Source organism: Paenibacillus rigui (assembly GCF_002234615.1).
Taxonomy (GTDB): Bacteria; Bacillota; Bacilli; order Paenibacillales; family NBRC-103111; genus Paenibacillus_S; species Paenibacillus_S rigui.
Genome location: NZ_NMQW01000024.1, coordinates 57,672 through 102,410, shown reverse-complemented (window position 1 = coordinate 102,410; position 44,739 = coordinate 57,672). Strand labels below are relative to the sequence as shown.

Annotated in this window: 31 protein-coding genes and 8 tRNA genes (1 of these 39 cut by a window edge); 31 read left to right on the top strand and 8 right to left on the bottom strand. The window is 54.5% G+C overall.

Annotated elements, in window-relative coordinates:
- Window positions 1-48: 48 nt before the first annotated feature.
- The 8 genes from CF651_RS17785 (at window position 49) to CF651_RS17750 (ending at window position 879) form a co-directional block, all read left to right on the top strand.
- Window positions 49-137, top strand: a tRNA-Ser gene (locus tag CF651_RS17785).
- Between the two features lie 22 nt (window positions 138-159).
- Window positions 160-233 (top strand) — tRNA-Met (locus CF651_RS17780).
- A gap of 65 nt (window positions 234-298) precedes the next feature.
- A tRNA-Val gene (locus tag CF651_RS17775) sits at window positions 299-374 on the top strand.
- Between the two features lie 18 nt (window positions 375-392).
- A tRNA-Thr gene (locus CF651_RS17770) sits at window positions 393-468 on the top strand.
- Window positions 469-482: 14 nt separating this feature from the next.
- Window positions 483-559, top strand: a tRNA-Asp gene (locus tag CF651_RS17765).
- Window positions 560-586: 27 nt separating this feature from the next.
- Window positions 587-662, top strand: a tRNA-Phe gene (locus CF651_RS17760).
- A gap of 52 nt (window positions 663-714) precedes the next feature.
- Window positions 715-799, top strand: a tRNA-Tyr gene (locus CF651_RS17755).
- Between the two features lie 7 nt (window positions 800-806).
- Window positions 807-879 (top strand) — tRNA-Lys (locus CF651_RS17750).
- A 144-nt stretch (window positions 880-1,023) separates the two neighbouring features.
- On the opposite strand, the gene CF651_RS17745 is transcribed toward CF651_RS17750, so the two are convergent.
- The 5 genes from CF651_RS17745 to CF651_RS17725 all read right to left on the bottom strand — a co-directional run bounded on the left by CF651_RS17745 (window position 1,024) and on the right by CF651_RS17725 (window position 5,286).
- A complete protein-coding gene (locus tag CF651_RS17745; protein ID WP_094016213.1) occupies window positions 1,024-1,332 on the bottom strand; it encodes an MTH1187 family thiamine-binding protein in 309 nt (102 codons plus the stop codon).
- Window positions 1,333-1,418: 86 nt separating this feature from the next.
- A complete protein-coding gene (locus tag CF651_RS17740; RefSeq protein ID WP_094016212.1) occupies window positions 1,419-2,993 on the bottom strand; it encodes a GMC family oxidoreductase in 1,575 nt (524 codons plus the stop codon).
- Entirely contained in the window at window positions 2,980-3,582 is a 603-nt protein-coding gene (locus CF651_RS17735; RefSeq protein ID WP_094016211.1) for a gluconate 2-dehydrogenase subunit 3 family protein, read from the bottom strand. Before CF651_RS17735 ends, CF651_RS17740 begins: the two co-directional genes overlap by 14 nt.
- Window positions 3,583-3,587: 5 nt before the next feature.
- The gene (locus CF651_RS17730) at window positions 3,588-3,980 is read right to left on the bottom strand and encodes a hypothetical protein (protein ID WP_094016210.1); all 393 of its coding nucleotides are present in this window, start codon (window positions 3,978-3,980) and stop codon (window positions 3,588-3,590) included.
- Between the two features lie 43 nt (window positions 3,981-4,023).
- Window positions 4,024-5,286: a nickel-dependent lactate racemase family protein gene (locus CF651_RS17725; RefSeq protein ID WP_094016209.1), complete on the bottom strand. Its 1,263-nt coding sequence runs from the start codon at window positions 5,284-5,286 to the stop codon at window positions 4,024-4,026.
- 258 nt (window positions 5,287-5,544) lie between these two features.
- Between CF651_RS17725 and CF651_RS17720 the strand changes: the two genes are divergently transcribed.
- Entirely contained in the window at window positions 5,545-6,663 is a 1,119-nt protein-coding gene (locus CF651_RS17720) for a PucR family transcriptional regulator (RefSeq protein ID WP_094016208.1), read from the top strand.
- Between the two features lie 90 nt (window positions 6,664-6,753).
- Window positions 6,754-7,878: an ABC transporter ATP-binding protein gene (locus tag CF651_RS17715; RefSeq protein ID WP_094016207.1), complete on the top strand. Its 1,125-nt coding sequence runs from the start codon at window positions 6,754-6,756 to the stop codon at window positions 7,876-7,878.
- Between the two features lie 46 nt (window positions 7,879-7,924).
- Here CF651_RS17715 and CF651_RS17710 read toward each other — a convergent pair whose 3' ends face one another.
- Window positions 7,925-9,301 (bottom strand): hypothetical protein, encoded by a 1,377-nt coding sequence (locus tag CF651_RS17710; RefSeq protein ID WP_094016206.1) that lies wholly within the window; start codon window positions 9,299-9,301, stop codon window positions 7,925-7,927.
- A gap of 232 nt (window positions 9,302-9,533) precedes the next feature.
- Here CF651_RS17710 and CF651_RS17705 point away from each other — a divergent pair, with 232 nt between their 5' ends.
- From CF651_RS17705 to CF651_RS17625, 17 genes are all read left to right on the top strand, one after another.
- Window positions 9,534-11,990 (top strand): AAA family ATPase, encoded by a 2,457-nt coding sequence (locus CF651_RS17705; RefSeq protein ID WP_179232860.1) that lies wholly within the window; start codon window positions 9,534-9,536, stop codon window positions 11,988-11,990.
- 184 nt (window positions 11,991-12,174) lie between these two features.
- Window positions 12,175-12,744: a Pvc16 family protein gene (locus CF651_RS17700; RefSeq protein WP_094016204.1), complete on the top strand. Its 570-nt coding sequence runs from the start codon at window positions 12,175-12,177 to the stop codon at window positions 12,742-12,744.
- A gap of 11 nt (window positions 12,745-12,755) precedes the next feature.
- Window positions 12,756-13,562 (top strand): hypothetical protein, encoded by an 807-nt coding sequence (locus CF651_RS17695; protein WP_094016203.1) that lies wholly within the window; start codon window positions 12,756-12,758, stop codon window positions 13,560-13,562.
- A 188-nt stretch (window positions 13,563-13,750) separates the two neighbouring features.
- On the top strand, window positions 13,751-15,457 hold the full coding sequence (locus CF651_RS17690; protein ID WP_245856011.1) for a phage tail sheath subtilisin-like domain-containing protein: 1,707 nt from the start codon (window positions 13,751-13,753) through the stop codon (window positions 15,455-15,457).
- 74 nt (window positions 15,458-15,531) lie between these two features.
- On the top strand, window positions 15,532-15,966 hold the full coding sequence (locus tag CF651_RS17685) for a phage tail protein (RefSeq protein WP_094016201.1): 435 nt from the start codon (window positions 15,532-15,534) through the stop codon (window positions 15,964-15,966).
- A gap of 94 nt (window positions 15,967-16,060) precedes the next feature.
- Complete coding sequence (locus CF651_RS17680) at window positions 16,061-16,438, top strand: hypothetical protein (RefSeq protein WP_094016200.1); 378 nt, start codon at window positions 16,061-16,063, stop codon at window positions 16,436-16,438.
- Window positions 16,435-16,635, top strand: coding sequence for a DUF6760 family protein (locus tag CF651_RS33270; protein ID WP_094016199.1), 201 nt, complete (start codon window positions 16,435-16,437; stop codon window positions 16,633-16,635). Before CF651_RS17680 ends, CF651_RS33270 begins: the two co-directional genes overlap by 4 nt.
- A gap of 5 nt (window positions 16,636-16,640) precedes the next feature.
- Window positions 16,641-17,084 carry a phage tail protein gene (locus CF651_RS17670; RefSeq protein ID WP_094016198.1) on the top strand — a complete coding sequence of 148 codons (444 nt, stop codon included), beginning with the start codon at window positions 16,641-16,643 and terminating at the stop codon, window positions 17,082-17,084.
- A 26-nt stretch (window positions 17,085-17,110) separates the two neighbouring features.
- Window positions 17,111-21,787, top strand: coding sequence for a hypothetical protein (locus CF651_RS17665; RefSeq protein WP_094016197.1), 4,677 nt, complete (start codon window positions 17,111-17,113; stop codon window positions 21,785-21,787).
- Window positions 21,788-21,838: 51 nt separating this feature from the next.
- The gene (locus tag CF651_RS17660) at window positions 21,839-22,477 is read left to right on the top strand and encodes a CIS tube protein (protein WP_094016196.1); all 639 of its coding nucleotides are present in this window, start codon (window positions 21,839-21,841) and stop codon (window positions 22,475-22,477) included.
- Between the two features lie 2 nt (window positions 22,478-22,479).
- Window positions 22,480-23,571, top strand: coding sequence for a phage late control D family protein (locus CF651_RS17655; RefSeq protein ID WP_094016195.1), 1,092 nt, complete (start codon window positions 22,480-22,482; stop codon window positions 23,569-23,571).
- A complete protein-coding gene (locus tag CF651_RS17650; protein WP_094016194.1) occupies window positions 23,568-24,293 on the top strand; it encodes a phage baseplate assembly protein V in 726 nt (241 codons plus the stop codon). The genes CF651_RS17655 and CF651_RS17650 overlap by 4 nt, the downstream gene beginning before the upstream one ends.
- Before the next feature lie 35 nt (window positions 24,294-24,328).
- A complete protein-coding gene (locus CF651_RS17645; RefSeq protein WP_094016193.1) occupies window positions 24,329-24,727 on the top strand; it encodes a GPW/gp25 family protein in 399 nt (132 codons plus the stop codon).
- A 27-nt stretch (window positions 24,728-24,754) separates the two neighbouring features.
- Window positions 24,755-27,895, top strand: coding sequence for a baseplate J/gp47 family protein (locus tag CF651_RS17640; RefSeq protein ID WP_144029073.1), 3,141 nt, complete (start codon window positions 24,755-24,757; stop codon window positions 27,893-27,895).
- A 33-nt stretch (window positions 27,896-27,928) separates the two neighbouring features.
- Window positions 27,929-30,172, top strand: a complete 2,244-nt coding sequence (locus CF651_RS17635; RefSeq protein ID WP_094016191.1) for a putative baseplate assembly protein — start codon at window positions 27,929-27,931, stop codon at window positions 30,170-30,172.
- Window positions 30,173-30,205: 33 nt separating this feature from the next.
- Window positions 30,206-32,302: a phage tail protein gene (locus tag CF651_RS17630; RefSeq protein WP_094016190.1), complete on the top strand. Its 2,097-nt coding sequence runs from the start codon at window positions 30,206-30,208 to the stop codon at window positions 32,300-32,302.
- Window positions 32,303-32,333: 31 nt separating this feature from the next.
- On the top strand, window positions 32,334-33,974 hold the full coding sequence (locus CF651_RS17625) for a hypothetical protein (protein WP_094016189.1): 1,641 nt from the start codon (window positions 32,334-32,336) through the stop codon (window positions 33,972-33,974).
- A 684-nt stretch (window positions 33,975-34,658) separates the two neighbouring features.
- Here CF651_RS17625 and CF651_RS17615 read toward each other — a convergent pair.
- Window positions 34,659-36,374, bottom strand: coding sequence for an MORN repeat-containing protein (locus CF651_RS17615; RefSeq protein ID WP_094016187.1), 1,716 nt, complete (start codon window positions 36,372-36,374; stop codon window positions 34,659-34,661).
- 33 nt (window positions 36,375-36,407) lie between these two features.
- Window positions 36,408-36,794, bottom strand: a complete 387-nt coding sequence (locus CF651_RS17610) for a DUF4280 domain-containing protein (protein WP_094016186.1) — start codon at window positions 36,792-36,794, stop codon at window positions 36,408-36,410.
- Between the two features lie 190 nt (window positions 36,795-36,984).
- Between CF651_RS17610 and CF651_RS17605 the strand changes: the two genes are divergently transcribed.
- The 4 genes from CF651_RS17605 to CF651_RS17590 all read left to right on the top strand — a co-directional run.
- Window positions 36,985-40,449 carry a copper amine oxidase N-terminal domain-containing protein gene (locus tag CF651_RS17605; protein ID WP_094016185.1) on the top strand — a complete coding sequence of 1,155 codons (3,465 nt, stop codon included), beginning with the start codon at window positions 36,985-36,987 and terminating at the stop codon, window positions 40,447-40,449.
- 67 nt (window positions 40,450-40,516) lie between these two features.
- Window positions 40,517-43,267 (top strand): adenylate/guanylate cyclase domain-containing protein, encoded by a 2,751-nt coding sequence (locus CF651_RS17600; RefSeq protein ID WP_094016184.1) that lies wholly within the window; start codon window positions 40,517-40,519, stop codon window positions 43,265-43,267.
- 20 nt (window positions 43,268-43,287) lie between these two features.
- Complete coding sequence (locus CF651_RS17595) at window positions 43,288-43,803, top strand: GNAT family N-acetyltransferase (RefSeq protein WP_179232859.1); 516 nt, start codon at window positions 43,288-43,290, stop codon at window positions 43,801-43,803.
- 36 nt (window positions 43,804-43,839) lie between these two features.
- Window positions 43,840-44,739, top strand: partial view of a cyclic nucleotide-binding domain-containing protein gene (locus CF651_RS17590; protein WP_094016182.1) — the 5' end (the start) only. The gene runs 2,148 nt beyond the window's last position; 900 of the gene's 3,048 nt are visible here — the first part of the coding sequence; it begins with the start codon at window positions 43,840-43,842; the stop codon falls past the right edge of the window.

The window sequence follows — 44,739 nt, the reverse complement described above, 5'->3', positions numbered from 1 at the left end:
TTTCGTATCTAGTTTTCAAGGAACAATATACATGGTTCTTGAATCCATGGAGAGATACCCAAGTGGCTATAAGGGGACCCTCTGCTAAGGGGTTAGACTGCGTAAGTGGTGCGAGGGTTCGAATCCCTCTCTCTCCGTAGTTTATCTACATTATAATGTGGCGGCGTAGCTCAGCTGGCTAGAGCGTACGGTTCATACCCGTAAGGTCGGGGGTTCGATCCCCTCTGCCGCTATAATATTTTTCCTTGCATAAGTATGACACAATGTGATATGATTCGACTTGTGTTCACTCAAGCATGGAGGCTTAGCTCAGCTGGGAGAGCATCTGCCTTACAAGCAGAGGGTCGGCGGTTCGATCCCGTCAGCCTCCACCATAATATTTTTTATAATATGCCGTTGTAGCTCAATTGGTAGAGCAACTGACTTGTAATCAGTAGGTTGGGGGTTCAAGTCCTCTCGACGGCACCATGTTTGTTTAATGCGGAGCCGTGGTGTAGAGGCCTAACATGCCTGCCTGTCACGCAGGAGACCGCGGGTTCGAATCCCGTCGGCTCCGCCATTACAAATACAGGGACAAGCACAATATGGCTCGGTAGCTCAGTCGGTAGAGCAGAGGACTGAAAATCCTCGTGTCGGCGGTTCGATTCCGTCCCGAGCCACCATTGATTTTGGCTTAGCTGCATAGAAGCATTAGAAATAAGCCAAGATATATATGGAGGCTTAGTGAAGTGGCTAAACACGGCAGACTGTAAATCTGCTCTCATCGAGTTCGGTGGTTCGAATCCATCAGCCTCCACCAGTCACTTGAGTCATTAGCTCAGTTGGTAGAGCACCTGACTTTTAATCAGGGTGTCGTAGGTTCGAATCCTACATGACTCATCATGAAAAGAAAGGAGACCTTTCGGGGTCTCTTTTTCGTTTTGCTAATGATCCTATTGGAAAAGATATATCCAAAAACAATGACCTAACGAGGGGAAACGATCCCAGACGTTAGGTCTTTTTGCTTCAAGAGCTGTGCAGCTATTATCGGCTCATTTTGGCTTCGACGGATTTCAGCTTCTGTTCGATGGAGCCTTTCATGTCGCGCCGATCATCGATTTTGATTGAGGTAGAGACCCGCTGTGCGCCATGCGCAAAGGGGACCTCGTGCAGCCGATGTACGATGGTCAGCAGATCTTTTAGATCGCCCTCAATGATTGTGCTCATCGCAGTAAGCTGATAATGAATCGGCTCCGGAGACTGCTCCAGCACCTGCTGAATATCCGCGACATATTGACTCAGGCTGGGCGTTGAGGTGCCGATAGGGATAATAGTCAATTCTACAATAGCCATGGTTTCGTATGACCTCCTTGAGCTTGTCCTTCGGAAGATTCACGATGGTGCAAGCTTTGTATAAGACTATTGTATAGGAATGCAGGCTATAGTTCCATCCGAGCGGCTTTCTCCTTTATGTAATCGGCAGTACGCATTGCTAGAGCCATTACTGTATTGGTTGGATTGCCCGCGCCCGACGTGACGAAGATGCTCGCATCACAAATAAACAGATTCGGAATATCGTGCGTTTGGCCGTAGGAGTTGACCACAGAAGCGGACGGGTCATCACCCATCCGGCAGCCGCCCATGAGATGGGCTGTGTCGGGGACAACGAAATCCGGCTGGCCGCCGGCTGCGGTAAGAATAGCCTTCATTTGCTCTACGGCGTGACTAATGACCTTCTGGTCATTGGCCCCATAGCTGAAGGTAACCTTGGCTCTCGGTACCCCGTATTCGTCCATTTCGTCCGTCAGCGAAATCCGGTTATTTGGATCCGGCAGCACTTCGCCTACCATGGTAATGCGCCCGTAGTAGTTGTAATCCAGCATCTTGTTCCGCAGGGAGGAGCCCCAAAGCGGTTGTTTTGCTGATTTGGACAAACCCGTTGCAAAGCCGACAGGCCTTGCTCCATGGGCATGCAGGGTATAGCCTCGGACAAAATTGCGCTCCGGCGCCGTGCTGTAAAAATCTTGTGTAGTGGCTAGTACGGGTGTGCCTTTGTACAGCCGCACTTCCTCCGGAAATTTGGCATATACATCGTGACTGCTATGGGTCATAAAGCCTTTGCCTACCCAGCCGCTGCTGTTGGCCAGCCCTTCGGGAAAGAGCGTGTTTGCAGAGTTCAGCAGCAGTCGGGGCGTCTCTACGACATAAGCGGATACGATAACGATGCGTGCCCGCTGCTCATAGGTTTGCCCGTCGTGGACAAAGGTGACACCGCTCGCTTTACCATCCGGGCCCATCATAATCTGTGTCACCATGCAATCCGGAAGCAGCTCTGCTCCTGCTTGGACAGCCTTCGGAATATGGACAATCAGCGTGCTGAATTTAGCATTAGGCATACAGCCCTGATTACAAAATCCCCGGTTTATACACGGGGGGCGATTATCGAAGGGAGCCGATAAAATCGCAAGCGGCGTCACAGCCGTTTGAATGCCGAGCTCCTCGCAGCCTTTTTGAAACAGATGGGCATTCGGGCTCAAGGGGTCGCGTTCAGGGTACGGATAGGGGCCATGAAAGCTTCCCCAAGGGAAATATTTGGGCCCGGATACGGCAATTTCTTTTTCCACCTTATCATAGTAAGGAGCAAGATCGCTGTAGCCAATCGGCCAATCGTCCGCGACTCCGTCAATGGAACGGGCCCGGAAATCGGTTTCGTGAAAGCGAAGGAATACGCCTGTAAAATGGACGGTACCGCCACCGACACCGCGTCCCGAGTTGTTGTGACCCATGTCCAGCGGGTCGGCTCCGTCCACGAACCGGGTGTCCTGCCAGCCCAGCCGCTGCATCGATACTTCGTCGCTGGCGAAATCCTTTTGCGGATCGAGCAAGGGACCGGCATCGAGCACGACGACACGCATGCCTGCCGTACTGAGCTCCTTGGCCAGGACCCCGCCTGCCGCTCCGGCCCCTACGATGACAACGTCAACGGTCTCTCCCTCGTATTTACGCTTCTTCATATTTTGGCTTCGCCTCCCAAGGGTCCAGCTGTCCAGGATGCATCCGTACGTACCCTCTCGGATAAGCAGGTCCTCCGTAACCGATTTCAGACCAGGTCCTAGGATGAGAGTAGTAAGCTTCGAGGGTTAAGGTCAGCAGTTTTTGAAAAAAGGGCTGCTGAGGTACATGCTTCCACGCCTCATAGGGTAATCCATCCCCGGTGCTGATCGCTTGCATGATTTGCAATTGCCGTTCCCGTTCGAGATGGAAGAAATGATCTGTATACAGCCGTTGGCATGAGCCTCCAAGAGCATCCAGTCCTAAGCGAACCAAGGCTGGAGCCGGAGGCAAGCCGGGTTTTCTTTGGCTTTCGAGTCCGGAGGCAAGCTGCCGGTCGAGGTGTTCAATGATGAACTGAATGATCTCGGCGCGGTCGTCATCGACCAACAGACTGCACCAGGAGCGAAGCATTTCGGCCTCGAGCACAGTTAGATACGAATAATCCCCGCCGGTATGCAGCCGCTCATTGACGATTTTTCGTGTATGATCATCCCATGCATGCTGCGCATTCATAACGTCATACGTAGGGTAATGGCTTTCTTTGCTCACGAAACCTACCTCCAATACACGGCTATTAACCCTAAAGCACTAATCGCGATAAAAAGAACAGGCAAAATAACGGGAGGTCCAACGAGAAAGTTTCGCATCGTCCAGCCTCCCACACGGATGCCTACTCCATGAAAGTGAAAATAAAAGCCGACAGCGCCGATAAACGTACCTGCCCACATGAACAAGTGAAACAGCTGCAGCAGCCATTCTGCGCGAACGCTAGCCAGGGCAGCGGCTGTAACTGCGAAGACGGGTGCGGAAACAACGGGGTACCACATGGCCCGATGATGGAAATTTTGCCGGTAATGCGATAGCGTAACTTGGGCTCCAACAGCTAAAAAGGCTACGCCTACGAACAAAATAAGGACCCTTTCCAATGTCCAGCCTGTCCAATGCATGGTTTGTTGCCTCCTACTAGAAAAATGGTTAAATTTAACCCGTTCATGGCAGCAACGGAAACGTTAAGGAACCAAATGGCATGCAAGCCATGGATTGCGTGCCGTGAGCTTGTGATAAAACTTGATCCAAGGTCGAATTCAGATCAGCCATGGGCTCAAAGCCGAGCAGTCTCACTACAGGCTCCGGTATTTCGGAGAGCAGATAAACCTTCTGACGGCGGAATACTTCTTCCAAATGAGCGATCTTGTGGGGCCCAAGAACAAACTCCCTATCCAGCTTGGCCGCGGTCCTTTTACGGTCTTTCATCGTTTCTACCCAAAATTGAAACAGGCCGTTGCCGTACATTTCCTTGCACTCGGCAGCCATGAGGATTGTTCCCCCGCTCTTGGTTATGGCCGAGGCATTGCGCAATGCTTTGACAGCCTGGTACATGTGCATATCCTTCGGATGGCCCCCGGGTGAAACGATGGTAATGTCGTATGCTGGATCGACTGGAACCATGAACCGCTCAGCAGCCCGCTGTATCCCTGTACGATGAGAGTCAATTACATGCCCGGCCACGGCCTCTAAAATTTCACGCTTATGATTGACAATGACATTTAGCAGAAAATCAACGGAAATGAACTGAAGCGCTTCTTCCATATCCCGATGGACGCGGTTCCCGGCGGAGCCGATCCCCGCATTGTCATCGAGAGAAAGGCTGTGGTTATGCTCGATGCATCGTTTGGATGCAGTCCCGGGCACAAGGGCCTTGACGCCTCCTGAAATGCCGGCAAGCGCATGTGGCTCAATGTTGCCCGTGACAATTCGAAGATCCGCGTCGACAACGGTACGATTGATCTCGACAGGTGTTCCCGCAGAGGTGAGTCCCAGTCGAATACAGTCCTCTGCATCTGAGGAATGATTATGTACCCGGACACGCGCGAACACTTCTTCCCCGACAAGCCGAATCATTTCTTCTCGGGTATGCATTCGGTGCAAGCCCAAAGCAATGACGATATCGATAGCCTGATCGGGAATCCCGCCTTGGTTCAGCTCTTGAAGCAGCGGGGGCAGCAGCAGCTCGCTTGGGCAAAGCCGGGTGCCGTCGCTAATCAGAATGACAGCAGATTGTTTGTTCAAAGCAAGCTCTTTAAGAGCCGGGGTGCCTACAGGCCGGTCCAATGCTTGCCGGATGACGTCAAAGGGCTCGGTTGAAGCGTCTTCCGATTTGTTTGGTTCCATTCGGTATGTAATCAGATTGCATGGCTGGGAGGGTGGGAGTCGGAATGAAACGGTTCCCCGGCCATAGGGTAGAGGGTATATAGTCCAGCCCTCCTCCTTCAGTGGATTTTTAAAATGCAGATCAGTTCAATTATTTCCTAACGCTACGAAAATATGCCTGAGCAACGACAAAGAATGAGGGCAATGCACCGGGCGGAAAGTGGACATTCTCGTAATCAAGTAGTATGGCTAGGTATTTTTTGCTATGATGAAATAAGGCGCCCGCACAGGTGTCTCATGTAACTATTATTTCTTCACATCCACATAGATATATAATTATATGACGATGGGAGCTCGGGTATGGATTGGGAACCGCTTAGACAGCAGCTGGAGCAAATCTTTAAAGGACCTGTAAAGTTGTTGAAATGGACGTGGGAGCAGTGGCTTCGCGATGCGGATAAAGCGGCTAAGGATAAAGGTACGCCGCCCAAAAGCTTTTGCAAGGACGAGCAATGGGTGTTTTTAGCTCATAAGGAGGGGCAAGACGCTCTGGTAATGACGGTAGAGCGAAGCGAAATGACCGAGGCGGAGCGGCAGCTAGTGGAAATGATGCTGGAGGCCCGGCGCTTCCAGGAGAAAAAGCCGGCTGCCGCCGCCATCAGCGAGGAAGAGCGCAAAGCCGCGATGGTGCGCGACTGGTTCAAGCAGCAGCAGGAGCTGGGCTTAACCCACGCGGAGATGCCGGATTCACTCGTATCCCAGCTGTCGCTGTATGCTACGAAAATTCCGCTGCTGCTGTATGGGGATTATTCGCCGTCGCGGCGCGTCAGCTATCAGGAGCTGAAGAAGCTGCTGGAATCATTTTTCGATGCGGAAGTGATCCTGATTCCATTGATGGACAAGGAATGGCTGCTGCTTGGCTCGGAAAAAATGCTGTCCATTGACTCGACGGATGACCGCGATTATGGAGATGAAGAAAGTCTGGAGGACACTCTGGCCGCCATCGGCTACGGCTTGCATGAAATGCTGGAGAGCGAATGGGTAGGTGAAAGCCATTTGGCTATTCATTACCCAACGATGCCGGCCAAGTCGTTATATGCTACCGTCATGCAGCTGAGGGAAACGATGATGCTCGGCCGCACCTATCATATCGGCAGCAATGTGCATTTGCCGTGGATGCTGCAGCTGGAGAAGCTGATCAACCTGATTCCGGAGGCAGAGAAGACAAGCTTCCTGGAGCGTGTGCTCAAACGGCTGGATGTTGCGCTGGACGCCGAGACCATGACGACGCTCGAGCATTTTTTCCAGCTGGACTGCAATGTAAGCGAAACCGCGAAGAAGCTGTACATTCACCGGAACACGCTGTTGTATCGGTTGGACAAGTTCAAACAGGAGACGGCGCTTGATGTTCGGACGTTCAATGATGCGGTATTGGTTAAGATTGCTTTGCTATTGTACAAAGTAACGAAAAGAAAGTGATTTTTTTGTGAAGATTGTGCATAGTCACAATGGAGTCGGTAAGGTAAGATAAATACATAACCGATACTAACTCGTAGGGGGAATTGAACCATGGCAGGTGTACGTTTAAACCATGTTGTTAAAAGATATGCAGGTGCTGAAGAAGCAACGGTGAAAGATTTTCATCTTGAAATCAAAGATAAAGAGTTTTTGGTTCTTGTAGGCGCGTCCGGTTGCGGGAAGTCCACTACTCTCCGTATGATTGCAGGGTTGGAAGAAATCACTGAAGGTGAACTTTACATCGGCGATCGCCTGGTGAACGACGTAGCACCGAAAGACCGCGATATCGCGATGGTTTTCCAATCCTACGCTTTGTATCCACACATGAACGTTTATCAAAACATGGCTTTCGGTTTGAAGCTTCGTAAGTTCAAAAAAGCCGACATCGACGCTCGCGTTCGCGAAGCTGCGAAAATTTTGGACATCACTCACTTGCTGGATCGTAAGCCAAAAGCTCTTTCCGGTGGTCAGCGTCAACGTGTTGCCTTGGGCCGTGCGATCGTTCGTGAGCCTCAAGTTTTCTTGATGGATGAGCCGTTGTCCAACTTGGATGCTAAATTACGCGTACAGATGCGTGCTGAGATCAGCAAACTGCACAAACGTCTGGAAACTACAATCATCTACGTAACGCATGACCAAACAGAAGCGATGACAATGGGCGATCGTATCGTTGTTATGGATAAAGGGATTATTCAACAAGCCGCTACACCAGAAGAAATCTACAACTTCCCAACAAACATGTTCGTTGCAGGCTTTATCGGTTCCCCTTCCATGAACTTTGTTACAGGTTCTTTGGCAGAGCAAGGTGGCAGCCTGTACTTCAAAACAGACAATGTTAATGTTGAAATTCCAGAAGGCAAAGCGAAAGCTCTTCGCGCTGGCGGATATGTTGGCAAAGAAGTTGTTTTGGGCATTCGTCCTGAAGATTTCCATGAAGAGCCAGTATTCCTGGAAGCTTCCCCTAACACTGTAGTTAACGCACATATCGAGGTTTCCGAGAACTTGGGTCACGAAATGTTCTTGTACCTGAACGGTATCGGCAAAAACAGCATGGTTGCTCGTGTTGACGGCCGCGCTGGATTCAAAGAAGGTACGAACGTGAAATTGGCTTTGGATATGAACAAAGCGCATTTCTTCGACCAACAAACAACGTTGTCCATCTTGGTTAACGCCTAATATTGCAAAAAATAAAGACCAGTCCTCTGCGGGCTGGTCTTTGTGTTTATTTAGATTCGAACTCGTTATCGAAGCCCCGCTTATACCGTTTCGGTTTTTTATTTCCCAGGTTGCGTGTCGCGAATACTAACGGGTACGAGTAGCCTTCGATGTAATAAACATGAATCGTTCTATCGACATGATCATCCTTCCACAAGCGGCAGACGACTTTGACGACATCTTTTTTCTCGTCGAGATATGTTTGCGCGACTCTCTCTATGGCCGTGTTGACGACTTGGTTGGTGACATAGTTCTCGTAAGGAATGTTTTTGGGGTGGTTCACTCCTCCCTCGTCCGCGTGCCGCAAATGGGAAGGGACTTGGGCCCATGGAATCGAATGGCTCAAGTCATCAATAGGCCCGCTAATTCCGGTATGTACTGTATCCTCCTTGAGTGCAGGGCGCTTTTGCGGATTAGACCCTTCAAGGCGCGATGCCGTATAAACGGGACGATCCTCTGCGGAATGGTAAATCTGATCGGTATTCTTTAAAGCCGCTTCATAAGCTTTCTGAATATCTTCCCGGTAGGTCTCATTCAGTTTAAACCACGCCAGCTCTTCTTTACCCTGTGAATCCTGCATCAGATCGGTTTGAGTGACGTGCAAATTCTCGATCCGGTCAATGGTAGCCTGATGCAGCCCTTCGTCCTCGAACTGCTCCGTATCGGTGTCGCCCCCGATGTGGTACAATCCGGTATCCTCCTGAGCTTCCTCCAGCGCGCGCTTCTTGTCATATTCCTTCCTCGCGTTTTTCTGCAGCCGTTTGCTGCGGAAGCCTTCGCCGGTGCTGATATCCTTTTTACGCTTGGCCTCCTCCCGTTTTTTCTTGGCAGTTTTGGCTCGGCCGACTTGTCTTGTTGTCTCCTGCTCCGCTACGGTTGTAATTTCGCCGGTTTCGTCGTCAAATATTTCCCCCGCTTGAAGTGTCCGATCCGGCTGGAAGGCAGACGATTCAAGTGCTTCTTCAACGGTTAGATACCCTTCAGGCTTTACGGTATCTTGATCTAACCATCGGCCGTGGGCCTTAAGCATTATTTTTCTATTGCTGCCCCTGCCTCTAAGCTCCGCTTTCCACAGCTGACGCTGAATGGGGGTCTCACTTGTCAGAAATCCGGATGTGTGAATGTCACGGAGAGGCTGCACCCGCTCTTGGTTGACCCTGGATTCGGGTTGAAGCAGCTGCTGAACGGCTTGATTTCCTATTGAACGCTGAAGTTGGAGCATTGTTGGCATGTGGACGGGCAAGGGTGAACTGGAACTTATGCGGCCCATGGGGTCAATCAAATTCGGAACGGATGAATGAGCTAACGGTTCTTCAACCTTGGATGGATTCGTTGCAGTCGAATAAGGCTTAAGGCCGGTGGACTGCTTCTCATAACCCCTCATAAACAGACTCCTCTCACCTGTACAAATACGATAGATTGTCCCTTCATACTATCATACAAAAGTAAAATGATGGAACCCATTCCTGTGAATACACGGCTTACAGCAAGTAATGGATGGAAAACCAAGGATATGCGGTGGATTTGTCGAATATTAGGATAGAAAATTTAACAACACCTTTATGATTTTCAAAAATATAGAATCAAAACCTTGCAACGGGAGGAAGTTGAGAAGCATGGGGGATAAACCACAGAAAACCCCTGCGGTGTCGGGGGAGAAGAAGCGCAGCCGCCCTTATTCGCATGTGTGGGAGCATTACGCCGATGAGCTGGCCAGGATCGACCTGCAGCTCCAGCGCCTTTATTTGCGCCGCCAAGAGTTAACGCCGGATCCGCAGACGGATGCATACCGGGGCATGTTCGTCTCGGAGGATGAATTTCTGCGTCTGGCCGGCGGGTTGGAGCCGGCGGAGCCAAGCCGCAATCGGCTGGAGGCGATCCGGCAGGAGCTGGAGGCGGTGGAGACGGAGCTGGAACAGCGGCTAGCAGCCAGCAAGATGGACAATGTGTTTCTGCCGCTGCCCTATTTGGCTTCTGTTTTCGGGCTAAGCAGGGTGGAGCAGCGGATCGTTATGGTGGCAGCGGCCGTGGAGCTTGACCGCAAATATGAACGGATTTTTGGCTTTCTTCAGGATGATTTGACGGCCAAGCTTCCGAATATCAGCCTCGTGCTCCAACTGGTGTGCCGTACCCCGGAGGAGCACAGATCGGCCAGGATGGCCTTTGCTCCGACCGGCAAGCTGTCCCGGTATTTCTTTCCGCGAGAGGAGTCCGAACCGGCCGGCCGTTCCATGCTGTCCCGGCCGGTCGCATTGGATCGCCGAATGGCGATGTTTCTGCTGGATTCCGGTGCTTTCGACGAGGGGCTTAAGCCTGTGGCAAGCATGCACTATCCCGATGAGACGCTGCCGACGCTCAGGGTGCACCAAGAGGTACAGGATCGGCTGCAAGCGTATCTCCGGCAGTCAGCGGGGCTGAAGCAGGGATATGCGCAAGAGGCAGAGCCATGGAGTGCGCAGAAGCAGGACCAAGTACAAGAGCAAGGGAGAATGCAAGAGAAAGAGGCAGACCGCGGGAGCAAGCTGCCCCAGGGGCACGATAAAGGGAAAGAGCCGCTGCCGGGGCTGCAAGAGCAGGGGCAGCGGAGCGAACGCTGGCAAGGGGATGTGTCAACTCGACCGGGCTTTTACCTGTGGGGTAAACCGGGCGCAGGCAAAAAGCTGCAGGCCAAGCACGCCTGCAAGACGCTGGGGAAGCCACTGCTGCTGGCCGACCTGTCGCAGCTCATGGCATCCGTATCATCGGATGCCGATTTTGCGCGACGGCTGCAGGAGCTGGTTCGGGAAGCGCTGCTTCACCAAGCGGCGCTTGGCTTTTGCCGGGTAGAGGTGCTGTACCCGGAGGACGCGGATACAGGAGCTGCTGCGAAACAGCGAGCCGCTGCATTTTTTCAAATCATAGAGCAATATCCCGGCTGGTTGTTCCTGATCGGGGATCGAAGCCTGCGGCTCCAGGGAGCATCGCCGAGCCGGATATGGCTCGATACGGAGCTGTCCGTACCGGATGATCGGCAGCGGGAAGCGCTGTGGCGAGATTTTGCAGCGGAGATGCGGGTGACATCCGATGCGGACTGGACGTCCATGGGCGGAAAGTTTCGCTTTACCCCGGGGCAGATCCGTCGCTCCCTGCAGCTGGCAGTAGAGCGGTCTTCTTGGAACGATGCGACGAATCTCGGCGAGGAAGGCGGAGCTGCCGGATCTCCCCGGGCGATAAGCCGTGGCGCGCTGATTGAGGCATGCTACAGCCAGGTACAGCATAAGCTGGAGCGTAAAGCGACCCGGATCGTACCGCGTTATGGCTGGGATGACGTGGTGCTGCCGGACGAGCAAAAGGAGCAGCTGCGCAGCGCCTGCAATCAGGTGAAGTACAGGACGCTGGTGTACGGGACGTGGGGCTTCGACCGGAAGCTGGCCTATGGCAAGGGGCTCAGCATGCTTTTTGCAGGGCCGCCGGGTACAGGGAAGACGATGTCCGCCCAGGTCGTAGCCAAGGAGCTCGAGCTGGAGCTGTATAAGATCGATCTGTCGCAGGTGATCAGCAAGTACATCGGGGAAACGGAAAAAAACCTGCACGAGATTTTCGATGAGGCGGAGTCGAGCCAGGCGGTATTGTTCTTCGATGAGACGGATGCCTTATTCGGAAAAAGGTCCGAAGTCAAGGATTCGCACGATAAGTATGCAAACATTGAAACCGCCTATTTGCTGCAAAAAATGGAGGAGTACCAAGGAATCTCTATCCTCGCGACAAATCTGCTGCAAAACATGGATGAGGCGTTTCTTCGCCGGATTAACTATATTATCAAATATCCTTTTCCGGATGCGGTTTATCGTGAAAGTCTATGGCGGTCCCAGTTTCCTCCGGAAGCTCCGCTTGCGGACGATGTCGATTTTAAATATTTGGGTCGGAAGTACGAGATCGCCGGAGGCAATATCAAAAACGTAGCGCTCACGGCCGCCTTTTTGGCGGCATCACGCCATGAGCGGATCGGTATGCGCCACATCCTCCAGTCCGTCAAGCATGAGCTGCAGAAGTCAGGGAAGATCATTGCAAGCAAGGACTTGGACGATTTCTAAAATTTAAGTAAAGAAATCGGCAGCAAGGGCTTTTCGTGCCGCCATTTGATAGAAAATGGCTTCGCCCCATGTCAGCTTTATTGAAATAATCTTATAGTCATGTGAACTTATAGGATTTATAATAGATAAAGAGGCAAATTCCGACAAAAAGGGTGAGAAGCCCTATTCATGGCAGGAGGGACCTATGGGCGATTATACGGTCATTGCGGATGTCAGCGCTTCACTCGTCAAACTGCTCCGCGATCAAATGACACCGGACCCGATTCCGCAGCCGGAGCTGATAGGCCTGGCTTCCCCCGTTGACAAAGGGGACCTGTACCTTTCGCTGTTTCTGTACAGTATCCGCGAAAGCGGAGACAACCGGCGTAACCAGATGGTATCCCGGGGCGTAGGCGAGCTTCAGTACCCGCCGATGGCGGTCGAACTCGGCTACCTGCTGACGGTCCAGTCGCCGGCGGAGCTTCAATCGAGGGCTCTTGACGAGCACCGGATTCTGGGACGTGCGATGCAGGTACTGTACGACCATTCCATTCTTCGAGGCTCTATGACCGTAGGCACCCTAGCTGAGAGGGATGAGGAGGTACGGATTGTATTGGACAATGCACCCGGCACCAGTATGCTGCAAATGTGGAATTTCGCAGATACCCCATACAGACTTACACTCAGCTATACAGTAGGGCCCGTCTCTATCGATTCCACTCGGATTAAGACCACCAAGAGAGTATTGGAACGTGATTTTCGCATTCAGGGTTAGGAGGACTCGAAGTGACATTCATTCGAGTAGCGCAGTTGAAATCCCGCGTGTCGCTGGTTGTAAGTCTGCATTCCGCTTTCTCCGGAGATACAGCTTACTTCAGCGGAATCACTGTCTGGCTGGAGGGGGTTCCCGCCAAGCCGATAGCCAAAGCGGATGGTTTTTTTGTGTTCGGGAATCTGCAGGAAGGGTCGTACCGTCTTCATATTGCATCCGAGCATTATTTCCCGGAGACAAGGGACATTGAGGTTCATTCCTCCAGCACGATTGAGCATGTCGGTCTTTTGCCGCTGCCGTCGTATCCTTTTCGCGGGGGAGCTACACTGCTCAGGGTGTCTGCTCAAGATGGGCAGCGACGTCCCGTCCCGGATGCATGGGTTGAGGCGACCGTTACGCAAGAGGATGCCGTCAGGGCACGTATTGCACAGGACCAGCAGGAAGCAGGCTCGACGGAGCTTGTGCTTGGAGCGATAAGCGGCTCGATTCGGGTAACCGACCGCTATTGGGTCCGCAGCCGTTCCGCTAAAGCATTCGAGGAACAAGTGCAAATTGCGGGGGTTACCGAACACGGCCGCAGGGTTCAGCTTGCCCATCCTTTACAGCATACATATACCAGAGGGGCTTATTTGCTACCGGTAGTACAGACCCGTACGACAGCTCGGGGAGAGGCGGTTATTGCTTTTTCCGGCATAGGCTTGAAGCAGTTTACAGCCCAGCTTCGATTGCGCAGGGCTGATGCGCTGCAGACAGACTCCGTATTGAAGGAGGTGGTGCTGGAGGAAGGCAAGACCGTCCTTTCCGGCAGTATCATCATATGACATCATGGCAGCAACTTCTTGTATACATAAACATCAGGTCCTTCTTAAGTTCAAGGCTACACCTACAAAACCCCCAAGCAGAAAGGAGAGAACCGGATTAAGGATGTGGGCGTCATTCGCTCTGTACAGAGCGGCCCAGCATAACGAACCGGGAAACAATGGCTGAGTATTTATCGCCTGGAGTGTATGTGGAAGAGTTTGATAGCGGTGCACAACCGCTGGAGGGTGCGAGCACCAGCACCGCCGGATTTATCGGTTTGGCGCAAAGAGGTGAGATTGAGGGGGTTCCCCAGCTTGTAACGAGTGTAGCCGATTTCAATCGTCTGTACGGCGGATATTTGTCGGAGAACGCTTTTGGCGAATACCGTTTCTTGGCCTATGGGGTGGAGCATTTCTTCCTGAATGGCGGCTCCCGCTGCTACATTATGCGTGTAGCCCCGACGGATGCGAAGCCGGCTGCGAATCAGGCGGAAGGCAATGTCGAGTCGTCCGTTCTGGCGATTGAAGCGAAAAACCCGGGCACGTGGGGCAACCAAATTCGCTTGACGGTCGTACCTTCGAGCAAAGCCAAAACCCAAATCTATGAGATTGTGGGAGACAGGCAGTATCGCGTGAAAAATAACGCCGGCTTTAACGTAGGCGACGTCGTTGCTTTCGAAGCGGACGGCGTGAAGCAGTACAGCAAAATCGTATCGTCCCAAGACAACATTATTGAATTGTCCGAGGCGTTGGAAGGCGAAGAGGATGTGATCGACAACAACCTTTTGCCTGTCAAAGTGCTGACGACTTGTGAAGTCACGCTGCACGTATTTTATGGGGACGAAGCGGAGACGTACGAGAAGGTGTCGCTGAACGTTTCGGCGGCTAACCATATTTCCAAAATTGTATCCCGTTCCAACATCGTGAAGGTACAGGATGTCACATCCGGCGACCTGGGATCGGTACCTCCGTTCGAGGTCATTTCCGGTGCCAAAGAAGAAACGGGCAAGTTCCAGATCGCTCTGTCCGGCGGCAGCGACGGCTCTTTGGCGAATCTGTCGGCTGCAGACTATATGGGGCAAGACCGCGGTCCCGGCAAAAGAACAGGGATCCAGTCGTTTATCGACAACGATGTCGTCAGCATCATGGCGATCCCGGGTGTAACCGATCCGAATGTGCAGCTGGCCCTGGTGGCCCATTGCGAAAACCTGGGCAGCCGGTTTGCGATTCTGGATATTCCGCGTGACAAAACAAAGGTAGCGGACGTGATGACGCACCGCAATATTTTCGACAGCAGCTATGCAGCGATGTACAACCCTTGGCTTCAGGTATTCGATCCGTTGGATAAACGCAATATTTTCATCCCGCCGTCCGGTTCCGTTGCCGGTATTTATGCACGCTCGGACAACAGCCGTGGTGTGCAAAAGGCGCCTGCGAACGAAGTCGTGCGCGGTGCGGTAGGCCTAGATTGCCAGTATAACAAAGGCGAGCAGGATATTTTGAATCCGAAGGGTGTTAACCTGATTCGTTATTTTGCCGGACAAGGCATTCGCGTATGGGGTGCACGGACGACTTCCTCCAATACACTCTGGAAGTATGTCAACGTGAGACGCTTGTTTATTTTCCTGGAGGAGTCCATCAAGAACGGCACCAACTGGGTTGTATTCGAGCCGAACGACGAGCAGCTGTGGGCTCGCGTACAGCGTACCATTGATGCGTTCCTGACGCGTGTATGGAGAGACGGAGCGCTCCTCGGCACAAGTGCGAACGAAGCGTTCTACATCAATATCGGACGCAGTACGATGACGCAGGATGATATCGATAACGGAAGGCTGATTTGCGTGATCGGCGTAGCGCCGGTGAAGCCGGCTGAGTTCGTTATTTTCCGGATTACGCAGAAAACAAGAGAAGAATAGTCTTTTTCAGCCTTAACGGCGGCTTGTATGGAAGAGACCGGCAATTATTTTAACGAGTGGGAAAGGGGCTTAGTATGGCAGTCGAACGTAAGGATCCATACCGCAATTTTAGATTCCGTATTGAAGTGGAAGGTATTCAGCAGGCAGGCTTTAGCGAAGTGTCGGGCTTCGATGCTTCGATCTCCGTCATTGAATACCGGGAAGGCAATGAAATCACGACGGCCCGCAAGCTTCCGGGCTTGTCCAAGTACGGCAACATCACATTGAAGTGGGGCGTTACCGACTCCATGGATATGTACAACTGGATGTCCGAGTCGCTTCAGGGTAAAATCCAGCGCAAAACGGTAACAATCATTGCTATCAATGAAGAAGGTACTGATGTGGCGACCTGGCAGGTTATTGAAGCTTGGCCGATTAAATACACGGCACCGAACTTTAATGGTACCGGTAACGAAGTGGCGATTGAACTGATGGAGCTTGCCCACGAGGGCATGACCCGCACGCAATAAAACGGGAAAAAGTAAGGGAGCGAGAGCTGCTGAGGGGTTTTAGGCCCTGACGGGCGGCTCTTGTTCCCTCCATTTCAAAAGGAGGCCAAACAGCATGGCATTTAATACGGAGTACGATTTTGAGCTGCCTAGAGGCTATGTCGATGAAAACGGTAATTTGCACAGGCGGGGTGTAATGCGCCTGGCGACGGCGGCCGACGAAATCCTGCCGATGCGTGACCAGCGTGTACAGCAAAACCCGGGTTATCTGAGCATTATTTTGCTGGCGAGAGTGGTAACGAAGCTAGGGGATGTGCGCGCCATCGATACGCGGGTGATTGAGCGGCTGTTCACGGCGGATCTGGCTTACCTGCAGAACCTGTACCGTACCATTAACGAGGTGGAAGTGCCGAAGGTGCACGCGGTATGTCCGAAATGCGATCATGAGTTTGATGTGAACGTGTCTTTTTTGAACGAAACGGCGGAGGCATAACCGGATATCCCGTTGACAAGATTTACGAGGAAGCCGGCTTTATTGCATACTACTTTCATTGGCCTCATGACGAAATCATGTCAATGGAACACAGGGAACGCCGCAAATGGTGTGAAGAAATATCGCGGATCAACAAGAATATGAACAGCAGCGAAGAGAACAAAGAAAATCCGTTTGACGTGTTTAACAAGAGGTGAGGGCAGTGGCCGGGGCAAAAGTAAAAAACGTAAGCGGCGCGTTTCGGTTCAAAGTGGAGATCAAAGGGGTTATCGTTGGCGGCTTCTCCGAGGTGACCGGCATGCAGGCGGAAACCGAAGTGATGGAATATCAAGAGGGCGGGCTTAATACGCATCTTCATTATTTCCCGAAGCATACGAAGTTCTCCCGGATCGTCTTGAAGCGCGGGCTGACCCAGTCTCCGGAGCTGTGGGAATGGTATGAAAGCTCCCTCGTGGGTAAAGCGAAGCGGACGAACGGCTCCATTATTTTGTTCAGCGAAGCGGGCGATGAAGTGTGCCGGTGGAACTTTTTTGACGCGTATCCGGTGAAATGGAACGGGCCAGAGCTGAACGCGAACAGCGGGAGCGTTGCCATAGAGTCCATCGAGATTGTGCATCATGGCTTGAAGACGATTTTCAGTAAATAGAAAGCGGCAGGGGGACACGAGACGAGATGATATCCCGACAATCGCATATCCCCGTCGTTGCAGCAAACATAGCATCAACGCGCCCCATGGGCCGAAGTCAAGGTCTCTTGGGTGGCCAAGGGGTACAGGCAGGCCAATTCGCTCAAGGCATTACGGGCAAATACGGCTTTGGACGCAGCGACCGGTTCGGTCGATTGCAGCTTATTTTTCGGATGCCGGGTGAGGGAAAACAGCCTGCGGCAATGAAATCGGGTATGGCCCCGATTCATCAGTGGTTTGTGCAAATCCAATTGGTGCTGAAGCACATGAAGGATGCCCAAAGCCTAAGTCTGCGCAGGGAGCGGGAGTTCACGCGACAGGTTGAATTGTGGCTGCAGCACACCTTTACGCATACACATGTGGCTTTGCCCAAGCCATCAGGGATGGAGGCAGCCCCCTTGTGGGAGGGTATGCTCAGAAATGCTGCTGCGGTGCTGCGTATCGAACAAAGCGTCATCATTCGAAGCCTTCCTGCGGGGGTGCATTGGAATCAAGAACGGGTTCAATCTTTAGGGTCCTCCGGGTACTCACGGATGAAGACGGTAGTTTTACAGTCTTTGATGAGCCAAGCGCAGGGCCGTGATTTGGAACGCGGGAATGAGCAGAAGGACAGATGGCATGTAGAGAACATGGTGAAGTCCGTTCGCTGGATAGAACACGAATCAGGGCGATGGCTTCAACGGCCGCGTCAGTACGATTCAGGCACAGAGGAGCTAGCAAGACAGAGCCAAGCATCCGTCAACTTGTTTAACGGTGTGTCACAGCCGTATGCATCAAAGCAGTGGGGACAAGAGATCCATCATCAAATCCGGCTTCAAATGGAGCTGATTGAAAAATGGAGCCTGCTGCCGTCAGGTCGGAACCGCATCGATTCTGACCAACCTGGATTATCACAGCAGTTGTTAGCAATCACCAACGATGAATATAACAAGGGATGGCCGGCGTCCCCTGTCCTGCAGCGAAGGGGAAATATTTTTTCCATAGATCGGACAGGACGTCAGGACCAAAACCCGTTTCGATATACGAACGATTTCAACACGTTTCAATACATATATGGAACCGCCTATGTACAAAGACTGGGGACAAACCCGCTTGACACCCGGGGTAACGCGCTTCGTTCCCGGCGAAGTAATGCCCTGCTCCCTTTAAGAAGAACGGGGACGGGATGGCCTGACCTTCAGCAGCTGCGTTCTGCGCTGTCGATTTCGTTACAAAGCAAGCAGCGGGGACAAGCCCCGATATCGGCCGATCCAATGATTTGGTCGCCGATGAGCTTGTTTTATTTGATGTCATTTCCGTCTGACGAAGGACATCACTTGGCTTCCGGGCAGCGTATCGCTGAGCGCGCGGTGCAAGACGGTTCTCCTTCCAATGAGGGAGCCAACAACACCATCGGCTGGAAGCAGCTGCTTGTGGAGGTTAGCCGGTACTACAGGTCCGTTGAGGCAGGCGCCAGCCCAAACGGCTTACATGCCGAGCAGAGGGGACAGCAGGACCTCGCTCTTTTCCGTGGACAAGGGCAAGCCAGAGTCTTCCCGGTAGGGAGAGAAGATGGGAAACTGGGACAGATGCTGCGAGGGGAAGCCCGGCAGCAGCAATGGCCTAATTCGGCGTCATGGGAGCAGAGCGCCGCTTTATTCGGGGAGCCTACGTTCGCTTTGCATATTAGTGCGATCCTCCGGTCGATAAGCACGCATCGCGGTCCGGCCGCTCTAGACCAAAGAGAGCCGCTCCTGCGTAGTGGAAGAGATTTTGCAAGGTTTACATCTTATTTCAGTCGTTTGATGAGCCCTTTCGTTGAGGGTAGGGATGCGGGGCGGAAGACGGAGTCACTGCACCCTCGATTCCGTACGATGGCAGAAATAACATGGGCACAGGGGATGAGGGCTTTCACCCGGGAGCATGTGAGGGTGGCCATTCAAAAGGAGCGGGACGATTCGTGGCCTCCAGGCGTTCTGCAGCAGCTGGAAAAAGCGTTGGGACTGCAGACTGCCGTATTGACATCTACGATGTATGAAAGAAGCCCGAGCCCTGTTTTCACCGGGGGAGAGCATCGCGACAAGGTTCTGCTGCGGGAAGGGCCGTCACTCTATGTTGTGAACATGAGCGGGGCTGTAAGAGAACGCTCGGGCCTGTACGATTTTACTTCGGCGGCTGCAAACAGCGGATTACGGATTGTGCAGCGTTCTTTTGATAGAAATAAGGAACGACAGCTTACAGCAACAGAGCCGCTGCAGGACTCTCCCATGGTTTGGGCATGGGGGTTGCGGCGGCTGGACTTGGTGGCGAATTCTTTGGCTTCAAGGCAAGGCTTATCACCGGAGTTGTCTACTGGGGGCGGGCCCCGTTCAAGCTTTGCTGCTGAGTCGGGGGTGCACCGCGTACAAGGCCTGGGAAGCTTACAAAGCCTGAAGCAAAGCCTGCAGAGCTTACAAAACTTACAAACGGCACAAAGTGTGGAAAGGAACTTCGCTGGCATTCAATCTGTCACGGAGACCCGAATGCGTGAACTGTTGTCGGGAGTATCGGGCTATAGAGACGCCTGGCTGCAGACCACAGACCGCTTAGGGGAATGGGCTGTAAAGCCGCGGTTGGCAGTGGAGCCTTCGATAAGCCGGCAGTTGGCGGCACAGCGATCGATGGAGCTTCGATCTGGAGGCCCGTACCTTGGGGCCATGTCCGGTTTTTATTACGCATATAATGTGCAAAGCAAAGCCGGAGAGCTTCGATCTGTCATGGGGAGCCCAATTGGGGAATGGTTATCTGGAGTATTGGGCAATAGCAATGCTCGTCTTCAGGCTACTGGTCCTCTATCCCTATTACAGAGAAAAGCAGCTCAACGATCTGTACCAGCCATCGCTTTCGAGCTGGAGCGCGAAATGCTTCGGGAAATACAGAACAGCTGGAATCAGACAGGTACCAGCACCGTCCTTCATACAGGGCAAGGCCTGCCTTTCATCAGGTATCTGGAGGCTAAGCAGGCAGGCGCTGCGCAGCAGCGTACGGCATTGGCTATGCTGATGCAGGAGCTTGCTGCTTTGCGGCTTGAGCCCTATCGTGCCGGAGAACCGCAGAGTGAAAAGCTGCGGCAGCCATCTGTCATACTGCATCGATTGTTGGCGGCGGCACGTCACGACGGTGAGGCTGCATTCGCGGGACTGGGGGGCAGCGAAGGGCGTTCGGAGGCTCTTCTTGCTGAACCGTTTCTTGCCGCTCCCGCAACTGTTTCCGTCATCTACCGATGGCTGCAATCACAGCAGATGACCTCCAATCGTTATCTTGGGGAGAGCTTCAGTCGGGATCAGGAGAACCCATTATCGGCATCAGCACGACAAGCGCCTGACGGCAGCTTGCTCCCATCTGCGGGATTGCTTAACGGGAGCAATGGGAGTGCAGCCTTGAACGGCTTCACCACGCTTGGCTCACTACTAACCCATAAATCAGTTCAACGCGGTGAGAGCAGGCCTTACGTTGCGTATCCAATGGATGCTTTACTTGCTTCTGCGGCCCAGGCTTCACGGCATAAGCAGCAGGATACGGGAATATCCGGATACGATCGGGGAGCGGGTGTTTCCCGTTCTAAAGAATTGTTCGATGTATACATAAACCATAGAGTACTGCAAAATTCAGCTTCGCTGCAGACAGCGGCAGTCCATGCGGCTCGATCAAGCAATGCAGAGGCGAGCTGGATGCTCACGCTGCAAAGGGCTCTGACAACAACAGAGCCTCATCAGCAGTGGGGATGGCCGCTAAGGCGCAGTCACGAGCTAAGCCATCGGCTCCATGCAGCAGGAGATGGAATCTTGTCCATAGACAAGGCTGCGAATCGAATGGCTGCCGAGCTGCAAAGAGAAATGCTGACCTTGCGGGGACAGCGTTCTGATATAGGGTCTACGGCTGTCAACGGGCTCGTGCCGCCCGAATCGGAAATGCGGTTCACCCACATCTGGAAGGTACGGCTGGCGGAGTCTCAAGAGACACAGCAGAAGCAGCAAATGTACTGGCAGACGCTGCAGCAACTACAGCAGGAAACTCTGCTAAAGGTGCAGCACCGTGTGCAGCAGCAAGTACAGCAGGAAGCTCAGCTAAAGGTACAGCGCCATGTGCAGCAACAAATACAACAGCACACCTTGCCGCAAGTGCAGGATCCAATACAGCAGCGAGTACAACAGCAAACGCGCCAGCATATACAACAGCACATCAACCGTCAGCTGCGGCATCAAATATGGCATCAAATCGCAGTGCAGCAGCAAACAGAGTCCATGCAAGCTGCCCGGGGCAGCGCCGTTTTCGCCGAGCTCGTGCTGCGGCGGCAGCCGTCTGAAGCTGCGTGGTATCCGACGCTTAGCGGACCGCAGGGGGGCTCCTCTATGCATGCCGTACAGGACGGGGACTCCCTGGAGCATAAACGGCCTTTGGCACAGCCGGAACCGAGTGATTGGGTCGTCTCGCCTGTCGATATGAGCTGGCTCAAGCAAACGGCCGCACCTGCAGCTGCCACACCCGCTGCGGTAGCGGAGCCGGTGTCAACCCAGCTTCAGCTCAGCCAGCTCGAAGAGATGATCAAGGATTTGCCGCAGCTGGATATTCGTAAAATTGCGGATAAAGTGTATCAGGAAATTGAGAAGAAAATGAGATTCGAGCGTCAGCGCAGAGGGCTATAGCTTCTTTTGCGCCTTTGAGCCGATCGGAAGAAAGGAAGGGCTGTATTCTCGATGGCACTGCAAAAGGCTATGATTTTAGTGAACAAAGGCAAGAAGGCCAAGGACCCCGAGGATGACATCGAGGTTTTGTTTAATCCGACGGAGTATACACTGGACACCGGCAATACGTACAACTGGATGAAAATTCCGAGCCTTTCCATGCCGATCGGCCAATATGCACATGGCAATGGATCGACGCTGTCTGTCGATTTGTTTTTTGATACATATGAAGACCGAACCGATGTGCGGGACTATACGAACCGTATCATGGCTCTGATGGAAAAGGACTCGACTCTGAGGCGCCCTCCGGTTTGCCGGTTTGTCTGGGGCTCTCTGGATTTCCAGGGGGTCGTCGAGAAAGTGACGCAAAACTTCATTATGTTTCTCGATTCGGGTATCCCGGTTCGAGCGAAGCTGAAGGTGAGCTTCAAATCGTGGAAGGACCCGGACGAGCTGATGAAGGAGCTGCCGCCGTCCAAGGTCAAAACGGTCAAGCAGCGTGTAAGGAAGCAGCAGGAAGAGCTGTGGATGATCGCTGATCAGGAATACGAGGACCCGGGCCGCTGGAGAGAGATAGCCGATGCCAATGGCATCGATAACCCGCGCAGAATGGCAACAGGCCGCAAACTTACCGTACCGGGGGCGGATTGACGATGGCTCAGCTTCAGCTCGATACCGGCCAGTATACCATCGATCAGTTAGAAAAAAAGTATTCGCAATTTTTTGCCCCGGCCTTTGAAATTACGGTTGACGGGAAAGCCCTCCCTCAAGAAATCGGTATTTCCAGACTCGAGGTGGAGACGACGGTGGAGCCGGTGGCCGATACGTTTTCGTTCCGGATTACGAATGCCTTTGATCTGCAATCCGGGGATTTTCAATGGATGGATACGTTTGTGCTCGGCAAATCGATCGATATTCAGTTTGGGTATGCCAATAAACTGACCCCTGTCTTCTCAGGTTATATTACCTCCGTGGTCGCTGACTTCGCGGAGAGCGAGACACCGGCCTTGATTATCAGAGGTATGGATTTGACGTATTTGATGCTCAAAGGCAGCAAATCGAAAACATGGAACAACAAGAAATACAGCGACGTTGTTCAGGAAATTGCCCAAAGCCATGGAGCTACTGCCCATGTGGATGCTACAACGACGAGCTTTCCGGCCTTGTCGCAAAATAAGGCAAACGACTACATGTACATACAGCACTTGGCGCAGCTGGTGAATTACGATTTTTTTATCGTCGGGAAGCATCTGTACTTCCGCAAGCCTTTGACGCAAACGACACCTGTGATCACATTGGAATACGGTCGAACACTAAGGAGCTTGTTCATCGACGCGAACTTGGCGGAGCAAATTACGGAGGTCAGCGTGCGGGGCTGGGACGATAAAAAGCTTGAAGTGGTAGAGGGGAAATCCGGCTCCATCCAGAAGCTTGGCAGCAACTCGAAGACCGGCAAGGATTTGCTTAGCGCACAAGGCACGTACACCGAGTACATCTATACGAACGTTTCCTCGCAGGAGGAGGCCAAAAATATGGCGGATGCTTATCTGAACAGGCGATCGATGAAGCTGCTGAACGGGAATGGGGAATCCGTAGGCTTGCCGGAAATTAGAGCAGGACGCTATATCGCTTTAAGCGGACTTGGCAGTAAGTATGACCAGCCTTATTTTGTGACGGGGGCCACCCATCTTTTGACCGATGACGGGTATGTCACGCGCTTTCAGATTGGAGGGAATGCTATATGATGATTCGCCCTGAGCTATCCATCTCCTCCGCATCGGATCCGTTCAGCCATAAAATACAGGGTGTGATGGTGGGAGTCGTTACGAACAACAAGGACCCGGACAATCTGGGGCGTGTGAAGCTGCGGCTGCCGCTGCAGGAATCAGAGACCGAAACGGACTGGGTGCGCATAGCAACGTTGATGGCCGGAAAAGAAATGGGGAGCTTGTTTCTCCCCGAGGTAGGGGATGAAGTGCTCGTTGCCTTTCACTTGGGAGAGATGCGCCAGCCGTTTGTGATCGGCATGTTGTGGAATGACAAGAACAAACCGCCGATTCCCGCCGAAAAAAACGATGAGCGCAAAATCGTCTCCCGTTCCGGGAGTGAGCTGATGTTCAACGATAAAGCTGGCGAGGAAAGCTTTACTGTCAAGACCAAGAAGGGTCAGACCATTGAGTTCACGGACAAAGACAGCAAAATCAACATCGCCGACGATAGCGGCAATAACGTCATTACGATCGAGGGCGCGTCTGCGAACAGCATTACGATCAAAAGCAGCTCGACGGTCATCACGCTGAATGCCAAGGGTGAAGTATCCATTGAGAGCCAGCAGGCGGTAAAAATCAAGTCGACACAGGTCAATATCGAGGCGACGGCGACAATGGCCTTGAAGGCGGGGGCTTCGCTCGACTTGAAGTCGGACGGGATCATCAATATTAAAGGCAGTATGGTCAAAATCAACTGATGACAGACAGTGACAGAGAGGAGGGAGGCGTACACATGGCGGATGAATTTTTGGGACGCGGCTGGAAATTTCCGATTCAGGTAGACCCTTCAACGGGGAAAATCCGCATGTCGGAGTACGAGGAGGATATCGCGGAGGCGATTCGGATCATTCTGGGTACGACCAAGGGAGAGCGGGTCATGCGGCCGGCCTTCGGCAGCGGCGTCCGTGAATTTGTGTTCGGACAAACCGACGAGACGTCGCTCCGCCTCCTCGAAACGAGCATTGTTGATGCGATCCGCAGATGGGAGCACCGGGTCGAGGGAGTGGAGGTCGCCGTTGTCCCCCAGTCCCGCGAGCCGGGTCTCGTGGAGATCCGAATTCAATACAGCATCCGGTCCACCAACAGCGTTCACAATTTGGTGTACCCGTATTATTTGCAGGACGGCTCCTAAAAGACCTGTGACTCAGGAGTGGAGCAGGTGAAACCGATAGTCATGTACAGAAAGGGGGCGGGACCGTTGATACACCCTCCGAAAATCGATTCGCGCGAAGTATCCGATTTGATTGACCGAATGAAGGAAATGGTGCCATATTACACGCCGGAGTGGCGGTTTACACCGGATTCCCCGGACCCCGGTACGGCTTTGTTTCTTTTGTTCTCCGAAATGTTTCACGAAAATATTAAGCGTCTGAACCGGGTACCGGCAAAGAACCTAATTGCGTTTTTGAATTTGTTTGATATTACGCTGCTCCCGGCAAGACCGGCATCGACGCACTTGACCTTCCGGCTTAACGAAGGGACGCCGGATCCGGTATTTATCCCGGCAGGAACGCGGGTAACGGCCGAGGAAGAAGCAGGACCGGTCCCGTACGAGACCGGTAGCGCTCTGCTGTTGACGCCAGCCACGTGGAAGGCGGGCTTCGTAACGAGCAAGAAACGCGATGCGATCGTTCAGCTGAGCGAGGCATTTTTGCAGGCGAGCCGGCAGGGAGAGCTGCTCCCGACTCCGCTGTTCCGGTATACGGAAGAGGAAAACGTGCAGGAGCATGCGCTGCTGATCGGACACAACGCTTTGTTCACGGTGTTTGAAACCGCACGGATCGAGGTGGAGCTGGGCAATTCGGCCAAGCGCTATGAAGATGCAAGGCTTGTCGGGCAGTTGGCCAATCCGCTGCTGACGGAGTGGCTGTATGCTTCCTCGGAAGGCTGGAGCGCATTTGATCGCGTCGAGGTCTTGGGCAGCCGGATCGTTCTGTACAAAGAACATTTGGGCGAGATGGTGGAGCGCGAAGTGAACGGAACGGCCGGACGCTGGATTCAATGCAGGCTAAAGCCGCATGCCGAAGTTCCCGTACATCCATCTAACGATGAGCGGGTGCCTTTGTGCGAGCGGGGGCTTGTGCTCGACCATATGCACATCAAGACCGATTATATCGATAGTCTGGGGCGGGGCGGGCTGCAGCCCGATCTGATGTTTTATAACGATGTGCAGGCAGACCCGGAGGGCTTTTATCCGTTCGGAGATCATTTTGCGCTGTACGGGATGTTTTATATCAGCAGCCAGGAAGCGTTCAGCAAGCGGGACGGCTGGATCGAGCTGGAGTTCCATCTATCCGCAATCCGCAATCGATTCCAGCCCGAATCTGAGCAGCAGGTCGATTGGAAGCTCATTATGAAGAAGTCCCAATTTCGGAAGGCGGACGTTCCTCTCGTCTCCATCTCCCGTGTGATTTGGGAATATTGGAACGGAGCAGCCTGGGTACGCTTGAACGCGGGACCTGGGGCCGAGGCGGTCTTTTATGAAGTGCTCGAAGGCTCGGAAGGCAAACGACGGCTGGCTTTCCGCTGTCCGCATGATGCGGAGCCCACCTTCGTCAACGGAATTCATAATTATTGGATACGGGCCCGGATTGTACAGATCGAGAATGCGTATGCGCCTAATGCGATGTACTTATCGCCTTGGATGGCTGACGTTAGGATGACCTATGGGTATGAGGAACGGACCTACCCTGTGGAGGCATGCCTGACCGTGAACAATACAATTACGGTCAATGAAACGCAGCGGATTCAGGAGGGAAGGGCTATCGAGCCTTTCGCTCCGCTCGAATGCAAGCATCCGGCTTTGTATCTCGGCTTTGACCAGCCGCCGCTACGGGGGCCAATATCCGTGTATGTCTCGGTTCCACCGCACAAGGAGGCTACTGGCGCTCCTCCCTATTTGGAGTGGGAATACATGCGCAGCAGCGCCTTTCAGGGAGGAACGCCCGAGTGGGCTCCGCTCAAGCTATCCGATGGGACGGGCGGCCTGCTCCAAAGCGGCCTGCTGCAGTTCGCCGGTCCGGCGGATTTCGCCAAGGCACGGCAGCTGGGCGTGGAGGGCTATTGGATCCGGGCCGTCAATCGGGATGATCGGTATGATAACGACTCTGACCCGGTAGGGGCTCCCATGGTCAACGGTTTGTTTATCAATACGGTACAAGTGCAGCAGCAGGAATCGCTGCACGATGAGATACCGGAGCTTCGGCGGGATAGGACGCCGTATTACCAGCTTTCGCGGACCCATATCGTGTCCGAGGAGGTCTGGGTGAACGAGACCGAGCATCTGGCGGAGGAAGAGGTGGCCCGATTCGAGGAGCAGGGCTTCCCTCCGGCGCAAATTGTTCGCGACAGCGAGGGGCAGGTGCAGCGGGCCTGGATCCGCTGGACCTGCGTAGAAAGCTTGGCCGATTCCAGGGCCAAGGATCGTCACTATACGCTGGACCGGACCTTCGGCCAGCTTCGGTTCGGCGACGGCATTCACGGCATGGCGCCGCCAAAGGAGGGCTCGGAGCAGCTGAAGGTCAGCTACAAGGTGACCTTGGGCGATCAAGGCAATGTCGGGGCCGGCCGCATTGCCAATCTGCAAAACTCCATCGCTTTTGTCGGATCGGTATGTAATATCGAAGCGGCGGCAGGCGGCTGCAGCCACGAAAGCATCGAGGCTGCAGTGCAGCGGGGGCCGCAGCGTCTCAAGCACAACAACCGCGGGGTAACGGCGGAGGACTTCGAGTGGCTGGCACGCGAGGCCTACCCAAACATTGCCAAGGTGAAATGCCTGGCAAACCGCAATGTCCGGATGGAACGGGAAATCGGCTGCATGACGCTCATCGTCCTCCCGAAGGACGGCGAGACCGGCATGGCTGCTTTTCCGGTGCTGAAGAAGCAGGTAGAGAAGTATATACTGGAGCGGGCCTCGGGGCTGGTTGCTTTTCCCGAGTTTATCCGCGTCATTGAGCCGGTGTTTCTGGAAATTTCGGTGACGGCTGCCATTGCGGTGCAGGATATGGAAGCCGTACTGCCGACGGAGCTGCTGGCGATGGAGAAGCTGAACCGCTTCCTGAACCCGCTAACCGGCAACTTCGACGGTAAGGGATGGGACATCGGGCAGCACATCCATCCTTCGGTGTTTTATGCCTTGTTGAAGTCGATTCATGCCATTCAATTTGTAGAGAAATTATATATGACCGTCTATAAGCTGGAAAGGGGCCAGCGTTCGGAACTGGACGGCAACAGCTTGTCTGCACTGCCTCACGGTGTCGTTATCAGCGGAAAACATAAAATATCCGTACGTACCGTATAGTTGGAATAAATAGCAAAAAAGGAGGTGAATCCCATGCTGCCGATACCGAACTTGGATGATCGGGGTTTCGAGCAAATGCTGCAGGAGGCGCGGAAGTCGATACCGAAGCTGCTGCCGGAATGGACCGACGAGAATGCTCATGATCCGGGTATCACTTTGCTGGAGCTGATGTCCTGGATGACCGAGCTTCAGCAATATTATTTGAACCGGGTAACGGAGAAAAATGAACGGAAGTTTCTGAAGCTGCTCGGCATTCAGCCGAAGGAGCCGGTTTCCGCCCGCGCAGAGGTAACGTTTGCGAGCGCAAACCGACTGGCGGTCATTCCCAAGGGGACGCCGCTTGCAGCGGGCCGTCACGTGTTTGAGACGGCGGAGACGGTAAAGCTGGTTCCTGCGGCAGTGGAAAAAGTCATCGTCCGCACCGAAGGAGCGAGTGGGGGATTCACCTCCAGCCCTCAGGCCGGCGTGGCTTACTATGCGTTCGGCGCCGAGGCGAGAAAGGGAAGCCGGCTGCTGCTCGGCCTGGATCGTCCGCTGCCTGAACAGACCGAGATTACGTTGTCTATCCGGCTGTTCGACGATTATCCCGTACCTGTAGCCCAAGGCCCGGCGGAGGCCGCCCCGCTCATTTCCACGGCAAGCGTTGCTTGGACGTATGCAGGGGAGGCCGAAGGGGAGGTCTGGCAGCCGGTGGAGCTCGTCAAGGACACCTCGGTTCATTTATCCCAAAGCGGGGAGCTGGTGTTCATGCTCCGCTCACCGATGAAGGCGTGGTCGTTCTTTCCCGCCGATGACAAAAAACGGTATTGGCTCTGCTGTGAGCTGCTGGGCGAGGGCTATGAGATCTCGCCGAAGGTGGAGAAGCTCGCGTTGAACACAGTGCCGGCGGTTCAGCAGGATAGCTTCAGCCAAACGTATACGTTTCACAGCACAGGCGAGCCTGGCCTCCGCCTGAGCAAGGATACGCATCTGGCGCTGCAGGGCAAGCTGATCGTTCAGGTCCAAGATGCGCAAGGACGGTGGAGGGACTGGAGTCAGACCGATCGACTCGCGGATTGCACGGCGGAAGCCGGATGCTATGAGCTGAGCCGCAATGTGCGGGATGGCAAGCTGACGATCCGGTTCGGAGATGGCGTGAACGGGGCCATACCGCCCGAAGGGAAAAGAAATATCCGCGTCATCGCATACAAGCCGGATTTTGAAGCGGACCGTTGGATCGGCAAAAGCAATGGGCTCCCGGAGCAAGCGTTCGAGGTGCCGCGCAAGCGTGCGTACCAGCGTAAGGGCATGCTGCTGCAAGTGGCTATGCCAGACGGGCCGGAAGGGGATAGGGTGTGGGAGGACTGGAGACCGGTGTACTCCTTGGATAACTCGGCCCCAACCGATCGGCACTTTGTTTATGACGCTGAAGAGGGCGTCATTCGCTTCGGCAACAATGAGGAAGGATGGATTCCCCCCAAGTCCCCCGACGCAGCCAATATGCGTTGGATTTCATTGTGTCAGTCAGGAGGCAGCGAAGGCAATGTGAAGCAGGGGATGATCCGCTCCTTCGCTGAGGCCGATTCGGCGTTGTGGGAGGGCATCACAGTCACCCAGCCGTATCCCGCCGAGGATGGCAGAGATGCGGAATCGCTCCAGGATGCAAAGCTGCAGGCCCGCCGGGAGCTGGACGCACCTCATCGTGCGGTGACGGCAGCAGACTTTGAAGCCATTGCCCAGGCTACGCCGGGGCTGAGAGTGGCCCGCGTGAGAGCGATCCCGTTATACAAGCCGGGGCAGAGGGATTACCCGAGAGTTAAATCCCCTGCGCAAATGACGGTCGTTGTCGTTCCCTACAGCGAACGGGACCGGCCGGAGGCGGGCAGGGGCTTTTTGGAAACGGTAAGCCAGCACTTGGAACGGCATCGGCTTCTGACGACACAAGTACATGTCATTCCGGCGGCCTATGTGAAGGTTACCGTCCATGCCGTGATCGTTGTAGAGCCCGGACTCAAGCAGGAGCAAGGCCGGATGGTTAAGGAGATCCGGCGGCTGCTTCGGCCGATGGGGCATGCGGATGGGGTGGAGGGCTGGCCCTTCGGTCGTTCGGTTTACAGAGGGGACCTTTACGGTCTCATCAGCCGGATGCAAGGTGTGGTTTATGTGCAGGATCTTTGGATGGATGCCGAAGGAAAAGACATCCGTAAGGATGGCGGCGGAGATATTCATATCCCGCCTTACAGTCTGGTATATTCCGGCGAGCATGATATCGAGCTGATTGGCTTGAACGATTTATAAAAGCGGCGGCGCCGCTTAAGGGGAGGCAGAGGCGTGGCAGAGCCGATGAAGTTTTTTTCGCTCAATAAGCAGTTGGACTGGGAGCAGGGTACTGCTGCCAATCTGCTGGTCGAAGACCAGGGGCTGTCCATTACCCGTAAGCCAAGATACGGTGTGTATCGTACTGTCACTTTGGACGAAATGGATGGCATCGCGGCGATTGCCGATATGGCGGTGAGTTTCGGAGGCAGGCTGTACTTGCTCGACGAGCACGCAAATCTGTGGATATACGACGTGGAAAGCCGCCACAAGGAAGCTTTATTCCGAACCGGACACGAGCTGTTTACCTCCCAAGCGATGCTGGCTGCCGGGGCTGACATGCTGTTTATTGCAGATGCGGCGGGGGAACGCACCCTTGCTTCCGTCTCTGCCTCCAACGGGCAGCTGTTGTGGTCCGCCCGGGAATGGAATGGGCTCACACTGTATCCCTTGGCCATAGCGGCGGATGGAAAGCAGCATGTATACACCGTGGTTCCCTTAGAAATTATGGTTGGCGTGAATGGAAACCTGGAAGTACCGGAAGAAGGGAAAATAGCGGTGCTGCAGTGGAAAGCGGGAGAAGTGACGCAGGTCTTCGAGCATGACGTGCTGCGTCTGGATGCGGCGGTACAGCTGGGACGGCTGGCCGGGCGGTATTTTATTGCGGCTGACCCTGATGGGGGCGTTGCCGTGCTGGATGCCGAACGAAAATCAGTAGCCTGCTTCCAGGCGGATGGGACGCTTCGCACTCTTTTTTCGGTATCCTCCTCCGGCAGATGCTCGGGGCTTTCCATTGATACGAACCATCATCTCTTCGTAGGGGAGAGCGGTATCGGAGCTGCGGGGGCGGAGGATCGGTATATTTTGCAATTCGGCGAGAAGGGGATGTTCCATACCCGGGTGCTCGGTTTTCGTGGGCGAGTCGACAAGCTCCTTCACGATACCCAAGGGCATATGATTGTGCTGAACCGGGAGGCGGGGATGATCCGGATGCTGGAGCTCCAGGAGCGGACAGGGCTCTGGAGCGAGTCGGGCATGCCGGAGGGAGTGTATCTGTCGCCCGAGCTGGACACGACGGAGTCGGAAACGGCATGGCACAAAATTTGGCTTGACGCGGACCTTCCGGAAGAGACGCAAATACGGATCTCGTATTTTACTTCGGAGGAGAAATTCGGCTGGATCAACGGGCAATACATCGATTATTCCGCTTACTTGGGCTCCCCGCATATCCCTCTGAGGGAAAAGCTGCAGGCGACAGAGGCTATTTGGTCGGAGCCGATTGTCAACCCCAAGGACGCACTGCTGATGAACGCCAAGGGACGCTACCTGTGGTTCAAAATCCACTTGATCGGCAGCGAGAAAAATACGCCCCTCATTCGTAAGCTTCGAGTCTATTTCCCGAGGACGTCACTCATTTCCTACCTGCCACCGCTGTATCAGGAGGATGAGAATTCGTTCCTGGAGCGGTTTCTGTCGCTGTTCGGCACGTTTTTTGACGATATGGAGGAAACGATCGACAAGGTCAGCACCTATTTTGATCCGGACGCGGTGTCAGGGGACTATTTGAAGTGGCTCGGCGGCTGGCTCGCCGTATCCAAAGAGGACGTCTGGGAGGAAAGCAAGCTTCGTCAGCTGATCAAGCAGGCGCCGGAGCTGTATAAGCTCAGAGGCACGCGGGCCGGTCTGCAGCGGATGCTTCATTTGTATACCGGTGTAGATCCCTTGGTGGTGGAATATTTTCAAATTCAGCAGATGCAGGAATCGTCCGGGTTGTGGCAGTTGTTTACCCAGCTGTATGGGGATAACCCCTATACATTCTGCGTGATGCTTCCGCCGGAGACAATTCGCACGGATCAGCAGAGGCTGATGATTGAGCGGATCATTGACGATCAAAAGCCGGCTTATACGGAAGGCAGACTGATTGAGCTTCAGCCGTGGATGTATGCGGATATGCACACATATCTTGGAATTAACACTTATTTATCGGAGCCGACGCTGCTGATGCTCGATGAGCGTTCGTCGATGCCTTACAACACCATCCTGATTGACGTAGATATGGACAAACGGATGGATCAGCATACCCGCTTGGGCCTCGATTCGGAGTTGGAATAATGATAGGACTGGGAAAGGGAGGGAACCCCTCATGAAAAAAACACGTTATTATCCGTTTGAACGCAATCGTTATTTTTATGGCAAGCTGCTGACCGTCCGCGATTTCGAATCGGAGCAAAAATATTTTAACGACAAGCGGCGTATGATGAACCGGCTGCTCCATGGCGTCGGGGTCATTACCGGCCTGCAGGTCATTGCGGTAGACGACAAAAGCATTTCGGTCGAAATGGGCGCCGCGATCGACGCGCTCGGACGGGAAATTATCGTGCCTTCGCCTGCCACGTTCAAGCTGTCCATGATGGAAGGCTTTACGAATAACGAGTATGCCAAAAACGTGTATCTCTGCATCGCGTATGACGAGAAAGGGAAAGAACCGGTTCATTCGGTTGCGAATGCTTCCGTCCGTTCCGATGAGATCAGCGAGTACAACCGGACGCTGGAATCGTACCGTTTGTTCATCCGTGAGGAAGCGCCGGATCCGTCCTCCTTGCCTTTGGGCTCTCTGATCGAGCAGACGGTGGTGCTGTATCAGGACAGCTCGGTGCGCGTGCTTCAGATTACCCCGAAGTATGTGAATCCGGGACAGCCGTTCGATATGAAGATCCGGATCGAAAAGACGCTGCAAGCGGGGAAAATCCGATTCGACTTCGAGCCGGCTGTCGAAAGGCTGGAGCTGCTGGACGGAGCGGTGGTTGCTTTCCTGGAGCCGCAGGATACGCAGGAGACGGAGTATGAATTCAAGGTTCGTCTGCAGGCGGATGGAGCAGCCTCGACCAAGGCGACGGTGCAGGTGAAGCAGGGAACAGGCGCGCTTTACATTGGAGATAAACAGATCGATGTCCACTCGCCGGAGAGCGGGATCATCCAGATCATGGATGGTTCGGTGGAGGAGCAGTGGATGGACGACTACGTTAAAAGCTCTCTAGACGCTTCCTTGGATGCCCCGTCCGAGCCATGCATTTATTTGGCCAAAATCGGGCTGCTCCAAATGGGACCAACCTATGTTATCGAGAAGGTGGAACAGGTCCCCTTCGACGAGTACGTGTACAACACCTCGGTTCACTACCGGCTGCATCGCGCCGCCGCTCAACGGATAGCGGTGAAGCATGTGCAGTCCAATCCGGTGCTGACGCTGCCGGACCCTGATGCGGAGCAGGAAGCGAGGGTGCTGGAGGCGGCCCCTATCGCTCTTCCGGAGGCGATTGCCAAAGTGTCCGACACGATCAAGTCCGGTGTGGTCGATATTCCTATCATTCCGTTCTCAAGCTTTTCTGTGCCGTTCGGCAAGGCGACCCGCAATTACGTATCCTCCGAATTGGAGCACGGTTTGGGTGAAGGCAATGTGTGGATCGTCACGGCTGTCGAGGAATCGGCGGATGATGTGCTTTCGGATATGCTGAATACCGGAGACCGTGTCTATTTCGGTGCAGCCGACGTATTTAAGGGCAGCGAGCTGGAGGCGGATTTGCCTGAGCTGAAGATCGGAACCGTTGTCTATCCGAAAAAAGGGACGTTCCGTATCGGAATCCGGCTGCAGCAGGCGACCGAAGCCACCAAGGTCCGCATCCGCTGGTGGGCCTGCCGCACGGAGCAGGGCAGCGCGGCCAAGGGAGCCTTGGACGAAGCGCTGGCCATGCTTTCGGAGGCGGCCAGCGGATCGGACTCGATGTAACGTTCAAGCCCTGCCGGGGAGGCAGGGCTTGTTTGTCTTGCGGAGGGAACGGCTGGCGGGACGAGGGCTGGCTGGGATGGGGGACGGAAAGGACCGGGGGCTGCAGGAGTTGGAGGAGTGGAAGGATTTCAAGGCTTCAAGGGCTTCAAAAGCTTCAAAAGCTTCAAAAGCTTCAAAAGCTTCAAGGATTCATAGGGCTTAAAGGGCTTAAAGGACTTAAAGGGCTTGAATGACTTGAATGACTCAAAGGATTCTAAGAATCATAGAATCAGGAGGGATCAGCCGCCCGGGGCCGTCCGGTGGGGTATGCCTCTACAGCCGCTGTTGAGACCCATGAACCTTTGAATATAGGAGCAGCGGAGGGTTCATGGGTCTCAAAGGCGGACGTAAACTCTTCCGAGGCATACCCCACCGGACTCTGTCGGCGGCGAACGGCCGTAAGGGCTTGAAAAACTTATGATCTTACAAATCCTAGGGCCTTGTAGACCATAGAACCTTGTAAACCGTAAGATCATGTAGACCATAAAACCCTCGACAGGCCTTGCAAACGCCCTAAAATCCGGGGAACCTTCCCCACAACCGTGAAGCCTTAACAGCCCTAATCCTAGGGGGGAGGCCCTTCTCCCTCCCGGGGAGAAGACAAACAAGCCCTGCCGAAAAAAGGGCAGGGCTTGAACGTTAGGGTTAAGGTAAGGGTTTCAATGATTGAACCTCCAGCAGCTGAGGCTTTTGGCCTTTGGAGGTAAGAGTTAACCCGTACAGATAATCATCCTTGGCATACGTATTCAGGTATAATCCGTCGCCTGCCGGCAGCTTGGCGGAGACCTTTTTGTAGCCGGCGTCGTTGACCTTGGCGCCTTCGGTGAACGTCTCCAGCTCCGGCTGCAGCCAAGCAAGAGGCTTGCTGCCCCACACGCTGACCGAAGTAATGACGGCCTCCTTCGGATTAGAGACCGAAGGCTCGGCGATGAGCGACATCTGCACATCGGGGTAGTTCATCTGCAGCTTGATCGGCGCAGCACCTGCCACAGCGGCTGCATCGGCACCCGCAGCCGCTGTGGCTCCTCCGCCTGCGGTCAGGCCGGATGCGGCAGCACCGGCGGCAGCACCGGGAGCGGCACTTGCTCCGGCCGGCACCGCCGGGCTGCCAGGCGTTGCCGACGCATCCGGCGCGGACAAGGCATCACCGAGCAGGGCGACATCGCCCGGCTTGCCGAGGAGCGCCTCGGCTTTTTTGCTCGGAAGGCCTATGAAGCCTTCCAGGCGGGCGTGGCCTGCGGCGAAGAACGACTTCAGCATTGGGGTCCCGTCCGCGTCGAATAAGGTACCGAAGCCGTCATAGACGCTGTTGGCAAAGCTCCCCTTGTAAGTGAGCTTGCCGGTCTCATCGTAAGCCTCGCCGAGGCCGTTTAGAGCTCCGTTCTGGAAGGAGCCTTTGAGCCGTATCACGCCCTTCTCATTGTTGAGGACGCCTTCGCCGTTGTACGTGCCGACCAGAAAGGCTCCCTTGTATTTCAAGAATCCGTTCGCGTAATACTCCGAGCCTTCGCCGGAATAGCGGTTGTTTTTAAATCCGCCCTCGTACAGCAGGGTTCCCTGCTCGTCGAACAGCTTGCCGGCTCCCTGGTATTCGCCGCTGGCCCATTCGCCTTCGTAGATGACCTTGCCTGAGGCGGAAAAAGATTTTCCGGCGCCTTGATACCGGCCGTTCTGAAAAGCGCCCTCGTACATTAACGCGCCGGAAGCATCGAACAGCTTGCCTTGGCCGCCGAAGGCACCGTTGACGAACTCGCCGGTGTAGCGTATTTTTTTTCCGTCGCCGTATAAAGTCCCTGCACCGTTGTATTGATCGGCTGCAAACAGGCCTTTGTAGACGGGATTGCCTTGATCGTTGAATAAAGCGCCGGTGCCGCTTTTCAGGCCTTTTTCAAACTGGCCTTCATAGGTCAGGATGCCATCGGCGTTGTAGAGCTTGCCGTTGCCTGAGTATAGCCCGGCGTCCAGGTCTCCGACGTACCGCGCCTTTTTGCTCTCATCCACGACCTTGGCCTGGCCGGAGAAGGCCGCCATTTTGGGCGTGTCCTGCCGGACGGTCGGAAGAATGCCGAAGTAATGCCTGACCAAGGCAGGGGGCCAGAAGATAACATAAATGAGTAGGCCGATCAGCAGCGCGATGAATAAAAGCAGCCGCTTGGAGACGTAATATTGTCCGATAGACACATAGTTTGCGAGAGACGTTTCCTTGGTCCGGAGCATTGCGCCTGCAAGGGCTTGGAATTTCTTAATCGCGATGGCGGGCAGCTTCTTCGCATCCTGAATCGGCTTCAGCGCTTTGACGACGAAGGGGTTCAGGATCGGCTTGAATACCGTTTCGAGCATTTTGACGGGTTCATTGCTCATGCTTGCTTGGTTCACTTCCCTCGGGAACGATTGTTAAGGCACTTGAATGGTCATTTGACCCGGCTGTACGACCTGAATGACGCCGCCCCAATTGCACATGCATTTGGACGTATTGTTGAGGGCGGGCATATTCGCAACGAGCACGGTAGGAGAGCCTGGAGCCCACGGGGCGGCAACGACCGGGACGCAAGGCATGGGGGTAAAGACCCCCAGCTTGGCGGCGGTTGCAGCAGCTACGGTAGGATTGGACATAGAGTTGCACATCCCGAAAGGTAAAATGTTCACCATCGGCTTATTATCCATAATGTTAGCGATAGGCATGGAGGTCATGACACGATTTGTGGGGAGCACCATCAGAGAGCTAGGCGCGACCCCGAAGGAGCATTGAAGCATGGCTCCTCCGCATACGAGGTTTCCCATACATCCTCTTTTCTTGAATCCGGACACGGTTCATCTGGTCATTGTTACTTTCATAGTACTAGAAAAACCAAGGCGCGACAATACATTCCTGCCTTCGGGATCATCCGTCATTTTCCAAAAAACTGAGTGCAGGATAGGGTAAAGTATTGTACTATAAATATAGGAAGATTGGCATACGGAGGGTTTAACATTGGGGTTCAAAAGCCTTGTCCGACGGGGAATGATCGTAATGGTGGCGGCGTCGGTTCCGTTCACGGCCGTATCGGCCGCAGGTCCTACGGTGAAGTCGTTAACACTTAAAGAGGCACTGCAGCGGGCTGCCGATTTCAGCCAGGATACGAAGGACGCGAAGACGGAAATTTCGAAAAAAAAGCTGGAGCTGCAGCAGGCCCGTTTTGCAGTCAAAAGCGAAGAGGAGAAGGCTTCCGGCCTATTCGCCAAGCCAACCAATTTGAGTCAAGATTTGCAGATCCGGATGAAGGTGCCCGAGGCCCGATCCGGGCTTTTTTTAGCGCAGGAGGCTTACCGGCAGGCCGGGAATCGGACGAAATTTGAGCTCGAGAAGGTGTACTTGCAGGCGATGCAGGATCGTTTTGCCGAGGATAGCTCAAGGAAACGCTGGGAAGAAGCGAAACAGGAGCTAGAAGCGGTCAAAACGAAGCTGAAGTACGGCTTTGTCGATCAAACGGCCAAGGAGGAAGCGGAGAAGAAGCTGGAGAAGGCGGCGTCGGACTGGAAAAAGGCCCAGCTGACCGCCAAAGCAAGCCGTCTCGCCTTGGGACAGAAGGTACAGTATACGATGGAGGACCCGGTTGTCCTGGACGATAGTCCCGATTATGCCGATTTATCGCAAAAGATGCTGCCGGCCTATATCGCTAACGCGCTCCAAACGGATGGTACGCTCTTGAATGATGTAGAGAAGCTGCATCTGGCGGATGAAAAGCTGCAGGCGGCCAGAAGCCTGTATGCTGCGAAGTTCGGGACTGGGCGGATGAAGGCGCTGGAGCGCCTGATCCAATCGAAAACGTCCGATACGGAGCTGTTTATGGTTCAATATGACGCGTTGCTGGAGCAAATTCGGCTGGAGTGGGAAGGATTTTTCCAGATTCCTTTTCTTTTTCCGATTCCGAAGTCGATCATACAGGGAGAACGAGACGGGTTAAGGTACTTGGACGATCTTCGGAACGGACTGCCGATTGCTCTAATGGAGCAGACCAAGGCCTCGCTGAAGGAGCAGGAAAGCCGTACGACGGTAGCGGCGGCGGTGAGGCAGTCCTATCTAGAGGCCAAAGGGGCCGAGGAGAGCTATGCGCAGGCATTGAAGGATCAGGATGCCGCTGCAGCAGCGGTACAAAAGGCAGGGAGCGCATACAAAGCAGGCATGGTCAAGGCGGAAGAGGTGCAGGCCGCGCGGGATGCGCAGGAGCAGGCCCGGCAGCAAGTCTTCATGGCCTATATCGCATATAAAACCGCTATAAGCAAGCTGAATCTGGATTCGGGAGGGGCGGTCAGCCAGACGCTGCGTCCAGGCATACTGCCTTATAAAGACATTGACAGCGGATTGGATGCGGTAAAGGCGGCGCCTGCAGCAAAGGCGGACGGGACGTGGGAGCAAAAGCCCGCCGTGGGCTCGGTGCTCAGCGATCTGATCTTGAAGACGAAAGGCAAGGTGAAAGCGACGGATTACGCGTTGTTCACAGCCGAAGGCCAGCCTGTCGGGAGCAAAACCCCGATCGGGAAGCCGGTACGGCAGTTAACTCTGCTGCTGAGCGAGCCTGGGAAGCTAAGAGTGCAGCTGTATAGCCGCGAGGAAGTGCTGGCGGAGGGGCGCCTTACAGGCAGCGGCTCGAAGGGAGAGCTGGAGCTTGTGCCTAAGGAAAAGCTGGCCGATCAGCCTCCGCTGCTTCCGGTGAAGGACGCAGCAGGCACACCGGCCAAAGAGGACCAAATTCTTCTCGGCACGTACCGGATGGGTTTAAGCGCCTTGACCCCGGAGGTGTATAACGCGGCAGCAGCCACGATGACGAATAGCGGGCAGGGGATGTACTTCTCACCGGCATGGGCCGGGGGCCAGTGGTTTGGGCTGGATCAAGCACTGGATCCGGAAGCGCTGACGCTTGGCGGAGCCGGATCGTCGGCCTTAACCTCGGATCAGGCCTCGGCCCTCCAGGTGACGATGGAGCTGCCGGCGTCCGGGCAACTGATGACGCCGCTCAGTCCGGCACAGCTGCAGCAATCGGCAGCTGACTTGAAAAAAGCGAAGGAGCAGCTGGAGGCTGCTCATCAAGCCGCCGTTGATGCGCATAAGCTGGCGGATGTTGCAGAGCTGGAGGTTCAGCTCAAGGATGCGGCAGCACAGATCGCCATGCTGGAGGCACTTGCCAAAGGCGACACGGCCGCGGCACTGGAGCAGATGAAGCTCGTGCATAACAGCGATGCGCTGATCGCAGCGTTGGCTGCGGAGAGCAGTGGAGGCGAAGGTGCCGGAGCAGGGAGCGGCACTGGAGGAAGCGGCAGCGCGGGTACGGGCAGCGGTGCAACCGGCAACGGCACGGGTAGCGGAGCAGGCAGTGGTGCGGGGACAGGTGCAGGCGGAGGAACCGCAGGCAGCGGAGCGGGTACGGGCAATGGTGCAGGCGGGAGCGCTACGGGAGCAGGTGCAGGAGGCAGTGGCAGCCCCGCGGGCACAGGCACTGGCGTGCCTACAGGCGGCAGCCCCGGCGCCACCGCCGGCAGCTCCGCAGGCGCGGGAGCCCAGAGCCCGGCGGCCCTGGCGGCCGAGCAGCAGCGCAGCAAGCAGGCGCTGCAGGCGGCCTTGGCCGCAGGCGACGCCCCGGCTGCGCTCGCACAGGCGAAGCAGCTCTTCGCCGCAGCGCAGCAGCTGGCGGCGAGCGAGGACGGCTCCGCCGATGAGCTCGCGACGCTTGCAGCCGCGAAGAGCCAGCTGCAGGCCGCGCTCGATGCAGCGGTCAAGGCGCATGACGCCGCCCGGGCGGAGACGCTCGGCCAGACGCTGGAGAGCGTCAGGCAGGCCGCTGCGCAGGCGGAGAAGGACGCGCTGTTCAGCAAGCTGACGGCGATCCAGGCGGCCGCAGCCGAGCTGGCTGCAGCTGAAGCACCGGCTGCAGGCGGTGCACAGGCAGAAGCGGAGAAGCAGCTCGACAGCCTCGTCGCGGAGCAAACGGCGGAACTCATTGCCGCCATTGGCAAGAAGGAGCTGGAGAAGTACAGCGAGACGCAGCTCCAGGCGTTGACAGCCCAGGCTGCCGAGATCGAAGCGGCGGAGCCCGGGGCGGAGGCAATGGCGGTACAACAGCTCATTTCCCGCAATATTCCGGTTACGCTGGATGCTCCGCTGATCAGGCTGAACGGGACGGCCTTCGTGCCGATCCGTGCGCTGTCCGAATCCTTCGGCGCTTCGGTGGACTGGGATCCCGACCGGATGGCAGTGACCGTATCGTCCGAGGAAGGGACGACGGAGTGCACGATCGGCAGTACGACCGCTTATGTGGACGGGGAGGCAGGGGAAATCGAGGCTTCGCCCGTTTTGATTCTGGGACGCACGTACGTTCCGCTGCGATTCGTAGGGGAAGCGATCGGGTTACAAATTCAATGGAACGAAGCGACGGGAACGATTGAAGTTTCCAAGACATAAATGCACGGGTGTACCTGTGCTCTAATACATAGAAATAAGATGGGTTTACAGGAGGCGATTCAAGACCATGAAGAAGTCGGTGGCTGTTTTACTTTTGGTTGTGCTGTTAGCCTCCGTCGCAGGTTTTTATGTGGTTCAGCAGAAGGAAATGTTGACGAAAAATCCGTTTGAACGGGAGCTGTTTTTCGAAAGCCTGTCCAGAGTGGTTGCCGACTCGCATGACAACTTGTACATGATCGACAACACCAAGAAGACGATCCGCAAGCTAAGCCCTGACGGGACTATCGTATATTCCATCCAGAGCGGAGAAGAGGGAATTTACCGGTTCAATGATGTGGCGGCGGATGACGATGGCAGCCTGTATGTCGTGAGGGCCTTAATGGATACCTACGATATCGAGGTCAAGACCGAGCAGCTGATCCGCTACAACCCCGACGGCAGCTTCGACAAGGTGCTGTTCGAGCAAAACTACAGCGATCCGAAGCAGAAGCGGTATCGGGTCGGAGGCGTTAAGGCTCCGGCTGCCGCCGGCGGTGAAGTTCACTTTTTCCTGGATGAGCTTGGCAAAGTGACGCTGTACCGGATCGCATCCGTCGGTACGTCTCCCGTGCCCGTTTACAGCGTACAGCTGCCTGCCGGTAAGGTGCTGGCGGGGGTAGACGGCGTGACGCCAGGCCAAATTTATTATACGACGCGAAGCGGGGAAATTTACCGGGCGGGTCTGGACGGCGGATCGACGCTCGTTTATCCGCTGCCGGGAATCGACCGGACACGGAGAAATTTCCCGGAGAGCCTGCATCTCGACCCGCAAGGTCGGCTGCTGTTCGTCGACTACAACTCGTTGTCGGTCAACCGGCTCGACCCGAAGGAGCCTTATGTGCTGGAGGAGCTGGTCAGCCAGCAAAAAGCCGCTCTGGCGGGCGTGACGCTGACTTTTTTTAAAACGGATATTAGTCTGACGCATACCGGTGACTTGCTGATTGCAGAGGATGGGCAAATCGCCAAACGGCTTCCGAACGGAGCGTTCGGAGCCTCAATTAGCAGCGGGAAGTACGATTCCGCCTTCAGGAGCCGCCTTTGGTTCGTGTGGGTGGCAGCCGCTGTAGGCTCACTGCTGCTGCTCTATGCCGTAAAGCTGCTTTATTACAACATTATGCAGCGCCGTGTCCCTCTCATGATGAAGCAAATCATCGTGTGCGTGCCGATTATTGCGGCTTCGATGATTTTATTGTCCGTTGTCATCTATAACAACTTCGTCGATAAGATGGATGAAGAGACGGTTTCGGAGCTTAAGCTGCTCGCAAGCAATGGCGCGAACCTGATTGACGGCAATTTGCTGGAGCGAATCGAATCTCCTGCCGAATACCAGGGAGGAACGTACAGTCTGTTCCGCAGTAAGCTCGATTCCGTTTTTTACCGACCGGGCAGCATTGAGAACCAGGGCTTTTACAAGGCGATTTATAAGGTGGAAAACGGAGACATCTACCGGATTCTTGAGGATGACGACGAGATGCACATGTTCAATCCGTTCCCCAAAACGCCGCAGAATACGCTGGTCATCTCGCAGGGCAGCATCGAATCGGACAAATGGAATGACGATACAGGGGAATGGAAGTACGGCATTGCGCCGATTTTCAACAGTGCCGGAAAGATCGTCGGCGTGTTCGAGGCGAGCAAAAATATGGAGGGCATCATGGCCCACCGGCGTGCGGTTCAACAGACAGTCATGCAAAATATCGTGCTGTTCTCGGCGGGTATCGTGGTAGTATTTATCATTATGACCTATATCCTGCTTTCGTCGATCCGCAAGCTGCGCGACAGTGTCGGGGAAATTGCAAAGGGAAACTGGGACACGGTCGTTCAAATCCATACCCGGGATGAAGTGTCCGATCTGGGGGACAGCTTTAATGTGATGGCCGCCCATATTCGGGACTATATCGCCAGGCTGGAGAAGTTCAATCAGGCGTATTACCGCTTCGTCCCACAGCAATTTTTGCGGTTATTGCATAAAGAGACGATTCTGGATGTGCGTCTGGGCGATCAGGTTGAGGAAAATATGAGCACGCTCGTATGCAACATCCGAGGCTTTTATCTGATGTCGAAGCGGCTAACACCGGAGCAAAACTTCAATTTCGTCAATTCGTTCCTGAAGCGCTTCGGTCCTTATATTCGCAAGCATCAGGGGACAGTGAACAAGTATTTGGGCCCCGGCTTTATGGCTTTGTTCCCCGGCGTAGGGGATGAGGCGCTGAATGCGTGCATCGACATTCGCAAGGAGCTGTCGATTTACAACATGCACCGGGGGGAGTCGGGCTACGCGCCGGTCGATTTGGGCATCGGTCTGCACAAGGGACCGCTGCGGCTTGGTATTATCGGGGAAGAGCAGAGGCTCGAGAACAACATTATTTCCGATCACGTCAACCTGGCTACACTGCTTGAGAAGCTGACGGCACCGCTCGGAGCGTCCATTCTCATTACAGACAGCGTAGTCGAATCGTTAACGGATGCGTCTGCTTTTCAATACCGCAATCTGGGCTTGATCCGCGCTGAAGGACTGGAGGAGCCGCTCCATCTTTATGATGTGTATCAAGGTGATCCGGATACGATCCGGGCCTTGAAGGAAAAGACGAAGGCGCGCTTCGAGGAGGCCGTCATGCTGTACCAGGTAGGACGGTTCTATGATGCGAGGGAAGCGTTCCTGATGGTCATCAAGCAGAACCGTCAGGATAAGGCGGCGCAGCTTTATTTTTATGTATGCGACGAATACTTCCAGTCGGGAACGACCAAGGATTGGAACGGAACGTTGTCTGTATCCTAATGGGGAGAGGCGAAATGCACATGAGTGTAAGCAACGCAGAACATGGCCTGCAGGTGAAGCTGCTGACGACGGAGGCGGATGCCTTGCGGGTATCCGAGTTCTTTTTATCAGAGCTCTCTTTTGACGACACGAACCATACGCCGGGAGAGCGGGAGCATTTTCAGAAGGCGCCAAGGGACAGCTTGGTTCAACGGAACCATTTCCATTGGTTTGTAGAGAACGAGGAAGGCGATATCATTGCTGCGACCAGCTGCCGGGAGAACGAGCATCAGACCGGAGGCTACCTATGGGATTATTTGGCTGTGCACCGGGCGTATCGCAAGCTGGGTATTGCCGCACGGCTCTATGAGACGCTCGAGCAGCATGTGGCCCAAGCGGGAGCCCGGTTTATTCTGACGTATACCTGCAGCCTGCCGGAGTACGGGCCGATTCAAAACATGTTCAGGCAGCGCGGCTTCGAGCTGATCGGCACGTATCCTGATTATTATTATGACGGGGAAAACCGGCTGGCTTATTGTAAAAAGCTCAACAACTGACGGAAGATCCAGACTAAACAGATAGGACATGATTTCATGCAGGCTGCAATAGATCGTTTTCTCGGTATTCGGGGGGAAGACAAGCGAAAGCTGTGGAGCATGATGCCGATTTTCTTCTGCGGCGGTGTGGCGGAGTCTTTGAACTATACGGCATTTATGGCGCTGTTCAATCTCAGGTTCGGCGTTGCCTTTTTGCCGTATGTCTACTTGGCGGAGGCTGCCGTGATGCCCGTGGAAGGCTGGCTGCTGGCGAAACTGACCGGAACAATGTCCAAGTCGAAAATGATGCGCACCTTGTATTTGATTATGACGTCGATTCTGCTGCTGAACGGGATGATTCTATTGACGTTCAAGGTGGCGGGCTTCGATTTTCGCTATTATTACCCGATCTTATTTCTATCGTCGAATTTTGTTGTACGTCAGCTGACGCTGCTGTTATGGAGCGTGGCGTTCGATTTATGCCCTACCCAGCAGGCCAAGCGCCTGATGCCGCTGTTTGTGGCGTCGACTACGACTGGAGGCATCGTGGCGGGGCTGCTTGCCCATTGGATTGGCGGGCTGCTCGGGACCGAGATGGTCTACGCTCTGGCACCGCTGCTGCTGCTGGCAGGCTTCTGGAGCTTCCGCAAATCGATTGCGAGCTACCTGGCTCCTTTGTCGCTCAAGGAAGGGAAGCTGCAGCCGAATGTGCCTGAGGCACCGGAGGCAGAGCGGTCCGGCGGGGATTATTGGAAGGAAACGCTGCGGAGGCCGTTTTTGCTGTCCGCCATCGCGCTGATGACACTGATGCCGGCGCTGTACTTTGTTATGGAGTACCAATATTTTACGGCGGCAGAGGCGCATTTCCCGGGTGAGCGGGAGCTGACCTCCTTTTACGGGATCATGACCGCGCTTCAATTTACGTTTTGCCTGCTGCTGCAGGCCGTGTCGAATAGG

Bases quoted from the DNA above. Each gene is read 5' to 3' on its own strand.
- CF651_RS17645 (WP_094016193.1), top strand. From the start codon at position 24,329: ATGGCGGATGAATTTTTGGGACGCGGCTGGAAATTTCCGATTCAGGTA.
- CF651_RS17745 (WP_094016213.1), bottom strand. From the start codon at position 1,332: ATGGCTATTGTAGAATTGACTATTATCCCTATCGGCACCTCAACGCCC.
- CF651_RS17680 (WP_094016200.1), top strand. From the start codon at position 16,061: ATGGCATTTAATACGGAGTACGATTTTGAGCTGCCTAGAGGCTATGTC.
- CF651_RS17685 (WP_094016201.1), top strand. From the start codon at position 15,532: ATGGCAGTCGAACGTAAGGATCCATACCGCAATTTTAGATTCCGTATT.
- CF651_RS17610 (WP_094016186.1), bottom strand. From the start codon at position 36,794: ATGGGAAACCTCGTATGCGGAGGAGCCATGCTTCAATGCTCCTTCGGG.
- CF651_RS17595 (WP_179232859.1), top strand. From the start codon at position 43,288: ATGAGTGTAAGCAACGCAGAACATGGCCTGCAGGTGAAGCTGCTGACG.
- CF651_RS17730 (WP_094016210.1), bottom strand. From the start codon at position 3,980: ATGCATTGGACAGGCTGGACATTGGAAAGGGTCCTTATTTTGTTCGTA.
- CF651_RS17660 (WP_094016196.1), top strand. From the start codon at position 21,839: ATGGCACTGCAAAAGGCTATGATTTTAGTGAACAAAGGCAAGAAGGCC.
- CF651_RS17635 (WP_094016191.1), top strand. From the start codon at position 27,929: ATGCTGCCGATACCGAACTTGGATGATCGGGGTTTCGAGCAAATGCTG.
- CF651_RS17650 (WP_094016194.1), top strand. From the start codon at position 23,568: ATGATGATTCGCCCTGAGCTATCCATCTCCTCCGCATCGGATCCGTTC.
- CF651_RS17710 (WP_094016206.1), bottom strand. From the start codon at position 9,301: ATGAGGGGTTATGAGAAGCAGTCCACCGGCCTTAAGCCTTATTCGACT.
- CF651_RS17700 (WP_094016204.1), top strand. From the start codon at position 12,175: ATGGGCGATTATACGGTCATTGCGGATGTCAGCGCTTCACTCGTCAAA.
- CF651_RS17625 (WP_094016189.1), top strand. From the start codon at position 32,334: ATGAAAAAAACACGTTATTATCCGTTTGAACGCAATCGTTATTTTTAT.
- CF651_RS17740 (WP_094016212.1), bottom strand. From the start codon at position 2,993: ATGAAGAAGCGTAAATACGAGGGAGAGACCGTTGACGTTGTCATCGTA.
- CF651_RS17715 (WP_094016207.1), top strand. From the start codon at position 6,754: ATGGCAGGTGTACGTTTAAACCATGTTGTTAAAAGATATGCAGGTGCT.
- CF651_RS17600 (WP_094016184.1), top strand. From the start codon at position 40,517: ATGAAGAAGTCGGTGGCTGTTTTACTTTTGGTTGTGCTGTTAGCCTCC.
- CF651_RS17655 (WP_094016195.1), top strand. From the start codon at position 22,480: ATGGCTCAGCTTCAGCTCGATACCGGCCAGTATACCATCGATCAGTTA.
- CF651_RS17705 (WP_179232860.1), top strand. From the start codon at position 9,534: ATGGGGGATAAACCACAGAAAACCCCTGCGGTGTCGGGGGAGAAGAAG.
- CF651_RS17720 (WP_094016208.1), top strand. From the start codon at position 5,545: ATGGATTGGGAACCGCTTAGACAGCAGCTGGAGCAAATCTTTAAAGGA.
- CF651_RS17615 (WP_094016187.1), bottom strand. From the start codon at position 36,374: ATGAGCAATGAACCCGTCAAAATGCTCGAAACGGTATTCAAGCCGATC.
- CF651_RS17665 (WP_094016197.1), top strand. From the start codon at position 17,111: ATGATATCCCGACAATCGCATATCCCCGTCGTTGCAGCAAACATAGCA.